This window comes from Sphingomonas azotifigens NBRC 15497, from assembly GCF_002091475.1.
Taxonomy (GTDB): domain Bacteria; phylum Pseudomonadota; class Alphaproteobacteria; order Sphingomonadales; family Sphingomonadaceae; genus Sphingomonas; species Sphingomonas azotifigens.
This window is the reverse complement of sequence record NZ_BCTR01000049.1, coordinates 1-57,671: the sequence shown is the minus strand read 5'-3', so window position 1 is coordinate 57,671 and position 57,671 is coordinate 1. Positions and strand designations below refer to the sequence as shown.

39 protein-coding genes and 1 pseudogene (1 of these 40 running past the window's edge) are annotated in these 57,671 nt (G+C 68.0%); 19 read left to right on the top strand and 21 right to left on the bottom strand.

Features of this window, described 5'->3' with window-relative positions; translation table 11 throughout:
* The 5 genes from SAZ01S_RS15735 to SAZ01S_RS15715 form a co-directional block, all read right to left on the bottom strand.
* Positions 1 to 2,017: the 5' portion of a right-handed parallel beta-helix repeat-containing protein gene (locus tag SAZ01S_RS15735; RefSeq protein ID WP_084583225.1), read on the bottom strand. 68 nt of this gene lie to the left of the window's left edge; only the first 2,017 of its 2,085 coding nucleotides appear in the window; its start codon is at positions 2,015 to 2,017; its stop codon lies beyond the left edge, outside the window.
* The gene (locus SAZ01S_RS15730) at positions 2,014 to 2,865 is read right to left on the bottom strand and encodes an amidohydrolase family protein (protein WP_245824925.1); all 852 of its coding nucleotides are present in this window, start codon (positions 2,863 to 2,865) and stop codon (positions 2,014 to 2,016) included. The genes SAZ01S_RS15735 and SAZ01S_RS15730 overlap by 4 nt, the downstream gene beginning before the upstream one ends.
* On the bottom strand, positions 2,862 to 4,142 hold the full coding sequence (locus tag SAZ01S_RS15725; protein WP_084583223.1) for an MFS transporter: 1,281 nt from the start codon (positions 4,140 to 4,142) through the stop codon (positions 2,862 to 2,864). Before SAZ01S_RS15725 ends, SAZ01S_RS15730 begins: the two co-directional genes overlap by 4 nt.
* A complete protein-coding gene (locus SAZ01S_RS15720; protein WP_084583222.1) occupies positions 4,139 to 5,251 on the bottom strand; it encodes a mandelate racemase/muconate lactonizing enzyme family protein in 1,113 nt (370 codons plus the stop codon). Before SAZ01S_RS15720 ends, SAZ01S_RS15725 begins: the two co-directional genes overlap by 4 nt.
* A 129-nt stretch (positions 5,252 to 5,380) precedes the next feature.
* Complete coding sequence (locus SAZ01S_RS15715; protein WP_084583221.1) at positions 5,381 to 8,251, bottom strand: TonB-dependent receptor; 2,871 nt, start codon at positions 8,249 to 8,251, stop codon at positions 5,381 to 5,383.
* A gap of 204 nt (positions 8,252 to 8,455) precedes the next feature.
* On the opposite strand from SAZ01S_RS15715, the gene SAZ01S_RS15710 reads away from it, so the two are divergent.
* Positions 8,456 to 9,175, top strand: coding sequence for a GntR family transcriptional regulator (locus SAZ01S_RS15710; RefSeq protein ID WP_084583242.1), 720 nt, complete (start codon positions 8,456 to 8,458; stop codon positions 9,173 to 9,175).
* A 9-nt stretch (positions 9,176 to 9,184) separates the two neighbouring features.
* Here SAZ01S_RS15710 and SAZ01S_RS15705 read toward each other — a convergent pair whose 3' ends face one another.
* The 3 genes from SAZ01S_RS15705 to SAZ01S_RS15695 are packed head-to-tail and all read right to left on the bottom strand — an operon-like array spanning position 9,185 to position 11,977.
* Complete coding sequence (locus SAZ01S_RS15705; protein ID WP_084583220.1) at positions 9,185 to 9,988, bottom strand: AAA family ATPase; 804 nt, start codon at positions 9,986 to 9,988, stop codon at positions 9,185 to 9,187.
* On the bottom strand, positions 9,978 to 10,949 hold the full coding sequence (locus SAZ01S_RS15700) for a 2-hydroxyacid dehydrogenase (protein WP_084583219.1): 972 nt from the start codon (positions 10,947 to 10,949) through the stop codon (positions 9,978 to 9,980). Before SAZ01S_RS15700 ends, SAZ01S_RS15705 begins: the two co-directional genes overlap by 11 nt.
* Positions 10,946 to 11,977 (bottom strand): aldo/keto reductase, encoded by a 1,032-nt coding sequence (locus SAZ01S_RS15695; RefSeq protein WP_084583218.1) that lies wholly within the window; start codon positions 11,975 to 11,977, stop codon positions 10,946 to 10,948. The genes SAZ01S_RS15700 and SAZ01S_RS15695 overlap by 4 nt, the downstream gene beginning before the upstream one ends.
* Before the next feature lie 249 nt (positions 11,978 to 12,226).
* Here SAZ01S_RS15695 and SAZ01S_RS15690 point away from each other — a divergent pair, with 249 nt between their 5' ends.
* The 5 genes from SAZ01S_RS15690 (at position 12,227) to SAZ01S_RS15670 (ending at position 19,647) form a co-directional block, all read left to right on the top strand.
* A complete protein-coding gene (locus SAZ01S_RS15690; protein WP_084583217.1) occupies positions 12,227 to 13,459 on the top strand; it encodes an FAD-dependent oxidoreductase in 1,233 nt (410 codons plus the stop codon).
* A gap of 509 nt (positions 13,460 to 13,968) precedes the next feature.
* On the top strand, positions 13,969 to 16,602 hold the full coding sequence (locus tag SAZ01S_RS15685; protein ID WP_218018098.1) for a TonB-dependent receptor: 2,634 nt from the start codon (positions 13,969 to 13,971) through the stop codon (positions 16,600 to 16,602).
* A 2-nt stretch (positions 16,603 to 16,604) separates the two neighbouring features.
* Positions 16,605 to 17,558 (top strand): glycerophosphodiester phosphodiesterase family protein, encoded by a 954-nt coding sequence (locus tag SAZ01S_RS15680; protein ID WP_084583241.1) that lies wholly within the window; start codon positions 16,605 to 16,607, stop codon positions 17,556 to 17,558.
* Positions 17,559 to 17,659: 101 nt separating this feature from the next.
* On the top strand, positions 17,660 to 18,850 hold the full coding sequence (locus SAZ01S_RS15675; protein WP_084583215.1) for an ROK family transcriptional regulator: 1,191 nt from the start codon (positions 17,660 to 17,662) through the stop codon (positions 18,848 to 18,850).
* Between the two features lie 233 nt (positions 18,851 to 19,083).
* A complete protein-coding gene (locus tag SAZ01S_RS15670; RefSeq protein WP_218018097.1) occupies positions 19,084 to 19,647 on the top strand; it encodes an ECF-type sigma factor in 564 nt (187 codons plus the stop codon).
* Here SAZ01S_RS15670 and SAZ01S_RS15665 read toward each other — a convergent pair.
* Entirely contained in the window at positions 19,574 to 22,066 is a 2,493-nt protein-coding gene (locus SAZ01S_RS15665) for a serine/threonine protein kinase (RefSeq protein ID WP_245824927.1), read from the bottom strand. The two genes, SAZ01S_RS15670 and SAZ01S_RS15665, sit on opposite strands and share 74 nt — an antisense overlap.
* 557 nt (positions 22,067 to 22,623) lie before the next feature.
* Between SAZ01S_RS15665 and SAZ01S_RS15660 the strand changes: the two genes are divergently transcribed.
* Genes SAZ01S_RS15660 through SAZ01S_RS15650 form a run of 3 tightly spaced genes read left to right on the top strand, consistent with a single transcriptional unit; the run spans position 22,624 to position 25,623 of the window.
* Positions 22,624 to 24,522 (top strand): YadA-like family protein, encoded by a 1,899-nt coding sequence (locus tag SAZ01S_RS15660; RefSeq protein WP_084583213.1) that lies wholly within the window; start codon positions 22,624 to 22,626, stop codon positions 24,520 to 24,522.
* Positions 24,452 to 25,117, top strand: coding sequence for a hypothetical protein (locus SAZ01S_RS15655; RefSeq protein ID WP_139810104.1), 666 nt, complete (start codon positions 24,452 to 24,454; stop codon positions 25,115 to 25,117). Before SAZ01S_RS15660 ends, SAZ01S_RS15655 begins: the two co-directional genes overlap by 71 nt.
* A complete protein-coding gene (locus tag SAZ01S_RS15650; RefSeq protein WP_084583211.1) occupies positions 25,114 to 25,623 on the top strand; it encodes a hypothetical protein in 510 nt (169 codons plus the stop codon). The genes SAZ01S_RS15655 and SAZ01S_RS15650 overlap by 4 nt, the downstream gene beginning before the upstream one ends.
* 78 nt (positions 25,624 to 25,701) lie before the next feature.
* Here the strand turns inward: SAZ01S_RS15650 and SAZ01S_RS15645 are convergent, their stop codons facing one another.
* Positions 25,702 to 26,739, bottom strand: a complete 1,038-nt coding sequence (locus SAZ01S_RS15645) for a FecR family protein (RefSeq protein ID WP_084583210.1) — start codon at positions 26,737 to 26,739, stop codon at positions 25,702 to 25,704.
* The gene (locus SAZ01S_RS15640) at positions 26,736 to 27,428 is read right to left on the bottom strand and encodes an RNA polymerase sigma factor (RefSeq protein ID WP_245824923.1); all 693 of its coding nucleotides are present in this window, start codon (positions 27,426 to 27,428) and stop codon (positions 26,736 to 26,738) included. The genes SAZ01S_RS15645 and SAZ01S_RS15640 overlap by 4 nt, the downstream gene beginning before the upstream one ends.
* A gap of 484 nt (positions 27,429 to 27,912) precedes the next feature.
* Here SAZ01S_RS15640 and SAZ01S_RS15635 point away from each other — a divergent pair, with 484 nt between their 5' ends.
* The 8 genes from SAZ01S_RS15635 to SAZ01S_RS15600 all read left to right on the top strand — a co-directional run bounded on the left by SAZ01S_RS15635 (position 27,913) and on the right by SAZ01S_RS15600 (position 34,168).
* Entirely contained in the window at positions 27,913 to 28,413 is a 501-nt protein-coding gene (locus tag SAZ01S_RS15635; RefSeq protein WP_167693188.1) for a MarR family winged helix-turn-helix transcriptional regulator, read from the top strand.
* 126 nt (positions 28,414 to 28,539) lie between these two features.
* Positions 28,540 to 28,908, top strand: a complete 369-nt coding sequence (locus SAZ01S_RS15630; protein ID WP_084583238.1) for a DUF6249 domain-containing protein — start codon at positions 28,540 to 28,542, stop codon at positions 28,906 to 28,908.
* Positions 28,878 to 29,483, top strand: a complete 606-nt coding sequence (locus SAZ01S_RS15625; protein WP_139810102.1) for an RNA polymerase sigma factor — start codon at positions 28,878 to 28,880, stop codon at positions 29,481 to 29,483. Before SAZ01S_RS15630 ends, SAZ01S_RS15625 begins: the two co-directional genes overlap by 31 nt.
* Positions 29,473 to 29,814, top strand: coding sequence for a DUF5056 domain-containing protein (locus SAZ01S_RS15620; RefSeq protein WP_084583207.1), 342 nt, complete (start codon positions 29,473 to 29,475; stop codon positions 29,812 to 29,814). Before SAZ01S_RS15625 ends, SAZ01S_RS15620 begins: the two co-directional genes overlap by 11 nt.
* 46 nt (positions 29,815 to 29,860) lie before the next feature.
* Positions 29,861 to 30,292 carry a MarR family winged helix-turn-helix transcriptional regulator gene (locus SAZ01S_RS15615; protein WP_084583206.1) on the top strand — a complete coding sequence of 144 codons (432 nt, stop codon included), beginning with the start codon at positions 29,861 to 29,863 and terminating at the stop codon, positions 30,290 to 30,292.
* 74 nt (positions 30,293 to 30,366) lie between these two features.
* Positions 30,367 to 30,876: a (2Fe-2S)-binding protein gene (locus SAZ01S_RS15610; RefSeq protein ID WP_084583205.1), complete on the top strand. Its 510-nt coding sequence runs from the start codon at positions 30,367 to 30,369 to the stop codon at positions 30,874 to 30,876.
* Positions 30,873 to 31,859 (top strand): FAD binding domain-containing protein, encoded by a 987-nt coding sequence (locus SAZ01S_RS15605; protein ID WP_084583204.1) that lies wholly within the window; start codon positions 30,873 to 30,875, stop codon positions 31,857 to 31,859. Before SAZ01S_RS15610 ends, SAZ01S_RS15605 begins: the two co-directional genes overlap by 4 nt.
* Positions 31,856 to 34,168: a xanthine dehydrogenase family protein molybdopterin-binding subunit gene (locus tag SAZ01S_RS15600; protein WP_084583203.1), complete on the top strand. Its 2,313-nt coding sequence runs from the start codon at positions 31,856 to 31,858 to the stop codon at positions 34,166 to 34,168. The genes SAZ01S_RS15605 and SAZ01S_RS15600 overlap by 4 nt, the downstream gene beginning before the upstream one ends.
* Before the next feature lie 92 nt (positions 34,169 to 34,260).
* Here the strand turns inward: SAZ01S_RS15600 and SAZ01S_RS15595 are convergent, their stop codons facing one another.
* From SAZ01S_RS15595 to SAZ01S_RS15565, 7 genes are all read right to left on the bottom strand, one after another.
* Positions 34,261 to 35,118, bottom strand: coding sequence for an aspartyl protease family protein (locus SAZ01S_RS15595; protein ID WP_084583202.1), 858 nt, complete (start codon positions 35,116 to 35,118; stop codon positions 34,261 to 34,263).
* 76 nt (positions 35,119 to 35,194) lie between these two features.
* Positions 35,195 to 36,625, bottom strand: a complete 1,431-nt coding sequence (locus SAZ01S_RS15590; protein WP_167693187.1) for a sensor histidine kinase — start codon at positions 36,623 to 36,625, stop codon at positions 35,195 to 35,197.
* A 62-nt stretch (positions 36,626 to 36,687) separates the two neighbouring features.
* Complete coding sequence (locus SAZ01S_RS15585; RefSeq protein WP_218018095.1) at positions 36,688 to 42,240, bottom strand: tetratricopeptide repeat protein; 5,553 nt, start codon at positions 42,238 to 42,240, stop codon at positions 36,688 to 36,690.
* Positions 42,241 to 42,251: 11 nt separating this feature from the next.
* On the bottom strand, positions 42,252 to 44,681 hold the full coding sequence (locus SAZ01S_RS15580; RefSeq protein ID WP_084583199.1) for a VWA domain-containing protein: 2,430 nt from the start codon (positions 44,679 to 44,681) through the stop codon (positions 42,252 to 42,254).
* An 8-nt stretch (positions 44,682 to 44,689) separates the two neighbouring features.
* The gene (locus SAZ01S_RS15575; RefSeq protein WP_084583198.1) at positions 44,690 to 46,375 is read right to left on the bottom strand and encodes a hypothetical protein; all 1,686 of its coding nucleotides are present in this window, start codon (positions 46,373 to 46,375) and stop codon (positions 44,690 to 44,692) included.
* Positions 46,372 to 47,283 carry a DUF58 domain-containing protein gene (locus tag SAZ01S_RS15570; RefSeq protein WP_084583197.1) on the bottom strand — a complete coding sequence of 304 codons (912 nt, stop codon included), beginning with the start codon at positions 47,281 to 47,283 and terminating at the stop codon, positions 46,372 to 46,374. Before SAZ01S_RS15570 ends, SAZ01S_RS15575 begins: the two co-directional genes overlap by 4 nt.
* Positions 47,280 to 48,731, bottom strand: a complete 1,452-nt coding sequence (locus tag SAZ01S_RS15565; protein WP_084583196.1) for a hypothetical protein — start codon at positions 48,729 to 48,731, stop codon at positions 47,280 to 47,282. The genes SAZ01S_RS15570 and SAZ01S_RS15565 overlap by 4 nt, the downstream gene beginning before the upstream one ends.
* Before the next feature lie 240 nt (positions 48,732 to 48,971).
* Here SAZ01S_RS15565 and SAZ01S_RS15560 point away from each other — a divergent pair, with 240 nt between their 5' ends.
* A complete protein-coding gene (locus SAZ01S_RS15560; RefSeq protein ID WP_167693185.1) occupies positions 48,972 to 51,728 on the top strand; it encodes a M16 family metallopeptidase in 2,757 nt (918 codons plus the stop codon).
* 67 nt (positions 51,729 to 51,795) lie between these two features.
* On the opposite strand, the gene SAZ01S_RS15555 is transcribed toward SAZ01S_RS15560, so the two are convergent.
* From SAZ01S_RS15555 to SAZ01S_RS15545, 3 genes are all read right to left on the bottom strand, one after another.
* Positions 51,796 to 52,791: an AAA family ATPase gene (locus SAZ01S_RS15555; protein ID WP_084583194.1), complete on the bottom strand. Its 996-nt coding sequence runs from the start codon at positions 52,789 to 52,791 to the stop codon at positions 51,796 to 51,798.
* 90 nt (positions 52,792 to 52,881) lie between these two features.
* Positions 52,882 to 53,553, bottom strand: coding sequence for a response regulator transcription factor (locus SAZ01S_RS15550; protein WP_084583193.1), 672 nt, complete (start codon positions 53,551 to 53,553; stop codon positions 52,882 to 52,884).
* A gap of 132 nt (positions 53,554 to 53,685) precedes the next feature.
* Positions 53,686 to 56,721, bottom strand: a complete 3,036-nt coding sequence (locus SAZ01S_RS15545; protein WP_218018094.1) for a TonB-dependent receptor plug domain-containing protein — start codon at positions 56,719 to 56,721, stop codon at positions 53,686 to 53,688.
* Between the two features lie 841 nt (positions 56,722 to 57,562).
* On the opposite strand from SAZ01S_RS15545, the pseudogene SAZ01S_RS24460 reads away from it, so the two are divergent.
* Positions 57,563 to 57,671: pseudogene (locus SAZ01S_RS24460) on the top strand (flagellin); the annotation flags it as partial.

Sequence of the window (57,671 nt, the reverse complement as noted above, 5' to 3'; positions counted from 1 at the left end):
TGGCGACGCGGCTGTTGTCGGTTTCGCTGTTATGGACATAGTCGGTCCACAGGCCGGTGCGGCGGCCGGAATCGTACCAGTTGCCGGTGGCGAGATTGTCCATCGCGGTGCGGCGTGGGGCGACGTCCTGCAGCGAGTTCATGTTGAGCCACACGCCGACATTGCTGATCACGTTGCTGCGAAGCGTGACATGGCGCGATCCCTCGTCGAGATAGAGGGCGATGCCGCCGGGCACGTCGTAGACATAGTTCTCGGCGATCAGCGCCCCCGGGTCGGCGGAGAGATGGTAGATCGCCCCGCCATCGGGGAACCACTGCTTCACGTCGTGGACGCGATTGCCGACGACCACCGTGTCGTGGAGGATCGTGGGCTGGTTGTAGACCAGATTGCCCGGCTGGTCGTAATATCCGCGCGCGGCCGTGCCATATTCGGCGCTGCCGCCGGGATCGTTCGCCCCCCAGCCCCAGCCGACATCGATGCCGTCATAGGGCGCGCCGGACACGTCGTTGTGCCAGATCACCGCGCCGCTGGCATAGGTCACCAGGATTGCCGCTTGCTCGCGATATTGCTGGGAGACGGTGCGGACGAGATTGTTGCTGACGAAGATGTCGCGCACCGTCATTTCGGGCCGCGACGGGTGATGCGCGTCGGGGCGGACGCCACCCACCATGATCGCGCCGCCGGCAAGATCGGTGAAGCGTGAGCGACGCACCTCGATGCCGCTGGCGCCGAGGCCGATGCCGCTGTCGTTGGCGTCGGCATTGTTGCCGATGCCGAGCGCGATCTGGCCGAGCTGGGTGAATTCGTCGCGATCGAACACGATGCGGGTCGCGGCGGCGACCTGGACGGCGGCGGGTTGCTGGTTCCAGCGGTTGCGCATCGCCTCGAACGCCCAGCAGCCCCAGGAACAGTCGCGGATCGGATCGCCGGGATAGCCGGCCCATTCGCCCATCAGGAACGATCCGCTCTGCTGGCTGGCATAGCCTTCGGGACCCGAGGGCTGGAGCCAGCTGGTGTGGCGGAAGCTGAGCCCGCGAAACTGCAGGTCGCGGACCGGGACGTCATAGCTGCCGGCGATGGAGACGAGGAGCTCCAGCCGCGGCAGCACCACCTCGGCACGCGCCATGTCTTCGCCGGCCAGGGGCTTGTAGTAGAGCCGCCCTGCCGCCGGATCGACATAATATTGGCCGGGCTCGCGCAGGAAGGCGAGTGCGTTGCCGAAGAACAGCCCGGCATTGTCCCCCCACACCGAACGCGCGAAGGTGTCGTAGCCGACCAGGTTGTTGCGCCAGCCAGGCTGCTGCATCACGATGCGATTGCCGTCGATCCGGTCGACCATGGCGTGGCGATCGGTGAACCAGCCGGTCGCCTCCACCTCCAGCCGGTGCTGGCCGGGCAGGTCCGCGAGGGTACGCCAGGCCGGATCGGTGATCTCGATACCCCATTCGTGGAAGACGAAGCTGGTGCGCGGCGCCCGCACGGCGGCGCGGGCAGCCATATGGCCGTTGACCCAGAGTTGGCGGGGATCGACGCCGCGGGGGATCTCCGCGGACCAGATGCCGCGTTTTGCGTCGGCAATGCGCCAGCCATGGACCGGCGTGCCCCCCGAAATCACCGGATGCGCGCCGGGCGCCGCTTCCCAGCGGACGGTGAAGCTGTTCTGCCCGCCATCGGCGGCGGTGAAGCGCAGCGGCGTCGTCAGCCGGTACAGCCCGTCGGCGATCTGCACGGTCACGTCATGATCGGCATTCAGCCGCCGCACCGCCGCCTGCGCGCGTGCCAGCGTGGCATAGGGATGGGCGGCGGACCCATCGCCATCATCCGAACCCTGCGGCGAAACCGCGATGACCAGCGCTTCGGGCTTGGGCCGGCTGGAAATGTGGATGTTGCCCGCCGTCTGCTCGCGGGTGACCTGCGGCGCGCTGTAGCTGGGAATGGCCGGCCCGTCCGCAATCTGTGCCGCGGCCGTGGCGGGCAGCATCGCTGCGCCGAGCAGGAGCCCATGCCGTATCGTCATCCTCGATCCTCCAGCGCGTAGAATTTGGCGGCCGCGCCCGCGAACAGCCGGGGCAGGTCCGCCCCGGCGTCGCCGGCCATGCGGCGTGCGGTGTCGTACCAGTCCCGCCAATCGTCGCCCGCAAGCAACAGCACCGGCCAGTCGCTGCCCCACATCAGCCGCTCGCCGAAGCACTGGACGAGATGTGCGACATAGGGCGCCAGCGCGTCCGCCGGCTGGCCGGGCCGCTGCTCGGTGCGGAGCCCGGAAAGCTTGCAATGGACGCCTCGTGCCGCGAGCGCGGCAATGTCGTCCCGCCAGGGATCGAGCGTGCCCTGCGCGGCAAAGGGCTTGGCGGCATGGTCGATCACCACCGGCAGATCGGGCCAGCGATCGACGAAGCGGGCCAGCATCGGCAGATGGCGCGGCTGGACCAGCGCATCGAGCCGCAGGCCCGCGGCCTGCATTGCCGCCAGTGCCGGTTCGAGCGCCTTTTCCAGCAGCCAGTCGGTATCGTCGATCGCCTGGAGCATCGGGCGGAGGCCGCGCAGCTTCGGATCGGCGGCGAGCGCCGCGATGCGCGCCGGTGCCGCGGGGTCGGCGAGATCGACCCAGCCGACCACCGCCTGCACCATCGGCGTCGCCGCGGCCAGCGCCAGCATCCAGTCGGTGTCTGCGTCCGTCGGCTGCGACTGGACCAGTACCGTCCCGGCCAGCGCGATATCGCCGGTTACGGCGATCAGGTCCGCCGGGCCGAAGTCGCGATGGATTGCCGCTTCCGACGGCGTCGGCCAGGCATGGCCCGGCGCCGCCAGCGACCAGAAATGCTGGTGCGCGTCGATCACGCGCAACGCGCTCTCCCCGCTCATTTGACCGACCGTATCGGCAGCACCAGCCCGGCACCGACGACGACGCAGATCGCCGCGAGGCAGAACAGCAGCGGATAGTTGTTGCCGGTCATGCTCAGCAGCGCCGCGGCCAGCACCGGGCTCAGGATCTGCGGTACGTTGATCGCCGTCGTCAGGATGCCGAGGTCCTTGCCGGTCGAATCCGCGCCCTCGGCGCGGGCCGGCAGCACGTGGGTCATCAGCGCGAGATCGACGGACATGAAGGCACCATATCCCAGCCCGATCAGCGCGGCGTAGCCGAACATGCCGGGCACGCTCGGCCACAGCAGCGGCGAGACCACGGCCAGCGCCATCACGATCCCGGCGACAAAGACCAGCGGCTTCAGCCGCCGGATCCGATCGGACAGCCACCCGGCCAGCAGGCCCGACACGACCAGGGCCACGAAGGTGACCGAGGACATGCGTGCGATCATCGCATTGGCCGCGACCTGCCCCAGCCCGATATGATCTTCGAGGATGTAGAGCAGATAGGTGAGGATCGCCTGATAGCCCATATAGATGGCGAACCGCCCGAAGAACGCCCAGGCGAAATCGGGATGTTCGCGCGGGCTGATCCAGAAACCGCGGAGAAAGGCACCCAGCCGGAAGGGCTCCGGCGGCGTCATGTCGGCGGCCAGCGGCGGCTCGGGGTTGAGCAGCACGAAGAGCAGGCAGGCAAGGATGATGCCGACGCCGATGATCGCATAGGCGACGAACAGATGCGCCGCCATCAGCCCGCCGAAGATCGTGCCGGCCGAAACCCCCGCCGTCATGCTCGCGCCGACCACGCCGGACACGACGCCGCGTTCGCTGGGCCCGAACCGGTCGGCGACGACGGTGGTGATCGCCGGCTGCATCGAATTGAGCGTGACCGTCGCGACCAGCCACAGGGCCGTGATCCCGACGATGGTCCCGCCGAACGGAATGAGGATGGTGGCGATGCCGCCGAGCAGCCCGCCCAGGACGATCCACGGTGTGCGCCGGCCGAAGCGGGTGCGGGTGCGATCGGAAAGTGCGCCCGAGACCGGCGTGGTGATCGTGCTGAACACCGAGGTGATCGCATAGACGATGCCCAGCGTCGCGGTCTTGCCCGCCGGGTCCATGTTCTGAATCTGGTTGGGCAGCAGCACGCCGAGGATCGCGGCATAGAGCGTGAGCAGCACGAAGAACACGATGCCCAGGCTGACCATCAGCAGCCATTGCCGCTGTCGGCCGGGCGCCGCGGACGACGGCGCCGCGAAGTCGGTGGCGGCGGTCATGCGGCGGCGCGCTCGGCCCCGGGGAGTGCGCCGCCATTGGCGCGGGCGGCGTCGCTCAGCGTGAGGCCATGGCCTGGCGCGTCGCGGCCGTGAATCACGCCGTCGGCCATCACGAACGGCGCTTCGACCAGATGATCGAAATTCTGGAAGCTGTATTCGAGCCAGCGAACCCCCGGCAGCGCGAGCGCCATGTTGACGCCCAGTTCGAGGAAGGTGTTGCCGAACGTCACCTCGACATTGGCCTCGTTGGCCAGCCAGCCGGCGCGCATCACGTCCGAAACCTGGCCGTGCACGTTCAACATGTCACAGGCGCGGGCCTCCAGCAGCTTCCGCTTGCCGGTGAGATCGAGATACTCGCCCGCGTTGATGCGGCTGATGCCCAGGCTGCGCAACATCCGCAGCCCGTCGAAATCCTCGCGCGGGATCGGGTCCTCGATCCAGTAGATGTCGTGGCCGGCGCGCTTGAATGCGGCGATTGCCTGTACGGTTTCCTGTGCTGTCCAGGCCTCGTTGGCATCGATCATCACCGGCCTGGTGCCACCGGTCACCTGGCGCAGCAGATCGAGCCGATGGACGTCGCGCTCGAGATCGGGGTGGCCGACCTTGATCTTGTACCCGCGAAACCCCTGTTCATGGGCCTTGCCGAACAATTCGGTGAAGTCGTGGTCGGAAAGGTGGAAGTCCAGCCCGCTGGCATAGACGGGCACGGTGTCGCGCCTGGCGCCGAGCATCTGCCACAGCGGCAGGCCGGATTGCTTGGCGAACAGATCCCAGGTCGCGTGCTGCAGCGCCTCCTCGAAGGGGAGCGTCATGCGCCGGACGTTGCCGCCACGGACGCGATGCACGGCGAGCGCCAGCGCGGCGGGATGGCGTCCTTCCAGCCCCGGCCATGCCTCGATCGCGAATACCCGGTCGATTTCCGAGGGCTCCGGCAGCGGCACGAACAGCGACTGGGCGAAGCCCAGCCCGACATTGCCGGCGCCGTCGATCAGCTCGATCGCGATCACCTGCGCTTCGTCGGCGCGGACCTGCGAATCGCCGATCGTCCGGTCGCGGGGGAACTGAAGCCGCGTCGTCCGGTATCCGGCGATCTGGGCAGAAGATGACATTCCTTGCATCCTTAGCTGATATCTCAGTCGTGGGGCGACCGGCGCGGTTTGGCAAGCCGATTTCCGGCCGGTCGCTTCCACCTGAACAGTTGCGGGCGGGCGGGAAGGGAGGTGCCCGCTCGCCGCTGCTCAGAACCGCACGCGTATGCCGGCGCTGTAGCGGCGCCCGATCATGCGATATTCCTGCGTGTTCTCGATGACGTTGGCATAGTGGAACTCCTTCGAGTTCGTCAGGTTGGTCGCGTCCGCCGTCACGATGATGTTGTGGGTCAGCGAGATCTGAACACCGGCATCGAGCTGGTCGTAATTGTCGGCGAATTCGGGGACGCCGGTCTGCGTCTGCGGCGCGACGAGATAGCGATCGCGCCAGGTATAGGAGAGGCGGGCCTGGAACGGCCCCTTCTCGTAAAAGCCCACTGCGGTGTAGGAATGCTTGGACAGGCCGGCGAGCGAGTAGTGCGCCGAGGCCTTGGCGCCGTTGGTGTAATCGGCATCGCTGTCGGTGAAGGTATAGCTCAGCTGCGTGCCGAAGCCGTCGAGCGGCCGCGGCAGGAACTTGAACAGCGTGCGGTAGCTGAACTCGAGACCCTTCACCGTCGCGCCTTTGCCGTTGATCGGCTGATCAAGGATGAAGGTCACCTGGTCGACCTGCAGCGGGCTGACGCCGCGCGTGATGAACGAGTCGATCTGCTTGTAGAAGAAGGTGGCCGAGAGCAGCGAGTCGGCATTGTAGTACCATTCCAGCCCTGCCTCGGCCTGCGAGGCGCGGAACGGTGCCAGGTTGGGATTGCCGCGCGAGATGCGCTCGTTGCCCGGATTGCTGGTGATGCTTTGTGCCGGCGACAGATCGGTGAGCGTCGGCCGCGAGATCACCCGCGAGGCGGCCGCGCGGAAGATCAGCGTGTCGGTCAGGTTCAGCCGCGCGTTCACCGAGGGCAGGATATCGGTGTAATGGCCGTTGAAGTTGAGCGGCGTCAGCCCGGAGAGCACGATGACGTTCTGCCCCGTGCCGTTCGGCCGGGCGCTGAGCACAGTCTGGCCGGCGCCGTTCGAGGTGAACCGGGTGTCCTCCACCCGCACGCCGGTGTTCACCGCCAGCGGCAGGCTGCCCAGTTCGCCCTTCCACTGGAACATCAGATAGCCGAGCGCCACCTTCTCCTGCACGGACGAACTGCCGGCCAGATCCACCTGGAGCGGCAGCAGGCTGCCATTGTGCAGTGCCGGATCGGCGGTGCCGTTCAGCCCGAGCAACGTGTTGAACAGCTTGTCGGTATCGTAGTTCACCCAATTGGCGGTGTTGCCGCCTTCGGCGCCGTTGAAGAAGTTGTAGTTGGTTGGCGTGAACAGGCTGGACGGGAGGACGACGTCGCTTCCGCAATAGGCGCAGGCATTGGGCTCGACAAAGCCGGTGGTGCGCTTGGTTCGCTCCGAATAGCCCAGCCCGGCGAATGCCGTCACCATGCCGCCGTCCCACTGCCCGTCGAGCCGCGCTTCGTGGATCAGGTCGGAGATATTCTGGCCTTCCGCCTGCATATAGTGCCCGAGGCGGTGGTTCACGTCCGTGGCAGCATTGGGATAGGCCGGGTTGCTGAGATTGAACCGCGCGATCGGCGAGCCGGTGCGGCGATCGTAGCTATAGTCCATATGCTTCAGGCGGACCGTGGTGAACAGCGCACCTGGATCCTTGAGCTTCGCCGAACTCGTATCGACGTCGAACGCCAGCGTGAACGGCCCATGCGACCATTTCGCGTTGAAGCCGAACAGGGTGGTGGTCGATTTTGCCGGACGGTTCTCGATCACCTCGTCGACCGTCCCGTCGTGGAAGCTCTCGGACACCGCGGTGCCGCCGACATGCACCGGCCGCATCTGGCCGGCGACCATCTCCATCGTGTCGCTGCCGCCAGCGATCACCTGGTTCACCAGGGTGCCACCACTGAAATCGGGGCCGATGCCCGATCCGTAATAATGCTCGTCATCGTGCGAGTAGAGGCCGTCGAAGGTCAGGACCAGCGAGGGCGTGGGCTTGTACTGGACGGTACCGTCGATGCCGAGCCGCTTGCGGTTCGAGAACTCCACCTGGTTGATGAAGTTGTGGTACATGTCGACATTGCGGAACAGGCCGACCTTGCTGGTGTCGATCCGCGGGGCGCAGCTGCCATTGGTCACCCCGCCGACGCACAGCGCGCCGTTGGTATTGGTGGCGGTGCCGTAATAGCCATCGTCGAAGCTGCGGGGGTAGGAGCTGGCGCCGGAGAAGAAATTGTCGGTGCGCTCGTTCCGCTCGTCATAGGCGACCACCAGCGCGGCGCCGATATTGCCGGAATCGCTCTTCCAGGTGGCATAGGCGGCGCCCGAGGGCGTCTTCTTGTTGCCCAGATCGTCGATGTTCATGCGCAGCGAGGCGCCCCCGCGCAATCCGGCGCGCTGCTCCAGCGGGCGGAGCGTGCGGATGTCGATCGTCGCGCCGATGCTGGCGCCGTTGAGATCGGCCTGCGGGCTCTTGTAGACATTGGCCCCGGCGATCAGCTCCGACGGCAACAGGTCGAAGTTGAACTCGCGGCCGGCGCTGTCGGTGGCGATCACGCGGCCATTGACGGTGACCGTGTTGAACTGCGGACCCAGGCCGCGCACGGTCACGCCGTTGCCGACACCGCGATTGCGATCGATGGTGATGCCGGGCACGCGCTGCAGCGATTCTGCGACGTTCTGGTCGGGCATCTTGCCCAGGTCTTCGCTGGCGATGGCGTCTACCGAGTTCACCGCCGTGCGCTTGATATCGATCGACTGGCGCTGGCTGGCCCGGATACCGGTGACGATGATGTCCGCCGCGCCGTCGCTGCCGGGCTGCGCCGACTGCCCGGTAGCGGATTGCGGCGGGGCATCGGCAGTGCCTGCACCGGTGCTTTGGGAAGTGCCGTTCACCTGCGCCCGCGCGCCCGATGCCAGCGAAAGTGCGAGCGCCGCCGTGGCGACGCCCACGCAGAAATACGTCCTTTTCACTTCACATCCCCTCGATTCTTCTTATCTGAAATATCAGTATAGGTAATCTGATAGGGTATCAAGCGCGGATCTGTGCTTTTTTCACCATCGTGCGGCGCGGAGGCTGGCCTGCGCACCATCCGCGGTTGTTTTTCGTGCGCGTTGATGCATGTGCTCGAGGCTGGACCACATCCTGAAGGCGAATGGACGGCCGGGGACGGAATGATGCGCGCAGCGACGAAGAAGGTGAGAAGCGGGCGAGGTGGGAGCGCTCCCGCGCGCGCGTCGATCGACGAGGATGCGCCCAGCCTTGCCGAGAAGGCCTATAAGGCGATCCTGCGCGGGTTGTTCAATCGCACGATCCCGGTGGGCGTCGATCTGTCCCAGTCCGAATTGATCCGGCTATTGGGCATTACCTCGCAGCCGCTGCGAGATGCGCTGCGGACGCTGGAGAATGAGGGGCTGGTGACGATCCACGCCCGTTCCGGCATTCGCTTCATCCGGGCGGATCTGGAGCTGTCCCGATCGACATATCAGTTCCGCTCCCTGATCGAGCGCGCCGGTGCACGCATCCTTGCGGAGAGCGCCGATGCCGCCGAGACGCAGGCGCTGGCGGATGACCACCGGGCGCTGCTCGCCAGGCTCGAAGCGGGCATATGGGGCGAAGAAGAAGCGCTGATTCTGGATGATCTGGAGAACCGCCTTCACAACGCGCTGATCTCCGCGCTTCGCAATCCGCTGATCGAACTCACCGCCCGCCGGCTGAAGAATTACGTGACGCTCGTCCGATTGGACTGGCTGACGACGCGGCCGCTGGCGATGCGCACGCTGCGCGAGCATCTCGAGATTCTCGACGCCTGCATTGCGCGGGATGCCGATGCCGCCGAGGCGGCGCTGATCAATCATTTCCAGCTGGCGCTGCAGCGGCTGATCGGCATGGTCTGAGCCGGGCGACTAGGCTTCGCGCGGGCCGGTCCAGGCGGTGCAGCGGCGGTCGGCATCGAGGTGGAACGTCCAATCGGCGCGATCGGGCATTTCGGCCAGGATGTGCCGGGTCAGCCGCTCGTAATGGCTGACGAAGAAACGCAGCTGGTCATCGTCCATGACGCCGGCACCGCGCGCACCGGAACGGCGCAATGCATCCTCCTGCTGCTTGCGCCAGGCATAGACCTGGTCCCAATCGGGCGCGCGCAGCAGCGCGAGCAGGTCGATCCGGTCGAAGAGCAACTGGTAGGCGCCGGCGAGCGCGGCATTGGCGTGGCGCCGCCAGACGCCGTCCGCATCGCGTTCGCGCTCCAGCGCATTGATCGGTTCGGCCAGCGCGGCTTCGGGCTGCGGACGGGCGCCAACGCACCATCCTTCGAAGATCACCAGCGGGCACCCGGCCGGCGCGACCGGCCACAAGGCGGGATCGACGCGGTCGTCGTTTTCCTTCGCGAAGCGGGGCAGGGGGACGGCCTCGCCACGGTCGAGCGCGGCGAGCGTGGCGAGGCCCAGCGCGACGTCGTGCGTACCGGGCACGCCGCGCGTGAGGAGCAGCGGATGCACCGTGGCGGCGAGCTGCTCGCGCTCGGCCCGGGTGCGATACAGGTCGTCGATCGACAGGGTGACGGCGCCCGGAAACCGTGCGGCGAGCGCATCGGCGAGGGTGGACTTGCCGCTCCCCTGCGCCCCGCAGAGCCCCAGGACGAGCGGGCGCGTCCGCGCCATTGCCAGTGCCGGCGCGATCGCGGCGGCGAGGATATCCTCAGGCGACACGATCGGGCAGCGACGCGCCGGCGGCGAAGGCGGCGAGATTGGCGGCGGCCTGCATCCCCATCGCGGTACGCGCTTCCACCGTGGCGCTACCCAGATGCGGCAGCAATACGGCGCGCTCGCTGGCAAGAAGCGCCGGGTGCACCGCCGGCTCGCGCGCGTAGACGTCGAGCCCGGCCGAGGCGATCCGGCCGGTCGCCAGTGCCTCGGCCAGTGCAGCCTCGTCGACCACCGAACCCCGCGCGGTGTTGATCAGGATCGCGTGCGGCTTCATCCGCGCCAGCAAGGCGGCGTCGACCAGGTGGTGCGTCTCCGCACCGCCTGGCACGTGCAGCGACAGGATATCGGCCTCGGCGGCGAGCGACTCCAGCGAGTCGGCCTTGCGCGCATCCAGTGCCGCTTCGATTTCGGGCGCGGCAGGCCTGCGGGCATGATAGCGAATGGTCATGCCCATCCCGCGTGCGAGCTCGGCAGTACGCTGCGCGATCCGGCCGAAGCCGACCAGCCCCAGCGTCCGCCCGGCCAGCGTATGGCCGACCAGATGCGTCGGCCGCCAGCCGGTCCAGCGCCCGGCACGCAATTCGCGCTCGCCCTCGCCCGCGCGCCGCGCCGCCATCAGCATGAGCAGCAGGGCCAGCTCGGCCGTCGCATCGGTCAGCGCCCCGGGGGTGTTGCTGACGACGAGCCCCGCCGCCGCCGCCGCCGCGAGGTCGATGTGATCGACGCCGGCACCGTAATTGGCCAGGATCGCGACACGGCGGCCTTCGGTAGCGATCAGGCCGGCGTCGATCCGATCGGTGATCGTCGGCACCAGCGCATCAAAGTCGCGCATCGCCGCGGCGAGTTCGTCGCGGGTCAACGGCACGTCGGCATCGTTGAGCACGGCGTCGTAGGTGGCGGCGAGATGCTGCTGCACCGCTTCGGGCAGTCGGCGGGTTACCAGGACCCGAAGGGGAATGGTCATACAATGGCTCGTTGATGGGCGACGGGCAGCGGTGCGTCGGGATGCAGAAGGCCGGCATCGCGAAGATCATGCCAGAAGGCTTGGGGAATGACGGTGGCGTGCAGCTTGACGGTCTGCTCCACCTGCTCCGCGCTGGCCAGTCCCGGCACGACGCTCACGACGGCCGGATGGGCCAGCGGAAACTGGAGCGCGGCCGCGGCGAGCGGCACCCCGTGGCTGTCGGCAATTTCCTCGATCCGCGCGACGCGATCGAGGATGGCCGCGGGTGCCGGCGCGTAATTGTAGGGCCGCGCTCCGCCGCTTCTGGTGCCGGTGGCGAGGATGCCGCTGTTGTACGGGCCGCCGATCACCACCGCGACGCCCTGTGCCAGGCAGGCGGGGAGCAGATCGTCGAGCGCGCCCTGTTCGAGCAGCGTGTATCGTCCGGCAAGCAGAAATACGTCCGGCGCCGTCTCCTGCAGCGCATCCAGGCAGACGGCGGTTTCGTTCACGCCCAGGCCGAAGCCGACGATCGTGCCCTCGGTGCGCAGTTGCTCCAGTGCGCGGAAGCCGCCGCCTTTTGTCAGCTGGTGCCAATATTGGGCGTGCGCGTCGCCATGCGTCATCCGGCCTATGTCGTGGACCAGGAGGATGTCGATACGGGCGAGCCCCAGACGCTGCAGGCTCTCGGCGTGGGAGCGCAATATGCCATCATGGCTATAATCGAACACGGGCTTGAACGGCATCGGCGAAACGAAACCGTGGCGCTCCTGCGTCCGTGGCGCGGTATCGGGCACGAGAAGACGGCCGACTTTGGTGGACAGGAGGATGTCTGCTGGACGTTCGCGCAAGGCGTCGCCAACGCGCCGTTCGCTGAGCCCGAAGCCGTAAAATGGGGCGGTGTCGAAATAGCGGATACCGTGATCAATCGCAGTGCGCACAGCCAAGCTGGCAATGTCGTCCGCAACGGGGCGGTACAGGTTGCCGAGGGTCGACGCCCCAAACCCCAAGCCAGGAATGGTACCGGATGCCGAAATGATTCTGTCCATTGGTCGTTCGGCCGTCTAAGATATCAGAGTTCTCCTGTTATATCTGCAAGCGCGTTGTTTGCAAGGTACGGCGAGATCATTCTACCGGAATATCCTGCGCGGCATGCTGCCAGCAGTAGAGGCGATTTGAAAGGCGTCGAACGCCCGGAATCCGCGCGCATGCGGGTGCGGTTGAAGTTCGGCATGTCCCTCGCTGACCGCTTCTGTTTGGCTATTGGATGTCGCTCTATCGCCGGATAAGCAGCAGATATGCGGGGACGGAACATTGCTGTTGCCGGCTGCGGGCCATGCGGATTGGCGGTCGCGCTTTTGCTTGATCGCAGTGGCCATCAGGTCACCTTGTTCGAGCGGTTCGAGACGCCAAAGCCCATTGGTTCCGGGCTGATGTTGCAGCCGACGGGAATGGCCGTTCTTGGCAAACTCGGCTTGCTGGATGCCGCTTTGGCACGTGGCGCGCGGGTGGACCGGTTGTTCGGCAAGGCGGGCAAGCGGGTGGTTCTTGATGTGCACTATGCGGCGCTGGGCCGTCCCGGCACCTTTGGCATCGGCATCCACCGCGCCAGCCTGTTCGCGATCCTGCACGAGGCTGTCTTACAATCGGGAATACCCATCCATTCCGGCCGCGATGTCGCTGGCAGTGTCCTGGTGGGGGCAAGGCGCGCGCTGTGCTTTGCCGACGGTCAGATGAGTCTTCCGTTCGATCTTGTTGTCGACGCGCTGGGTACGCGGACGCCGCTGGCGCCGCCCACGGGCCGAGCACTGCGCTATGGAGCGCTATGGGCCAGCCTCGATTGGCCGTTGGGGGCGACCTTTGATCCGCATAGCCTGGCGCAGCGCTACGAGCGGGCGAGCAAAATGGCAGGCGTTCTTCCGATCGGGGTTCCACCGGGCGCGACGACGCCGAAGGCTGCCTTCTTCTGGTCGCTCAGGGTGGACCGACTGGACGCATGGCGCGCGGCTGGGTTGGCGCGATGGAAGGCCGAGGTAACCGCGCTTTGGCCCGAATGTGCCACGCTGCTCGACCAAATCAACGACCCGCACCAGCTGACGTTCGCCCGCTATGCGCATCGAACGCTGGCGTCGCCAGCCGAACCTGCGCTGGCGCATATCGGCGACGCCTGGCATTCCGCCAGCCCCCAGCTCGGGCAAGGCGCGAACATGGCATTGCTGGACGCGTGGGCCCTCGCCCAAGGGCTCAGCCAAGGGGGCGACATCGATGAAGGTGTGCGGCAGTGTATCCGCCTGCGCCGTCGCCACGTCCTGATGTATCAATGGCTCACCGCGTTGTTCACGCCTGTCTATCAATCCGACAGCCGATTGCTCCCCCTGATCCGGGACCGTGTGGTAGGTCCGCTGGCGAAATTATGGCCCGTCACGGCGATCCAAGCATCCATGGTGAGTGGATTGGTGGGCCATCCGTTGGAACCGCTGGGGCTGGGGGATGACCTTGATGCCGCCATACCCTTTGCGGGATCGCCTTAGTCGCTCGAGCTATCAGTGGTGACTGCCGGTTGCGTCCGACGGCCTTCAACCCAGGCCCGGTCGTTCATTTCAGCTCCGACGAAATGTCCGATGTTGGATGAAGCTGCCGATTGCGCCGGTCGGAGTAGACGATTGAAAATCCTCTAAGTTTCAACGTTCAGCGCATCCGGATGGAAGCGCGGGCCCTGCCATTCTCTATCGTCGCGCAGATGTCATCGCGGGCGTCCGCGGCCTGGCATCACCAACTGGCCGACGCCTGCGCCACTCGGACCGCCCCCCCGACCCAAGGCCAGAACACATCATGCCGCCGCATCCGCGAAACGTGACGCGAAAATGTCATTCTTAGCGAATATTATTCGTTACAAATGATTCGTAAGGGGGATTCAATGTCAAATCTGAAAACGCTTTTGTGCGGGTCTGCGACCATCGCTCTTCTGGCTGTTTGCACCCCTGCCTGGGCACAGGAAACGCCACCTTCTGCGGACGGCGGCACCCAGGACGACATTGTCGTGACCGGCATCCGCCGCGCGAACCTTGGCGCGATCGAAAGCAAGCGCGCGGCGACCAACATCATCGATGTGGTCAGCGCAACCGATGTCCGTGCGCTGCCCGACGCAACGATTGTCGAGGCGCTGCGCCGCGTGCCCGGCCTCTCGGTGCTGCCGGCGATCGATAACGAGCATCCGCGCGACGAAGCCTCGACGCCGGTGATCCGCGGCCTGGGACCGAACTACAACAACGTCACGATCGACGGGCTGCTGGTCGCTTCGCCGGGGACGCCCAACGGCAATCTCGGCTCGGTCACCCGCGGCGTGCGGCTCGACATCCTGCCGTCGTCGATGATCAGCGAGATTCAGGTGGTGAAGACATTCAGCGCCGATCTCGATCCCAATGCGGTGGGCGGCGCGATCAACCTCAAGACCCGCAGCGCATTCGAAAATGGCGGCAAGCCGTTCTTCAACCTCGAAGCTTCGCTCGGCCATGCCGGCGACAACGGGCAGCCCTATGACCAGCCCGATCTCGGCTATCGCATCGTCGGTACCGGCAGCCTCACCTTCGGCGCGCAGGACCAGTTCGGCCTCACCGTCTCGGGCAACTACCAGACGCTGAGCAGCTATACCGAAACCCACATGACCACCGACACGGTGCATTACGGCTTCTACAACGCTGCCGGCCAGCTCCAGTCGGGCAACGCTCTCGGCAATGGCTTCGCGGTACCGCAGCAGGACAAATACTGGTACGTGCAGGACAAGCGCGACCGCTACGGCATCACCGCCAAGTTCGAGGTGCGGGCGAGCGAGGCAGTACAGGCCTTCGTCACCGGCGGCTATTATTTCTTCAAGGACGACATGCAGCGCAACGAGCTGCTGATCGACCCGCGCAATCGCGGCACGGTCACCGGCCAGACCGCGACCTCGGGCAGCTTCCCGGCGGGCGATATCGAAGTCGGCTATGCCCACCAGCAGCTCACCAGCCGGACGCGCGTGGCACAGGCCGGACTCGACTTCACCCCTGCGCCCGAGCACCGGCTGAGCGTGCGCGGCGGTTATTCGCTCGCCACCTATGCCGAGCCGATCTCGATGATCAAATACATCACCAATGTCGGGCGCGCAGCGCCCGGCGGCGGCGGCACCAGCGTCAATGCGGTGCCCGCTTATGGCTTCACCTACGACACGACCAACTTCAACTTCCGCTTCCCGGTCTCGCGTTCGGCGTTCTACGACTATGGCGCATACAGCCTGTTCTACTGGCGGCAGGACTATAACCGCTATGCCGATGACGAGGTGTGGACCAGCCGGATCGACTATGCCTTCCGCCAGGCGCAACCGGGCATCGGCTTCGCAGCGGGGGCGAGCTATACCGACGATCGCCCGCGCTACGACGTCAATCGCACCGAATATGCGCCGAACACCAGTGCGCCGCGGCTCGGCATCGCCGACGTGCTCGGGCCGCAGGGCGCATCGCTGCGCTACAGCGACGGGCTCAACCTCATCACCATCGATCCGCGGCGTGCGGATGCGATCCTGTCGGCGCTGCCCAAATCGGCGTTCAACCTGACCGACCAGAGCGGGTTCAACAACCAGGACGATTTCACGCATCACGAGAAGATCTTCGGCGCCTATGCGCTGCTTCGCTATGCGAGCGACGCGATCCGTGCCGAAGCCGGCGTGCATTATGACAGCACCCGCCAGCAGACCACCGGCCGCATCCGCCGCGCGGGCGTGTTCCAGGATATCCCGACGCGATCGGACTATGACTATCTGCTGCCGAGCGCGCTGGTCACGTGGCACGCCACCCCGGCGATCGACCTGCGTGCGGCAGCGAGCCGCACCATCGGCCGCCCGCCTTATGATGCCTATGCCGCGCGCAGCTCGATCAGCTTCGTCAACGCCACCGATGTCGGCAACCCGAACGCCACCGGGGTGACCGTCACCATCGGCAACCCCGACATCCGCCCGCGCAAGTCGACCAACCTCGATCTCGCTGCGGACTGGCGGTTCGGCGGCAATCGCGGCGGGCTGGTCTCGCTTGCGCTGTTCAACAAGAAGATCGACGACGAGATCTTTACCCTGTCCAGCCCCGGGTTCACCGATCCCGCGTCCGGCGTCACCTATGTCAACGCGCTGGTCAGCCGCCCGGTCAACGCATCGAGCGCGCGGATCCGCGGGGCCGAGTTCAGCGCCGTGGTCAATTCGTTCGGCGCGCCCGGAAGCCTGCTCGCCGGCTTCGGCGCCAGCGTGAACGTCGCCGCGCTCGACGGCCGCATTACCGTGCCGCTCAGCGCCGGCGGCAGCCGCCGGATCGATCGGCTCGTCGGCCAGCCCGACTACACGCTGAACGGCACGCTGTTCTACAATGGCGGCGGCCTCGAACTGCGCGCCGCCTATAACCGGCAGGGCAAGGCGCTGCGGTCGATCGTCAACGACGTGACCTGGCAGGATCTCTATTGGGCGCCACGCGACCAGGTCGACCTTTCCGCCACCTATGCGGTGCGGCCGGGCGTCAGCCTGTTCGGGCAGGTGAGCAACGTTACCCATGCCCGCGTCACCAGCCTGACCGGGCCGGGCAAGAACCTGCTCAAGGACAGCTATTCGGTGCCGACCACCTTCTGGCTGGGCATCCGCCTGACCCCGCGGCTCTGATGATGGGAGACCGTTCGTATCGTACCGCCGCGCTGATCGCCGCGGCGCTCCTCCTTCCCCGCGCGGCGCCCGGTGCGCCGCCGCAGGGCCCCGCGCCGGTCCGCGCGCGCTTCGCCGAGCCCGAAGGCGTGATCGTCGTCGCGCATCGCGGCTGCCACAATCCGGCGCCGAGGCATGGCTTCGGGCCGGCACCGGAGAATTCGCTGCGCGCGCTCGAGCATTGCGCGGCGATGGGCGTCGACGTGATGGAAACCGATGTGCTGCGCACTGCCGACGGACAGCTCGTCATCATGCACGACGAGACTGTGGATCGCACCACCGATGGCACGGGTCGGGTCGCCGCGATGCGCCTCGCCGAGCTTCGCGCGCTGCGGCTGCGCGAGAATTTGGGCGGGGCGGACGCGCCGCTCACCGACCAGCGGATCGTCACCCTGGACGAGATGCTGGCGGCCGCGCGCGGGCGCATCCTGCTCAATCTCGACATCAAGGCCGCGATCTACCCGGAGGTGATCGACGCGGTGGTTCGCGCCGGCGCGCAGGACAGGGTTTTCATAAAGACAGAAGCGGGGATCGAAACGCCCGCGCTCGCCGGGCTGACGCCCTATGATCGCGTGCCGTTCATGCCGATTTTGCTCAACGCCGGCGGGCGCGCCGATCTGGCGGCGATCCTTACCCGCCAGCTTGCCGGCAAGCCGCCGATTGGCGCCGAGTTGCCGAGGATGCAGCTCGATCAGCTCGCGCCGGTGGCGGCAGTCGCACGGCGCCGCGGCCTGCGGCTGATGGTCAACACGCTGGGCGAGGGCTTCGTCGCCGGCGGCTTCGGCGATCTCGACGCGCTGCGAGACCCCGCAAGCGTGTGGGGCCGCCTCGCCGCTGCCGGCGTCACGGTCTTCCAGACCGACGAGCCCGAGGCGCTGCTGCGATGGCGCGTGGACAGGCCGGCGACGCCGCACTGATCCCGATCTTCGGCGGAGGAAGTCCGCGAACCCGAGGCGGGCGATGCGACCGGAGATCCTGGGATCGCACATCGGGGGGGGCGCCTTGAGTACTATACAATTTGCATGCAAATAGCGCAGACAAGCGAAAGGCCGTCCCCCTGTCCACTCCTCCGCGCGCGTCTACCTTCCCGTCGCCCGACTGGGTCCCGGCAATCAGCGCGGGCGGACGCGCCATCCTCGACCTGCTGCTCCGTTCTGGCGGATCGAGCCAGGCGTCGCTGAGCCAGACGCTCGATCTGTCGCAGCCGAGCGTCGCGCGACTGATCGGCGCGTTCCATGCGGCGGGGCTGGTCCAGCTCGGCGAGCGGTCGCCCGGCGTGCGCGGACACCCAAGCGTGCATGTCACGCTCGATCCCGATTTCGCATTCGCGCTGGGCGTCACGCTGGTGGGCGACGCGGTGGGTGTCACGGTCGTCGACTTCGCCGGGGCAGTTCGTGCGGCACGCATGGTGGAGATGCCCGACATGGCACCCGCCCGGGTCGTCGAACAGCTACGCGCGCTGCAGCAGGCATTGATCGACGAGTCCCAAATCGATCCCGGCCGGATCGTCGGCGCAGGCGCGGGCGTGTCGGGCTTCATGTCCGAAGGCGACCCGCCGCGTTTCAATCCGCCGCACCAGCTCGCCGAATGGGCCAAGGTCGATATTGTCGGCACGCTTGGCACCGCGCTCGGTCTGCCTGTGCTCTACGAGAATGACGCGACTGCCGCCACGATCGCCGAGGGCCTTGTCGGCATCGGGCGCCATTGCGGCAATTTCGCCTATTGCCACCTCACCAACGGCTTTGGCGGCGGTCTCGTGATCGATCGGCGGCCCGTGCAAGGTTGGCTGGGCAATGCCGGCGACTTTGGCGGCGTGATGTGGCTTCTCGCCGACACCTATCCAAGCTTGGATACCCTCCACGCCTATGTTCGCAACGCAGGCGGGGCAGCGGAAGGCGTCGAGGCAATGGTCCGCAGCATCGATCTTGCGACGCCGGGGGTCGCGGAATGGATCGAGGATGCGAGCCGCTCGATCGCCAAGCTGGGGTTCCTGCTCGGCCATATCGTGGCGTCGGAAAAGGTCGTCATCGGCGGGCGGCTTCCGCCATCGATCGCCGCCGCACTGGCGCGAAGGATCGCGCTTCCGAGCACGCCGCCTCGCAACGAGATGCCATTTCCCCTCCCGGCAATCGTGCCGACCGAAGTGATGGGGGATGCGGTGGGAATTGGCGCGGCAGGCTTGCCGCTCCGCGCGCTTTTCTTTCTGTGATTGTTGCAGTCGCGATCGTCGGCGGTTGAAGCTGGCCACACGCGGCGCGTGGAGGTCCCCCGCTTCCGCCGGTGTCCGGCGATCGAACCCGCGTGCGCCTGAAATGTGACCGAATGGCCATGCCTGGATCGCACACGAACGGCGCGCATCGGGCGCCGTCCCATCCTTGCCGCCTCGGCCCGATGATCGAACATCGAACTCGTTGTAAAATTCGCGATACTTGGCGCGGACGGTTGACAAAGACGAATGCGGCGGGTGGATACCCGGATGGTGAGGTATCGAGCAACATGGTGTCCGATTCAGCGATAGACGCCCTCTATGCCGACCTGCGGCAAGCGGCGCGTCGCGAACGATTTCGCGCCGGACGACCGAACACGCTGCAGACTACGGCGGTGTTGCACGAAGCTTATATCAAGCTCAGCAATCGCGACGAATGGGAAAGCCGGGAGCATTTCCTGGCGGTGGCGGCAACCGCGATGCGGCACGTCCTAATCGACGCAGCGCGAGAACGGATGAGCGCGAAGCGCGGGAGTGGTATTCGGCCCGTCGCGCTCGACGAGGTCGACGGCGTACCCGATGCGAATGCCGGCGATGATCTGCAATTGATCGCAGTTGGCGGGGCGCTGCAACGCCTCGAACAATTGGATCCGGACCTTGCAAAGTTGGTCGATTGCCGGTTCTTCGTCGGGTTGAGCGAGCGCGAAACGGGCTACGTGATGGGGCTTAGCGAACGAACCGTGCGCCGGCGCTGGTCGCAGGCGCGGGCATGGATCCACCGCGAGATTTCAGCCGATTGAGCTTTGCGCGAAGCCGCGCGATGTCGGCTAATCCCCGCGGGGCGGCGACCTTCTTGAAGACGAGGGTCGCAGCGTCGAGATCTTGGGTTGCCTCTCCCAACCTGCCCTGTGCAATGCGCACTACCGCGCGGGCTCGAAGCAGCAGGCCCTCATTCAGCTGGCGACCGGGAATGTCCGATAGATGGGTGCTGGTCGTCGCCAGCAGTCGCTCGGCTTCGCCAATCCTGCCCAAATTCGCCAATGCTTCTATCTTCGTGGTGTCGATCTTGCTGGAAAGTCGGCTGTTACTCGAATCGAAGATGCTCTTGATCTGTGATGCCTCATCCAACGCGCGTAGCGCCTCGCTCGGCCGATCCATCATGGTGAGCAGCTGGCCTTCGCGCGCAAGATAGTCCGCCAGGAAGAGCGAGCGACCGTTCAGCCGGCGTTCGATTGCCACGCTGCGCCGTATCAGTGCATGCGCCCGTGCGAAATCGGCCTTCTGAATCGCAATTTCCGATTGCGCCATGTCAACCACTGCAACGCCATCGGGGCGATCGCCGCCCTCTTCGATAATTTTCTCGCCGCTGCGCAGCAATGCATCGGCTTCATCGAGGCGTCCAAGCAGCGCCAGATACATAGAATGAAAGGAATATCGCCAGGGCAGATCGTAATCATAGTATTTGTAGGCGCGCTCGGCGGCGTCCCGATTGGCGTTCAATAGAGCTACCGCCTGGTCGAATTTTCCGGACGCTCGCAGCCAATATGCTCTCGTGTCGACCGTATCCTGGGCTTCCTTGACGAAACGGTCAGGGTCGGATTTCCACATCGCTTCCGCCTGATCGAGAAGTCGCGCCGCAGCCGCCAGATCGCCTTCTCGAATATGGACGATGGCCAGCTTCACCTTGAGCCGCGCAGCGCCGACCGGATCCGTTCGCCCGATACCGCGCGCGAAGGCGCCAAGGACGAGCGGCTTCGCGCCCGGCCAATTGCCGCTGCCGATATAGATGTCCGCCAGTGTTTCGATCCTGACCGCTGCGTCCGATGATTGCGCGGGCAGCGAATGCACCAGATTCCGCGTGGTAATGTCCATCATGTCGCTGACCGATGTCGATCGCGATTTCTTTTTGTCATAGGCATCGCGCAGCATGATAAGCATGGTCTGGGCAGCGGCACGTTGGCGGGTAGCTTGCCCTTTGGCGATGTCGCGTTCCCACGCGGTTTCGCGCGCTTTCAGCGATATGCCTGCGACGGCCGCGATCAATGCGACCGCGACCGCGGCCGTCGAGCCCAGCGCCAGGCGATTTCTGCGCAAGAACCGCAGTGCCCGGTACGTACGAGAGCCCGTACGCGCCCGCACGGGCCGGAAGGCCAGATGGCGGCGGATATCGGTAGAAAGTTCGGCAACGCTGGCATATCGGTCGACCGGCGCATGCCGCATCGCCTTCAATGTGATGGCGTCGAGGTCGCCGGCGATCGCGCGCGCGGGCACCGGCCGCGCCTTACCCGGCGGGGGCACTGAACTCGGCGGCGGCGGCGCCCCGCGCAATATTCGCTGTATCGTGGCGGGGAGGGCGGTATCTTCGGCTTGCCATGGCCCGGTTCCGGTGAGCAGCCTGAACAACACGGCGCCCAGGGAATAGACGTCGGTCGCGACTGTCACCGCCTTGTTTTCCAACTGCTCGGGTGCGGCATAGTCCGGGGTGAGCAGGGCTTTGGCACGTGACAGCTCGCTGCCGTCTTCGACCAAGCGCGCAATCCCGAAGTCGAGCAGTCGCACCCGGCCCTCGCGATCGACCAGAATGTTGTCGGGTTTGAGGTCGAGATGGACCACCAGCCGGCCATGCGCGTACGAAACGGCTTCGCAGACATCGAGGAAAAGCTTGAGACGCTGCGACAGCGGCGCCTGCCTTCCTTCGCACCAGTCGTCGATCGCTTCTCCCTCGACATATTCCAGCGCCATGAAGGGCCGGCCGTCGTCCGTCGTGCCGCCGTCGATCAGGCGTGCGATCCCCGGATGCTCGAGATTGGCGAGTATGCCACGTTCGAACTCGAACAATGCGGCGTCGGTGACCGCTTCGGGGCGGAGCATCTTGAGCGCCACGCGCTGTTCGAATCCGCCCTGCGCCCGCTGGGCGAGATAGACTTCCCCCATGCCGCCGCGGCCGATCGGGCGAAGGACGCGGAATTGCCCCACCATCGCCCCAGCCGCCAGGGAGGGGGGATTGCTCACGGGTTCGGCATCGCCAAGTTCGATGGCGTGGTCGAGAAATCCGTTCAAGTCGCTCGATCGCAACAGACTTTCAACTTCGTCGCGCACCCGCGGGTTGCCGTCCGCGGCGCGAAGCTGCTGCGCGCGCTGCGGCGCGGGCAGGCCGGACAAGGCGTCGAACAATTTCCAGATCGCGGCCCATTCGGCCGGGGATGGTTGACGCGGCACGAGCGGCAAGGCCGTGTTGCCCGGTGACGTGGCCGAACCTCCATTCCGGCGCCCCATCTCCAATGCCGCTCTCCCGCCCCCGCAACATGCGAACACCTCGATAGCGCATAGAGTGTGCTTGGGAATTCCCGAAAGAGGGAAATTTGAAGGCGGTCCGTTCCTCCGCGCTCCTCCAACGATCCCGCGCATCGCCGACATGCGGGAAGAAATATTTTTGGCCGGTTTGTCCGGCGCTTTCCGTCTCCCTGGTTGCAGGACGCGAAGGGGGAACGTGAATGGCAACCGCGCAAACGCTTTTTTGGACGATCCGACGCAAGCCGGCCGGCCGCGCGCGCATTCGTAGATCCGGCCGCTCGACCAATCGAGCACCGCCCGTCGGAGCGTCACGTCGCCCCGCAGATCGTGCGCCGCCGCCATGGCATCCGCGCGCTTCAGCACCGTGCGATGTCGCGAAGTCACACCCGAGCAGAAAGCGCCGCGCAGCCTAGTGCCGCGCCTGTGCCGACCAACGACGGATGTGCGGTGGCCGATGCACCGCCGTCTCACACCGATGAGGAATGACGACCATGACCCGGAAATTGAACCTGGCGCTTGCCACCACCTGCGCGCTCGGCGCGCTGTGCCTGATGCCGCGGTCCGCGATGGCTCAGGCCAACGGCGGCAACCTTGCCAACAATACGCCTTGCAACCAGGACGTCGCTGCCGACCTGGCCTGCAGCGTTGGGGCCACTGCATCGGGAGGCTCTGCCGTCGCGATGGGACCGGGGAGCGCTGCATCGGCCAACGACACCGTCGCGATCGGCGTGCGGGCGAAGGCAACGAACGGCGCCGCCATCGCGATGGGCTACCAGACGATCGCAAGCGGCCCCGGCAGTACTGCCCTGGGAGACAGCGCGGAAGCGTCGGGCTATGGAAGCCTAGCAAGCGGATTCAGCACGGAGGCCATCGGCAATCGCTCCTCTGCGATCGGCATGTATAGCGTCGCGGGGGGAGCGGGGGATTTCGCGGCGGGGGGCGCGCAAACGGGAACGGTGAATGATTTCAGCCCAACCTCCAACGGCACCAAGGGAAATATTGCGATCGGCACCGACACGGCGACCGCGGACGGCGCCGCAGATATCACGCGCGCCTTCGCCAATGGCGGTGACAGCATCGCCATCGGCACTGGCACCCAGGCGACGGGCCATCACGGTGTGGCCGTAGGAGCAACGGCTCTCGCGAGCGCCGCCAGCTCGACTGCTTTGGGAGATAGCGCGAATGCCGGCAGCCTCTACGCATTGGCCTTGGGTGCCAACACAAGCGCAACCGGACTGTTCAGCACGTCCATCGGCAGTTCTACCACTGCCTTCGGTCTATATTCGGTCTCGTTGGGCTCGAACGGCGGAGCCACGGGCGACTACAGTATCGCGCTCGGGAGCAGCGCCATTGCCGCGAGCGCCAATTCCACGGCGATTGGCCACAACAGCGAGAGCGGTGGGAACGGCGATGTTGCGCTGGGGACGGGCGTCCACGCCGGATATACCGGCGACGGGATGAACTATTACAATGCGAAAACCAACCGAAACGTGGCGATCGGCAACGCCATTGGTAGCGTCTATTCGGAAGCCAGCGGTGGCGACGCCATCGCAATCGGCTCGGCAACCAAGGCGACCGGCGTGCAAAGCGTCGCGGTCGGCCTCCAGTCGCGCGCGGCAGGCAGCAGCGCCATGGCGTTGGGCGCGAATGCCAGCGCGGCCTATGACACCAGCACCGCGATCGGCGCCGGAGCGACGACAACCCGCGCCAATCAGGTGGTGCTCGGCGGCACGGGCAGCTCGGTGACAGTGGGCGATATCGGCGCCAGCACTGCGGCGCAGACTGGCGCGCTTGGGATCGTCACCGTCGATGCCAGCGGCACGCTGGGCGTCGACAACACGCTCGGCACCACCCTTGCCAATCAGGGCTCCCAGATCTCGACGCTGCAAGCCTCCTATACGCAACAGGCCGCGGAGGTCACTGCGATAAAGACCGTCAACGCTCAGCAGGACTCCCACCTGAGCGCAATCGATGCCCGGGATGACGCGCAGGATGCCCACCTTTCGGCGATCGACGCGGTCAATGCAGGCCAGGATGCGCGGATGACGGCCATTGAATCGGTGAATGCGGTTCAATCCAACCAGATCAGCAAGCTGCAGGATCAGGTCGGCAGCCTCCAAACCTCGGTGAGCGGCCTGCGCCGCAATATCCAGCAGGCGAATGGCGGGATCGCCGCGGCGGTGGCGCTGGGCGGGACCATGGTAGTGCCGGAGAGCAATGTATCGATGTCGTTCAACCTTGCCACCTACCGTGGGGAACAGGGTTTCTCAGGTGCCGTCGTCGGGCGGATCGCCCGTAAGGTGTACGTCAATGCCGGCATCGGCGGATCGACCGTTCGCGGGTCGACCGCCGGGCGCGTCGGCATCAGCTTCGGACTGTGAGATGAAAAAGCTTCGGAACCTAGCGATCGCCACGGGCGTCGGCGCCGCGCTGTTTCTCCTGCTGGCCTATCTTGAGGTCAGCACGCCGGGACTGGATCTCGGGGCGACCAAATATGTCCTGCCGATGGTGCTAAGCAGCGGATTGTTCGCGGGATTGAACGCGAGGGCCGGCAATCGCCGGGTACCGGTGGCCAATGACGCGCGAAAGGCCGAGCTGCTCGGCTTTCCGCCGCGCGATGGATGCGGTTGGGTTGTGATGGTGCGCGACAAGGCCACGGTCGCGTCGTCGCTCGGCTTCGACGTGGCGGTCGACAACAAGGTGATCACGCAACTGATGCCCAAGCGCTTCACGATGATCGCCCTGCCATCGGGTACGCACCAGCTGTTCGCCGACGTCGCGGGAGCGCCCGGCGCGTCTGCGATAGCGCCACTCGACGTCGCGATCAGGCCGGGCGAAATCCTGATCTTCGCGATCCGGGCGTCGATGGGCCTGATGCGGACTTCGCTCCGGCTCGATCCCGCCGCGGACAGCCCCGCGATGCGCAGGGCACTCGCTCGGATGCAGTTGGTGGAACCTGAGGGACAAGGATCGTGAACGAGATGCCGCTTGTCACCGTGCTGCCGCTGCTGGCGTTCGCGGTGATCGGCTCGGTCGTGCTTCTGCGCAGAATGGCGGCGAGGAAACGCCCATCGGTGCCGCTCGAAACGATGCCGGACGGCACGACGGCAGTGCCGATACGCGGCCTCTATTTACGCCGTGCAGGCATCATGGGAGGCATGTCGCACAACAGCATCAACCCGCGCTTCGCGATCGCGCCCGACGGCATCCGGTTTCGGGTTTTCCGCGAAAGCCGCCTCGCCTTTTCGGACATCGACCATGTCGAGATTCGCGAGCGCTACGGGTTCGTCTACGTGCTGTTGGTCAACCATGCGGGACCGCGCTTGCTCAGCGTCAATGTCGGGGACCGCGGTACCGCCAAGCAGGTGCTGGAGGCGTTCCCCCGCAGCGTGGCACTGACACCCCAAGCCGCCACGATCCGCGACGGAACATCGGCGGCTGGAACCTCGGGTCTGCAGCTCTATCGGGGGCGGTTCGCCTGACGATAGGTTCTTCGCCGTGCAGGTTGGTATTAGAGCCCGCTTGGGAATTCGCTCGTTCGCGAATTCCCAAGCGGGCTCTTAGGAGCCCGACCGTGGGGCAGGCTGCTGCCCTTCGTCCTCCGCCGTGCCGCCTTCAGGCGCCACTAGGATCTCGTCCCGCCCCGCACGCACTTCCAGCCCATATGCCGAGCGCAGCAAGTCTAGAAAGGCTGCGCTGTTCCGGATCTGGAACGTGCCCCCGATGCGAATGTTGGCGACCGCGGGGTCGCTGATCCGGATCGGACGGTCCGTATAGCGGTTGAAGTCGGCCACTGCGTCGGCGAGGCGTTGGTTGTCGAACACCAGAACGCCGTCGCGCCATCCGGTCATCGCGGTCACGCGCGTCGGCGCGGCCAGTGCAACCAAGATGCCGCGCGCCTGGGCATAGGCGATGTCGCCTTGCCCGATGACCGCAGCGCGCGTGCCCGATTCCGCGGTCCCATCCTCTACCCGGACTCGACCTGACAGAACGGCGACCGTCACCTTTTCGCCGTCCCGCCGCACCGTGAAGCGGGTGCCCAGCACGGTTACCGTGCGGGAACCGGCATGGACCACGAACGGCCGATCCGGCCGATGCACAATGTCGAAATAGGCCTCGCCCTTGTCGAGCCATATCTCCCGCCCGTTCGGGCCGGTCGCGGCACGCACGGAGGTTGCGGTATTCAACTCGACGCGGCTGCCATCGGCGAGCGCGATGGTCCGCTGGATGCCAACCGGGGTCTGAACGGCTACCTGCGCGGGGGCAGGGGGCTCGGACGTCGACAGCATGACGGTGCCAATGCCGACCACCAGCGCCAGCGAGGCCGCAAGGGCCAGGCCTATACCCGGGGCGGCCTTTCGCCATGCCGGCCAGGGCTGTGCCAGACGCGACCCAAACCGCGTCGGCGAGAAGCCCAGCGCGCCGACCCGATCAGCGGCGGCCCAGCCCTGGCGCAGTCGCCAGAAGGCGGCCTTGTGTCCTAGGGACTGGTTGAGCCATGTCGTCAGCTCCGCCTCGTCCTTCGCGGACCAGTCGGGGCTCTCGCGGCGAACGATCCAGCGCGCGGCGATCTCTTCGATCTGTTCGGCCCGGCTCATCGGCGGCGCACCTTGCTGGTACCGGCCGCCGCCCTGCGCTGGATCTTGCCTGAGCCGCCCAGCATGGCGTCGGTCATCGCGCGGATGCCCAGCACCAGCTGACGCTCGATCGTGTCGATGCCGACGCCCATGCGCGCCGCGGCCTCGCGGGTGGAAAGCCCTTCGATCTTGCGAAGCCGGACGACTTCGCGGCAGCGCGGCGGAAGGCGCTCGATCCCTTCCTGCGCCCGACGCAGTGCGTCGCGGGCGTCGAGATGGCGGTCGGTCGCCGAAAGATCCACTGCCTGCTCGACGCTTTCCATGTCGGCGAACTGCTCGAACTGCACGATTCGTTCGCGCTTCGATCGGTTGATCAGGATGTTGCGCGCGATCGTGAACACGAACCCCGCGGTATTGCCCGGCAGGCCCTGTCGGCCGCCGGTCAGCGCCGCTTCGTATATGTCCTGCCGGATGTCCATGATCTGCTCGGAGGCCCGCCAATTGCGGCGCAGATAGCGGGTCAGCGAGGCCTCCAGTGGAAGCACCTCGTCGCAAAACCATCGCTCCAACTGCGCATCGTCTATCATCGGCCGCCCAAAGCACTCCTTTGTCAGAGGCACCCTGCCTCTGATGACAATCGGCACCGGGAAAGCCGTAACACACAAAGCCGCGCACGCCCGGAAAATCGATTTTTGTCCCAAAGTTTCCAATCTTCAACTTCTTTTGAAATTCCAGATTGCGGTGCCGTGATATTGGAGTGCGGAGATTGCGGAAGGCGCCAGGCACGCGCTGCATTCGGGGGCAGCAGAAGAAGAAGTTCGTTGCGGTCGCAGCCTTCGGCGCGCGCTCAAGCTGCCGGTCCCTGCGCTGGTCGGGCCCGCGAACAGCCCGGCAACTGTCCAGTTCGCCGGAAATGCCAAGCAGAGCGGGTGCGGTTGTTCGGCGCACCGACCGCGGCCAACCGGCGCGGGTCGCTGGCGTGCTGCATCTAAAGCTCCCCTCCCACGCATCTAAGGGATGGAGGGGCAGGATGCCCAGGCCGCAAGCAAGTGCGTCGGCCGCGTGCACGATCCCTTCGGGTGCTGACGTCGGCGCAGCGGCCGGCATGTTGGGGTGGCAGGCTCTGCAAGCAGTAGGCCTCCCGGTTTGAGAGGGTGGTTTGTGTTCTTTCTGAGGGAGATGTCGAGCTCGGAGATGCTGCAACGGTATCGAGCGCGATATCCCGACATGGATGTCGGCGCGGTCGACGATGCGCTTCGGCTACTGCGTCGGGGGAGCCAGCTCGCGCAAAAGCTGAAGGCGTTCTTCGATTTGCATGGCACGACGTCGACGCGCTTCATGGCGATGATCGTGATCGATCTTGCGGCGGAGCAGGAAGGTGTCCTCCCCGGTGATTTGGCTGCTCGGCTCGATGTGTCGCGGACCGTGGCAACGGAAGCAATCAACGCGCTGGTGCGGCGCGGCTTGCTTGCCAGCGCATCCACGGGAGGCGCGCGCGCAAGGAGGGTAAGGCTGACCTGCCATGGGCGAGCGGTACTGGCCGCACAACTGCCCGACTATTTGTCGCTGATGGCGGATTTCATGCACCGAGATCCGCGGAGATTCGGCGAGCGGAACCCTGGTTTCTCCGGCACGAAGGAAAATCGGGGCTGCGTCTGCATCCAATGCGGGCTTCCCATGCATCCAAGTGGCTGAAGCATCGAGGCGACACCGGGGGGCGCGAACACCCGGCGGTCCCATGGTCTTCACGCCGCCGCTGGTGCTGCGCCCAGGTCCGGGTTGCGGCTAAGGCACAATCAAGTTGCGAACGGGATGACGACGATGAATGAGCAAACACTATCCTTCACGGCGATGATGCTCGCGCCGGTGCTGATCGCCCTGATCTTCTTCCGCTATCGGCGCTTGCAGGTAGAGGCGCGCTACCGGGCATTGGTGCAGATCGCAGAAAAGGGCGTGGAGCTTCCCGCCCTGCTGCTTGCCGATCCACAGGCGAACTTCTCGGAGCGTCGCCGGGGTCTGGTGCTGGTCGCTGCGGGACTTGGCATCATGGCGATGGTCGTCGCCCTGCCGTTCCGGCTCGACGATGGAAGGAGCATCGCGTCCTTGTGGGGAATCGGCCTGTTGCCGTTGATGACGGGTCTTGGCTATCTCGCCAGCTGGTGGTTCAGCCGCATCGACACGCGCCGCTGACCGTGCGGGACGCGGGGCACCCTGATCAGGCACTGGTCGTCCGCGCGCAGGCGAGCAACGACCGACGGGCATTCGAGGAACTGGTGCGTCGGCATCAAGGCATGATCCGCGCACAGCTTCGTCGCCTGTTGTACGGCGACGAGGCGGCGGCGGATGACCTGGCGCAGGAAACGTTCGTGCTGGCCTGGCGCAAGCTGGAGCAGTTTCGCGGCGATGCGCGCTTTTCCACCTGGCTGTATCGGATCGCCTATTCGTGCTTCCTTCAGTCCCGACGAAAGCCGGTCGCTGTCGTCGGCATCCACGAGAACGAGGCGGCAGCGCCGGAGCCTGCACCGTCGCATGCGATCGATCTCCGCATCGACGTCGAAAGCGCCATCCGGCGGCTGCCGCTCGCCGAGCAGGCGGTGCTGTTGCATTGCGTCCAATTGGGGCTGAGCCACGAGGAAGCAGCCTATGTGCTGTCCCTGCCGCTCGGGACGGTGAAGTCGCATGCCGCGCGCGGCAAGGCACGGTTGCGCGCGTTGTTGGCCGAGTGGCAGCCCGGAACGAAGGAGGACAAACAGCATGTCGGCTGAAGCGGACGACGCAATCGACGCCCTGCTCCGGCGGAGCTTCGACGGGCCGGTCGAGGATGGTGGCTTCACCGATCGGGTCATGCGAACCTTGCCGCGTCGGCATCGCCACGGCGCGTGGTGCTCGCTGGTCGGGATGATCGCGGGGGCGGTTTCGTGCTGGGTAACGGTGGGATCGTCGCCGATCATGCTGATGGCGTGGCAAATCTGGGTCAGCGGACGGCCGTCTGTCTCACTGCTATCCTTGGTACTCGCGGTGATGGGCTTGTCGGTGCTCGGGTTGATCTGGACGATTTCGGAAGCGGCCGACGATCCTCGACACGTACTGACGTAGCCACCCCCACTGGCCAATCGCGGCCGGCACGCGATATGCGGGGCGGATGAGTGATCCGACCGAAGACCAGCTTGCCGCGCTCGGCACCGCGTTCGAAACCTTCGCGCGCCGATACAAGCTGGCCGACGCGCTCCGTTCCGAGCGCCCGCTGGCCGAGCTGGACAAGGCCGTCTTGCTCTATGTGGCCGAGCATGAAGGTTGCGGCCCGACCGACGTTGCGCGCTTCCTCGGCGTGCCCACGACCACCCTGTCGTCGGCCACAGATCGGCTGGTGAAGCGCGGATTCCTCAAACGCGAGCGCATCGAGGCCGATCGCCGGGCGGTAGCGCTGTCCTTGTCCGCGGCCGGCGCGGCCTGTGCCCGAAGCATGGTCGAGGCCTATCGCCAACTGCATCTGCTAATGCTTTCGCGACTTTCGCCCGACGAGCGCGACCGCTTCATCGCTATGATCACGAAGATCGTTGACGACGATAGTTGAATAATCCGAACTTCGTTATATCTTCATCCGAGACGCTGCCGGGGCGGCGGCGCGCCAGCGGACGGAGCGGAACCATGTCGATACGGGTCAACGATACAGAGGTTCCCCCGCCCGACGACGCCCGGGTGTCGCTGCTCGACCTGTTGCGCGAGCATCTCCACCTTACCGGCACCAAGAAGGGATGCGACCAGGGCGCCTGCGGTGCCTGCACGGTCCTGCTCGACGGGAACCGCGTCCTGTCCTGCCTCACGCTTGCCGTGCAGGCGGAGGGGCGCGAGGTCCGCACGATCGAGGGGCTCGCCGGCGCAAACGGCGAACTGCACGTGCTGCAGCGGGCCTTTGTCGAGCGGGACGGACTCCAGTGCGGCTATTGCACCCCGGGCCAGATCTGCTCGGCGATCGCCATGGCGGAGGAACTGCGGCGGGGAGACCCGAGCTACGTCACCCCGGACATCGCAGCGGGGCCGGCCGCGGTGACGCGGGAGGAAATCCGCGAGCGGATGAGCGGCAATCTCTGCCGGTGCGGCGCGCATAACGGGATCGTCGAGGCGATCGAGCTGATGCTGGCGGAGACCGCCGCATGACACCGCTGCGCTATGTCCGCGCGGCGGACAAAGTGGATGCGCTGGCACGGGTGTCGAGCGGAGCGCGGTGCCTGGGCGGCGGCACCAACCTCGTCGATCTGCTGCGCCAGAATGTCGAACAGGCGAGCGAACTGGTCGACATCAGCCGCCTGCACGGTGCGATCCAGGAACGCGACGACGGCGGGCTGTTCATCGACGCATCGGTCACCAACGCCGCGCTTGCCGCGCACCCGCTCGTGCGCCGTCGCTATCCGGTGCTCGCCCGCGCGCTGCTCGCCGGCGCATCGGCGCAGATCCGCAACATGGCGACCGTCGGGGGCAATATCCTCCAGCGGACGCGCTGCACGTATTTCTACGACGTCGACGGTGCACGCTGCAACAAGCGCCAGCCGGGCGCCGGCTGCGACGCGCGCGAGGGGTTCAACCGCTATCATGCGATCCTCGGCGCCTCGGACCAGTGCGTCGCCACCCATCCTTCCGACATGTGCGTCGCGCTCGCTATGCTCGATGCCGTCGTCCATCTCTCCGGGGCCAGCGGCGATCGATCGGTGCCGCTGGCGGACTTCCACGTCCCGCCAGGTGCCACGCCGCAAGTGGAGACCGTGCTGCTGCCGGGCGAGCTGATCACCGGCGTCGAACTGCCGCCGCCGACCGATGCGATGGTCCGATCGGACTATCGCAAGGTCCGGGATCGCTCCAGCTATGCGTTCGCGCTGGTGTCGGTCGCGGGCGGCCTTGCGCTCGCCGAGGGGCGGGTCCGCGAAGCCCGGATCGCGCTCGGCGGCGTTGCCGCCAAGCCATGGCGGGCGAGGCGGGCCGAGGCGGCGCTGATCGGCGTGGCGCCGCAATCCGACGCGTTCGTCGCCGCGATCCGTGAGGAACTGGCCGACGCCCGGCCGCTGTCCGGCAACGGCTTCAAGATCGGCCTCGTCGAACGCACGGTGGTCGCCGTCCTGACCGCCCTTGCAGGAGCGCGCGCATGACCAAGCTGCAGAATGCCATCATCGGCGGCGTGCGCGCCGTGCTCGGCCAGGTGCCGGCAAGCTGGCTGCCCGGCGGCACGCCCGATCCGCTGATCGACAAGCGCGTGGCGCTGGGCGGCCAGCAGTCGCGTATCGACGGGCCTGACAAGGTCCGCGGCGCGGCGCGCTTCGCCGCCGAAGTGGCGATGGAGGATCTGCTCTACGCCGCCTTCGTCCATTCGACGATCGCGCGCGGTCGCATCGCCGATCTGGACGTGTCGGACGCGGAAGCGGCACCCGGCGTCGCGCTGGTGATGACCTATCGCAACGCGCCCAGGATCGGGGTGCCGCCGCCGATCGGGCTGACCAATCTCAAGGCGGCCGGCAACCACACGCTGCCCATTATGCAGGATCCCGAGATCCACTGGAACGGGCAGGTGGTCGCGGTGGTGCTCGCGGAGACGCGCGAGCAGGCCGATCATGCGGCCAGCCTAGTCCGCGTGCGCTACGACGCCGCGCCGGCACGCACGCGGTTCGAGGAGGGCAAGGCGAGCGCCAGCACGCCGGAGTCGATCCTCGTCGAGCGCAACCGCCTCGACAAGGGCAATGCCGGCCAGAAATTTGCGCAGGCGGCGGCCAAGGTCGACGGCGTGTATACGACGCCCTGGGAAAGCCATGCCCCGATCGAGCCGCATGCCGCGACGGTTGCGTGGCGGGACGGCAAGCTGATCATGCACGACGCGACCCAGATGATCCACGCCACCGCCGGCTCGCTCGCCAAGATCTTCGGGCTGAAGGCGGAGGATGTTCATGTCAGCTCGCCCTATGTCGGCGGCGGGTTCGGCGCGAAGGCGCTATGGGATCACCAGATCCTCGGCGTGGCGGCGGCGAAGCTCGCGGGGCGCCCGGTGCGGGTTGCGCTGTCCCGCGCGAGCATGCACCGGCTGATCGGGGGCCGCACGCGGACCGAGCAGCGCGTGGCGCTGGCGGCCGACGCCGACGGCAAGCTCACCGCGCTGCTGCACCATGGCTATGGCGTGAAGCCGCGGCACAGCGTCTGCGACGAAGGCTTCAGCCTCACCGGCCGCTCGCTCTATGCCTGCGAAAGCTTCGACATCGTCCAGCACAATGTCGAGCTGGACCTGCTCGCCAACAGCTTCATGCGCGGCCCGGGCGAGACGCCGGGCACCTTCGCGATCGAGTGCGCGATGGACGAACTGGCCCATGCGCTCGGCATGGACCCGATCGAGCTGCGCCGCCGCAATGCCGCCACCCGCGATCCGGTGAGCGGGGCGCCCCATTCGCAGAGCGCGATGATGGAGGCCTATGACCTGGGCGCGGCGCGGATCGGCTGGTACCGGCGCTCGGCGGAACCCGGCACGCATCGCGACGGGGAGTGGCGGCTCGGCATGGGCTGCGCCACCGGCACCTTTCCCTTCACCCGCATGCCCGGCACCTCCGCCCGGATCACCCTCGACGCGAACGGCGACGCCCATGTCGCCAGCGCCGCGCAGGAAATGGGCATGGGCACCGCGACGGTCCAGCGCCAGCATGCCGCCGATCGGCTGGGCCTGCCGGTCGATCGGGTCACGGTGACGATCGGCGACTCCCGCCTGCCCTTCGCCAGCTTCGCCGGTGGATCGTCACAGACCGCATCGCTGGCGGCGGCGATCAGCGCGGCAAGCGGGAAGCTGGCCATCCAGCTGATGCGGCTGGCGGGGAACGACACGCCGCTGGCCGGGCTCAAGCCGAGCGAAGTCGAGTTCGCCGACGGCGGCCTGCGCAGCGTCGAGGATCCCGCGCGCCACGAGAGCTTCGCCTCGATCCTGCGTCGGGCAGGGCGGGGCGAGCTGAGCGCGATCGGCGAAAGCGGTGCGCCGCTCGAGGTGCTGAAATATTCGATGCACAGCACCTCGGCGATCTTCTGCGAGCTGCGCGTCAGCGAGGTTACCGGTGAAATCCGCGTCGATCGGTTGGTCGGCGCGTTCGACTGCGGCCGCATCCTCAACGCCAAGACCGCGACCAGCCAGTTCAAGGGCGGCATGATCATGGGCCTGGGCATGGCGCTGACCGAGGAGACGCTGCTCGACGAGCGGACTGGCCGCATCATGAGCACCTCGCTTGCCGACTATCATGTGCCCGTGCATCTCGACGTGCCGGACATCGATGTGCTGTGGACCGACATCCCCGATCCCCGCACCCCGCTGGGCGCGCGCGGGATCGGCGAGATCGGCACGACCGGCGTGGCGGCGGCGGTCGCCAACGCGGTATTCAACGCGACGGGCAAGCGGGTGCGCGACCTGCCGCTTACGCTCGACAAGCTGCTCTAGCCTCTGGTCGGCGCCGATCAGGACCCTTGCCAGCCTTCCCATAGGGAACAAGCCGCCCGCAAGGGCGCGGCTCCCATATGGGGCCCTGCTCGCTACTGCTTGGCGTTCCGCGCCGGCAGCCGAATCTGCAATTCGGCGCGGGGGAAGTCGACGGCGAAGGCTTCGAACAGGCGCAGCAGGTCGGTGCCGAGGATCAGCATCGGCCCTTCGCCGTCTGCCTGTGGCGAGAAATAGAGCGGCACATGGCGCAGCGTGGCCGGGCCGATCGCCAGCGTGTCCATTTCCGCGCGCCGGACCGTGTTGGTCGAAGAGGTCGCGCCGCGAATCTCGCCGCCGGCCTGGAGCCGGGCATCGTCCGGTTCCCAGCCGAGCGCGGCGAGCGCCGCCGGATTGGCGATCGAGACGGCTGCGCCGGTATCGATCAGCGCCTCGATGGTCACGCCGTTGATCTTCACCGGCACCTGCACCAGCCCGTCCTCGCGTCGTTTCCCGGCCAGCGTGGCAAAGCCGCTCTCCGCCGGGCCCGAGGGCAGTACGGTCACACGGTGAGCGATGCGATCGAACAGCAACTTGCGGGTGGCGAAATGCTCCATGCCGAGGATGCCGCGCGCCGGCGTGGACTGCGGGTTGGGGAATTCCAGCAGGCCGACGAAGCGCGCGTCGAACAGATGGTTCGAAAGATGGTCCACCGGATAGACCCGTGCCGCGGCGGAGCCGGTTGCGCCAGCGATACGCATGCTGCTTTGCATGGGCTTGAGGTTGAGCTGTGCCGCCAGCGACGGGCCGAGCAGGCTCGCCTGCGCCGCGGTATCGAGCACCATGTCATAGGGGCCCTTGTCGTTGACCAGCACCGATACGACCGGCCGCCCGCGATCATCGTAGCGAAGTTCCTCGCCGGCGCTCTCCTGCAGCGGAGCGGTAAGAAGCAACGACAGCGCGAGGATCGACATGAGCGGGGCCTTGGCAACGAGGGAGGTACCGTTCTAGCGGGCCCGGCTTGCGCGAAGCTGGCACTCGCCTGCGCCCTCAGCCCTCGGCCTTGAACGCCGGCACGCGTACCGGTGTCGCCGGGCGGGCGGTGGCATTGGCGGTGCCGTCGCTCGGCGGAAAGCGCAGGTCGAACACCGCACCGGCGCCTTCCGCATTGCGCGCGGCGACGCTGCCGCCGTGCAGCGTCGCGATCGCCTTGACGATCGCCAGTCCCAGCCCGAAGCCCCGGCGGTTGGAGGGGTGGCGCACAAAGGGATCGAACAGGCTGCTGATCTTGGCAGGATCGAGCCCCGGGCCGAAATCGCGTACCGAGAGCAGGCCTTCGGCATCGAGCGCCACGAACACCTCGCCGCCATCGGGCGTGAACGAGATGGCGTTGTCGACCAGATTGGCGATCGCCACCTCCACCAGATCGGCGCCGCCCGCCATCCAGTATTGCTCGACCTGCGGCGCGAAGCTCAGCGCGATGTTACGCTGCCCCGCGAGCGGCGCCAGGTTCGCCAGCACCTTGCGCGTGGTCGCCACCAGATCGAAGGTGCCGGCAACTTCCGCCAGCGTGTCGAGCTTCATCAGCGTCAGCAGCTGGTTGACCAGATTGGTCACGCGGCGCACGTCGCCGATCAGCTTGTCCTTGATCGGGGCTTCGTCGAGCAGCTCCAGCCGCGTGCGCAGCACGGTGAGCGGGGTGCGCAGCTCGTGCGCGGCGGCGGAGAGGAAGAATTTCTGCCGCGCCTGAGTCCGGTGCAGCCGGCCGATCAGCTGGTTGATCGCGCGCACCAGCGGCAGCACCTCGGCCGGCACGCCGCGTTCGGGCAGCTGCACGTCGAGATGATTGGCATCGAACGACTGGGCCAGCCGCGCCACCCGCCGGATCGTCCGCATGTTCACCACGATCACCGCCGAGGCGAGCAGGAACAGCGCCGCCACCGTGTAGAAAAAGGCGCTGCCGGTGGTCCAGAACAGCTTGCGCACGGCGCGCTCGGCCCGATCGTTCGGGGTGGGGAAGGCGTGGCGGAGCCCGTGATACTCGATGTAGCGCGGGCGATCGCAATAGAGATATTCCAGCGCGCCCTTGTCCTGGGGGGTGGAGAGGTTGCGAAACATCTGCAGGCAGATTTCGGGCGCGGCGTCGGCGGCGGCTCGGGCGGCTTCGAGGCGGTCCAGCCCCAGCGCATGGAAATAGGCGGGCGAGGGGGTGTTGCCGATCACCCGGTCGCCGACGCGCAGATAATAGCGAAAATCGGGATTGCGGCGCACCGCCTCCGCCATCGTCGCGGTGAAGTTGCGCGATACGGCGCGATCCGGATGCCCGGAAAGCGCGAAGGCCTCGGCGTTGATCGCGTCGCGCACGCGCTGGGCGGAGCGGTCGAGCGGATCGAACGCCGCCGGCGGCAGCACGGCAAGGATCGGCCGGATCGTGACGAGATAGGCACCGACGCCGAGCAGCAGCAGCGTGAGTACTGCCATCTGCCCGAACATCGACCGATGTGGCCATACGCGTCGCATCGTTCCTCCCGTTCCGCCGCGCGCTATTGCTTTGCGTCCAGGGCGGGAAAGCGCGCGAACGGCGGCTCGTCCGCGCTCGGACCCAGTTCCCGCGCGATCCGCGCGCGCAGCGTCGCATGGGCGGCGCGTGCTGCGGCGGCGTCGTGCCAGCCCCGCAGCACGCCCACGATCGCGTCGAGCAGCGGTTCGGCATTGCCGGCGTACACGGACTGGGCCTGCGAAGGATAGAGGATCTGGAGCAGCGCCGCCTCGAGGAGTTTCGCCGCGGTGGCGGTGTCGCCCACCTCGCCGAGCAGGCCGGCATAGCGGATGCGTTCGTCGGCGGTGAGCGCCGGGATGGTCGCGAGCCGTCGGGCGAGCGGCGCCGCGGCTTCGGTCGGCAGCGCGGTTCCGGTCTTCCGGAGGAGCAGCGCGAGCCGGTGGAGCGCGGCAGGACGGATCGTCCCGGCGGCCAGCGCGGCGAGTCCGCTCCCGATCTCGGCCTTGGCTTGTCCCTGCTGGACCAGGCCTGCGACGATCAGCGCGTCGAGCCTGGACTGATAGGGACGCAGCGCCGGATCGATACCGTCCAGCCAGTGCGCCAGCTCGCGCGTGAGCATCGGCGTCGCCAGCATGTCGAGCAGCGCCGCATTCTCGGTGGTACGCCCCTCGGGATCGGGCAGCGCTTCGAGCAGCTGCATCCGGCCGCCCAGTGCCGGTCCGTCCTCGCTTTCGCGCGGTGCGGTGGCGCGCCAGGCTGCGCGCAGCGCGGCGCGCACCGCCGCCGGCCCGCGGGCGATCGCCTGCGCGACCTCGCGAAGCGGCGATGCGCCTTCCGGCGTCACCTGCTGGCGCTCGCCGAGCGCACGGCGGCGTTCGGCTTCGGCGACGGCGGGGTCGCCCGCCGCAGCGGCAGCATAATCCGGATAGAGATGGCTGAAGACGAAGCGGAAATCGGGCTCGAACCGCCCTTCGCGTGGCGCCGTGGCGCGGTTGACCATCTCGACCAGCCAGTCCTCGTCGGCGATGTCGGCGCCGCTCGCCTGGGCGAGCGCCGCCGCCTGGGCCTTCTCCCCGCGGATCCGGTAGGCCATTTGCAGCACCGATGCCGCCTCGCGATCGTCGCGATGCGCGGCGACATAGCGCGCCAGCAGCACCACGAAGCCGTCGCGATCGTGCCGGGTCCACAAGGCGTCGAGCGCGCCGCTGACATAGCTGGGATTGTCGGGATCGAGCGCGGCGAGCTTCAGATAGTAACCGGGGACCTCGGCCCGCTCGGCCGGCACGCTGCTCGATGCCGCCGGGAGCAGGAAATCGCGATAGAAGCCGGCGATTGCCGCGGGATCGGCATGGTCGCGGGCGAGGAAGGCGTCGATCGCCCGGCGCCGCTCCTCGGCGAAGCGCGCGCGGATGATCGGGGCGGCATAGTCCAGGCCCTGATAATGCGCGCTGGTATCGGCATGCAGCGCCTTCAGTTCCTGATAGGCGGTCGCCTTGTCGCCGGCAAAAAGCGCCGCCAGGAACGTCGGCAAATGGCGGGCATCGGCATAGCGCGTGGCGGCCGCGCGGGCGACGCGCAGCAGCAGCGCCCGGTTGCCGGGATCGGGATCGAGCACCAGCAGCTTCTGCACGACGAACGCCGCCGTCTTGTTCTTCAGCCCGCGATCGAAGCCGATATCGGTCTCGATGGCCGTGCCGAGCCGCGCCTGCTGGGCGGCGTCGAGCGGGACGGTGAGCAGCTGCCCGACCAGCGCCTCCTGATAGGCGGTCTCGGCGCCGCGTGCGCGCATCAGCTCGACCAGCCGCTCGTACAGTGCCAGCTTCTCGGCCACCGGGAAGCGCGCGACCAGCCCGCCGGGCGAGGCGGACTTGTCGCGCCGCATCGCGAAGGTGACGCGGGCATAGGGCAGGGGACCATTGCCCTGGTCAATCAGCAGCGTGAGCAGCTGGCTGTCGTCGAACAGCGGATGGCCGGCGGCCTTTTCGATCCGGCCATACCAGTCGCCACCGCTGCGATAGACGTCGAGCAGCACGCGCGATCGATAGGGGCTCTGCTCGATCGGCCTCAGGATCTGGCTGCGGAACTGCTCGGCGGGGAGCGCGTCGACGGCCTTGAGCACCAGCGTGTAGAGCGGCGAAACCATGCCCGCGCGCGGGCGCCCGGCGGCCATCGCTGCGTCGTTCGCCGCCTCGGCCGTCATCGCCTGGGCGAGCTGCCCGCGAATGGCGGCAGGGTCCCCGCTCGCCAGCGCGACCGATTGGGCGAGCTCGACATTGTCGTCGTCCGCCGCCTGCCGGGCCAGCGCCAGCGATACCCAGTCGGCGGAGGCCGTGAAGGGCGGAGCCCAGCCTTCGAGGTCGCGAAATCCCGCAGCCGCGCGGGCGGCGACGGGGTCCTGGGCAAGCAAAGGCGCGAGGCGCTGGTCGATCGCGTCTGCCAGCGCACGATCGTCGAGCTGGTCGGCGAGGCGGCGGCCGAGCTGGGTGAGCAGTGCCAGCCGGGCATAGCCCTGCAGCGTCTGCTCCGGTCCCGGCGCGACGGCGGCCGCCGCAGCGTCGAGCAGCCCGATATAGTCGCGGCGCACGCGCGCGGTTGTGGCCGGGTCGGCGGGCCAGGTCAGCAGCAGCCCTTCGACCAGCGTTCCGAAATATTGCCGGGCATCCAGCACGGCATCCTCGCTGCCGCCGCCGCGCAGCGGCTGGCGCAGCGCGAGCGCGGTCAGGGTGCGCCAATACCAGTCGAAGGCGATCGCGTCGTCGCCGCGCTGCTCGCGCAGGATCGCGGTCTTCACCACCAGATCGGGGTCCTCGCGGTCGCGCAGCAGCGCGCGTTCGTAATTGAGCAGCGCCGGATCGATCAGGCCCTGGGTGGCATAGGACTCGCCCTTGACGCGATCGACATCGACCAGCCCGTCGAGCCCGCGCATCATGCCGAAGGCGCGTTCGGCCCCCGGCACGTCGCCCACCGCCAGCAGCGCGCGGGCGAGATCGGTATAGACGTCGGGCGGATAGTCGCGTTTCAGCGCCAGCAGCCGGCGCCCGAAGCGCAGTTTCGCCGCGACATCGCCCACCGCCGGGCCGCTGCCGCCGGCACCCGGCGCGGCATTGCCCGAAGCGAGCGTGACCAGCATGCGCAGCACCGCCGGTCGCTGGTCGCCCGCCGTCGGCAGGGCGTTGGCATAGGCGCGCAGTTGCAGCGCGAAGTCGGTCTCCGCCTGGGCGAGATCGGCGAGCTGGGCGTAGAGCCGGGCATCCTCGCCCTCCAGCACGATGCGTTCGAGCACGCGCCGTTCGGCCCAGCGCAACCGGCTCGCGGCGAGGCGGGCGAGCCCCGGCGGCGGGGGCGGTCCGTTGGGATCGGGCGACACTGCCGCCATCAGCGCATCGATCGCGGCGGCGAAGCCATTGGCGTCGCGGGCATGCTCGGCCGCATATTGCAGCAGCGTCGCGGCCTGAGGCTGCCGCCCCTGCTTGCGCAGCAGGTCCGAGAGCTGGACGACGGCATCGATATCGCCGGGCGCCATCGCGGCGGTGCGGCGATAGGCGTCGATCGCCGGTTCCACGAACCCTGCCGAGCCATAGACGGCGGCGGCGAAGCGGGTCGCCTGGAGCGGATCGAGCGCGGAGGCCTTGCGGAGTTCGCCCAGCAGCGCCTCGATGCGCGCGCGCTGCGCTTCCGGCGCCTCGCCATCGGGGGCGAAGCGGATCGCGTTGAGGGTCAGCTGGCGCAGATAGAGATCGGCGTTCTTCGGATCTGCGGCGACGAGCCGGCGCAGCGTGGCATCCACCTTGGCGTGATCGTCCAGCCGGGCATAGATGCCCACCTGGCGCTTCAGCCACGCCGCCTCGCTCTCGCCGCTCGCCTTGGCCTGGCGCTCGACATCGGCGAGGGCGGCGACGCGATCCTTGGTGGCGATCCGCAGTTCGATCAGCAGCGCCAGTTCGTCCTCGCCGATGCGGCGGGTGGCGAGGCCCTTTTCGAGCTCGGCGATCAGCGCGTCGGTCTGGCCGAGCTGGCGCGCGGTGCGGACGATCTGCTTGGCGAGATAGGTCTTGCGCGCCGGCAGATTGGCCGCGGCCCAGAGCCGGCGCCAGCGGTCCAGCGCCTCCTGGGCATGGCCGCTTTCGCCGGCCAGCGCGGCGATGCGGACGCGCTGGTCGTAATCGAGGGCCGGATCGCGCGCCTCCACCGCGCGCAGCACGTCGAGCGCCTGGTCCTTGTGGCCCAGCGCCTCATAGGCATCGGCGACGGCGATCCGCTCGGGCGCGGCCGGCGGCAACTGGCTGCGCAAGGCGGCGAGCTGGTCGAGCGCGGCGGCGTCCTTGCCGGCGGCGCGGGCGGTCTCCACCAGGAAGAAGCGATAGGGCACTGCCATGCCCGGTGCCTTGCCGGCCTCCGCCATCAGCGCCATCGCGGCGTCTGCCAGGCCCATCGCGATCATCTGGCGCGCCGCCGGCACAAGCAGCTCGGCGCGGCCCGGATTGGCGGCGAACAAGGCGCGATAGGCGGCGATCGCGCCTTCGCGCTGCCCCTTGCCGAGTTCGAGCACGGCGAGCGCGGTATAGCCTTCCAGCCGGTGCGGATCGGCGTCGATCAGGCGGCGATAGGCGTCTTCGCCCTCGCGAGCGCGGCCGGCGAGATCGAGGATGCCCAGCAGGCGCTGGCGCATCGCGGGGTCGCTCGACGCCCGTACCGCCGCCAGCGCGGCATCGTAGCGGCCGAGTTCGAGCTGCAGGTCGATGCAGGTCTGGGCGATCTCGGCATCCTCGGCGGCGTGCGGCGCCAGAAAGGCGAGCGCTCCGGCCAGATCCTTGGCGTCGCGATAGCTCTCGACGAGGAGGGCCAGCGCGTAGCGGCGATCGGCCAAGGCGGTGGCGAGGCGATAGGCGCGCCAGCCGTCGGCGCGCGCTGCCGCGCCGTCGCCGGTGGCGATCGCCCATTCGGTCCGACGCAGCGCATCGGCCAGCGCCGTCGGGCCGCTTTCAGCCGGGTGGTAGAGGCGCAGCGCGTCGCGCGTATCGCCGAGCAGCGCCGCTGCGAGGGCGATGCGATCGCGATGGGGGGCATCGGCATCGCCCAGCCGGACGAGCGGCGCCGGATCGCTGCGGCTGTCGAGCAGCGCGCCGCGCAGGGCGAGGCGGAAGCGCTCGGCGGGATCGCTGGTCGCGGCCGCGGCGCGTGCATAGGCGGCCGCCGCCCCGGTATCGCCACGCGCATCAAGCAGTTGCGCCTGAAGCAGCCAGCTATCCAGCCCTGGGGCGAGCGTCACCGCCTGGTCGGCCGCCGCCTGCGCGGCATCGCCGTCGCCGCGCTGCCAGGCGATGGTCGCGCGGGTCAGCAGCGCCAGCGCCCGCACCGCCGGGGGCTGCGCGGCGGCGGCGGCCGCATCGAGTTCGCGGTCGAGCGCGGGCACCCGGTCGTGCAACACCGCCTCGGCATAGAGGCGCTCGGCCGCCGCGCGATCGAAGCGGGGGGCGTGCACGATGCGTTCGAGGCGCTCGGCGGGTGCCTGCGCCGCTGCCGGGCGGCCCTCCAGCGCGACCAGCGCCAGCGCGAGCGACAGGGTCCAGCAAAGCGGGCGGCGGGTGATGGGCATCGATCGGTTCTTCATGCGGGGCGCCGGCGACCGGGCCAGCGGCGATGGATCAGCTCCACCAGATAGAGCAGCAGCGCCAGCAGCGCGAGCCAGCCGCCCAGCGCGATGGCGACCAGCCCGCCGGCGGGCGGGCGCGGCGGCGCGAAGGGCGCGTCCGGCCCGTTCGCATAGGTGCCGCCGGTGCGGCGGGCGAGCGCGTCGAGCGGCAGCACATGGCCGCCGCCGATATCGGAGCCCGCCCGATCGGCGGCGCGCAGCAGAAGCGCGCCGCGCCGCAGTTCGGCGCGAGCGGGCTGGGCGGGATCGAGCCGGGTGCGCGCGGTGAACAGGCCGGGCGCGCGTTCGATCATCGCCACCGCTGCGCCGGGCCTGCCCTGCGCATCGAGGAAGCGGAGCACCGGCGCGGTGCCGTCGCCGGCAGGATCGCGGAAAGTGGCGGTCAGCATATCGAACCGGCGGTCGAGCTGCAGCGTCGCCGCCGGATGCTGATCGGCGGTGCGGGCGATCAGGCTCGCCAGCCAGGCGCCATAGCCGGGCCAGCCGCGCCACGGCGCGGTGCCTTCGCCCAGCGGCTCGGTCATCAGCGCGGTGACCCGCCCGGCGCCGCGCTGCCAGCTCGCCAGCAGCGGATCGCCGGCGGGGGTGGTGAGCAGCGTCTCGGCCGCCGCGCGCCGCCCTGCGGGCACATAGCCGGAAAGCGGCGGCGCACCCGCCAGTGTCATGCCGTGCCAGCGCGGACTTCCGGGAAGCGGCTGCACGGCGAAGCTGCCGCTGCGATAGCCGGGCGCCGGCTTGTCCTGCGGCTGCTTGAGGTTGAGCTCGACCAGGCTGAACTCGTCGGGCACCGCATAATAGCGCCCGCGGCCCCAGCGCGCCCATTGCGCCATCCGCTCCTCGCCTTCGGGATCGGCGCCGACCAGCGCGGTCGAAAGGTTGATGCGATCGTCGGCGATATGGGTGAGCAGCGCCTGGTAGCGTTGCTCCTCCACACCCGCATCGGAGATGACGAGGATGTGCTTGTAGCGGGCATTGCTGCCCTTCAGCGCATAATAGGCTTCCTGGATGGCAGGGAAGAGGATGCTAGACCCCTGCGCCTGCATCCGCCCGATCGCGCGCTCGACGCCTGGAATGTCGCGCGCCGGCTGGAGCGGCACCGCCCATTGCTTGGCGCCGTAGAATTCCACCACGCCGACGCTGTCGGTCGGCCCCAGCTTGCGCACCGCGAAGCGGGCGACCTGCTTGGCCAGCTCGATCGGCGTGCCCGTCATCGAGCCCGAGCTGTCGATCACCACCACCAGCGCGACGCTGGGCTGTTCCAGCTTGTCTTCCTGCCGCAGCGTCACCGGCAGCGCGGCCGCGAGCGGCGTGCCGTCATAGCCGCCCATGCCAAAGGCCTGCGCTCCGCCGGCATAGAAGAGACCGGCGCCGCGCTGCGTCACCGCGTCGAGCAGGCGCTGCTGCACCGGGGCGGCGAGCGCGCGGGCGGGCACGTCGTCGACGAAGAGCAGCGGATAGGCGGTCAGGTCGAAGGCCGGGGTCAGCGCGGCGGGCGACCGCGCGTCCACCGCGAAGCCGGCGCCGAGCAGCGCCTGCAGCCGGGGCGCGGCGCCCTGCTGGCGGCCTTGGACATAGAGCAGCCGCAGCGGGTCCTGCACGGCGGCCATCGCCTGCAGCACCTGCGGACCGGGCGTGAGCACCGCACGCACCGGCACGAACCCGGCATGGCCGGCCGGGAAGCGGAGCGTGAGCTTCGTCGCGCCGTCCACCGCGAACCGGTTCGATCGGGCGACGGGCTGGTCGTCGGCGAACAGCGCGACCTCGATCCCATCGGCATGCCCGGTGATCGTCAGCGTTGCCTGCGCCATTTCGCCGACCCGCACCGGGGCGAAGGCGATGTCGGTGATCGCGGGCGGCCCGTCGGGCGCGGCAACCGCGATCGCATGGACCGGGATGCCGCGCCGGACCAGCCCGGCCACCGCCTCGTCCCAATGCGCATCGCGCGCGGCGCCGTGCCCGATCACGGTCACGGCGCCGGTGGCGCCGGGCGGGATCTCGGCAAGCGCGCGCTCGAGGCCGGTCGAAAGCGCGCCGGCGGGCAGCGTCACGCGCGCATCGATGCGGCTGTCCTCGATCGCCGGACGCGCATCGCCCAGCGCGATCAGCGTCACGCGGTCCGCGCGTCCCGCCTGGGCGAGCGCACGCCGCAGCGCCGCGACGCCGGCATCGCCGCTGCGGGTGTCGAGCAGGATCGTCTGGCGCGCGCCCGGGCGCCGCAGCACCAGACTGGGCTGGGCCAGCGCGAGCAGGATGCAGCCGAACAGCGCCGTGCGCAGCAGCCGCTGGGCGATCGTCGGTCGGCGCCCGATCCGCCACCACAGCAGCGGCAGCAGCAGCGCCAGCCAGAGGAAATCGGGACGAAGCAACGAAACGGCGATCGGCAACACGTCTCTCATGGCAGGCGGCCGCGCTGAAACAGCACCCACTCTCCGGCGAGCAGCAGGGCGGCGGCGATCAGCGCAAGCGTGAAGGGCAGGTCGAGCGGCAGCAGGGCGTGCGCATCGCGGGGGGAATCGGCGGGCAGCGTCGCCGCCTGGCCGAGCGTCGTCGCCGGATCCGCGAGCGAGACCGCCACGGGCATGTCGCCGACCCGGGTCTCGCCGGGCGCGCGGAGTGCGATTGCTCCGCCCAGTCGCGCGGCGGCGAGCGCTGGGGATTGGCCGAGCGCGTCGCCGCCGTCGAGATCGACGAGCGGGGTACCCGCCGCCGCATAGGGAATCCAGGCCGGCGGCGCGGCGAGCCAGTGCAGGCTCTGGGCGACGAACAGCGGCAGGCTCGGCGATCGGGCGAAGCTGCCGGTCGGATCGAACAGCTCGCGCCACACCGCAACCGTGCGCACGGGGCCGGACGCCATTTCCACCGAGACCGGGCGATGCAGCGTATCGGCCAGGGCGACCGCATCGAACTGGCCGAGCCCAAGCTGGTCGAGCGCGTCCGCCAGATCGGGTTGCGGCGTGCCCTCCACATAGGTGAAGCGGAACGCGGCTTGCTGTGCCGAGGCCGGTTGCAGGATCAGTGTAGGCTTGGCCGGAATCGCGGGATCGCCGGCGGCACGGACCACCACATCGGCCTGGGCCGGGGCGACCGGCCGGAGTGCCGGATCGGCGGCGACCGCGGCGCGGATCGGCTCGGGTACGCCCGCCAGGATCGCGACCCGGATCGGCCGGCGATCGGGCAGGCGCAGCGCAGCGCGGTCATCGGCGGGGAAGCCGTCGCTGCCGGGCAGGCGGGCGGCGATCAGGCTGCCGTCGGCTGGCAGGTCGCGCAGCAGGAAGCGGTCGGCGCCGGCCTGCTCCACGCTCGGGGAGAAGGGCCGGCCGTCGCGGGTAAATGCCAGCGGGTCGGTCGGCGCGCCCCGGGGCGCGGCGGCGACGCGGACAAGCACATCCGCTCTGTCCCATGCGCCCGACGCCGCCGGCACCGCGCCGATCGCGACGATCCCGCGATTGCCGGCGATCGGGGGCGCGACATAGCCCTGAACGAGGCGCGGATCGCGCAGCACGGCGAGCGTGGCGGCAGTGCCGTAATAGTGCAGCGCCGCGCGCTGGTCGCCCGGCAAGCGGGTGCGGACCCAGTCCGGAAAGCGGGCGGGAATCGCCTCGGGCCGCACCGCCGCGAGCCGCCGCGGCAGCAGCGCGATGTCCTCGCCCGGGGCGAGCAGCCGCGTGCCGACAGCGTCGCCGAGATACACGGTTCGGCGGTCGGCGGGCACCGCGCGGGCGTCGGCGATCAGCGCACGCCGCGCCTCGGCGAAGCGGTCGCCGGCGGTCATTCCCGCGGTGGCGTCGAGATAGAAGATTTCCGCGCGCGTGCCGGGGGCGGGGGGCAGGGCGGGGCGGGCGCCGGCCAGCCACAACAGCCATGCGATCGCGAGCACGAGCAGGAAGGCGAGCCAGTGGCGGAAGCGTCGGTGCAGCACGCGCGACGGCGCCGCCTGCGCCGCCGCCTGCCAGAACAGCGTCGTGGCGACGCGCACCACCTGGCGCTGCACCCGCAGTCGCTGGAGGCCATAGAGGATGGCGGCGAGCACCAGCGCGCCGGCGATGAGCGTCGTGAGGCCGAAGCCGGACAGGATCAAAGCGACAGCCTCCCGCCCTGGAACAGCGTGCCGAGCTGCTCGAGCACGTCGCGCGTCGCATCGATGCGAGCGAGTGCCGCGCCTTGCGCCAGGGCATGGGAGAGCAGCCGGTCGTTGAAGGCGGCATAGGCTTCGCGATAGCGGTCGAGCAGATCCGGGGTGATCGTCAACTCGACCTGCGCGCCGGTCTCGCTGTCTTCCACGGCGACCTCGCCGGCCAAGGCCGGGTTGCGGCTGGGGTCGCCGTCTTCCGGGCGGACGAGCTGCACCAGCAGCGTGCGGTGCGGCAGCAGCGACAGCGCCGGCAGCACCTGATCGAGTCCGTCCGAATCGAAGAAATCGGACACGATCACCACCAGCCCGCGCCGTAGTCGCATCGCCGCCAGCGTCTCGATCGATCCGCTCAGCGACGTGCCCGCGGCGGGTGCATATTCGGCGAGATAGCGCGCCACCCGCACCAGATTGCCCTTGCCGGAGAGATGGCGGGCCTGGATCGTCATCGCGTCGGAAAACGGAAACAGGCCGATCGAATCCTGCTGGCCGAGTACGATCGCCGCAAGGGCGAGGCTCACGCGAAGCCCGGCATGGATGCGCGGGCTTTCGCCGGTGAACATGCTCCTGGAAATGTCGATCAGGAAATAGACCGGCATCGACTGGCGTTCCTCGAACACCCGCACGAACAGCCGACCGAGGCGGCGATAGATGTTCCAGTCGATCGTCCGCAGATCGTCCCCGGCGATGTAGGGGCGGAAATCGGCGAAATCGACGCCCTGGCCGCGGGCGTTGCTGGCCTGCTCGGCCAGCCGGCCGCCCTTGTCGACCCGCGTCACCGAGAGCGCGAACTGCTGCACGCGCGCGAGGAAATCGGGATCGAACAGGGCGTCGAAGCTGAGCTGCGGGGCGATCAAGGCTGGACTCCGGAAGGGCGGAAATAGTCGCGGACCAGCCGCCGCTCCTGCGGGGTCGCGGGGCGATGGGGCAGGCGGCCGGCATCGCCGCTGCCGATGCCGCGATCCCCGGCGACCGCGCCGCCGCTGGCCCCGGCATGCGGCGGTACCTGCTGCGGCTGACTGGAGACGAGGCCCGGATTGGCGGTGCCGCCCAGCCGGTCGGCCATCGGCACCGCGAGCAGCAGCGCCGCGACGCCGTTCGCGCGCTTCAGCGCGTCCGCGCCGTTTCGCTGTCCGTCGCGGCCCTGGCCCTTGCCCTGGCCGGGCTGGGTCTGGTCGGACTTGTTCTGCTGGTTGCGGTTCTGCTGGCCCTGCTGGTTGCCGTTGCTGCCCTTGCCGGTCTGTGGGCGCTGCTGTGGGGCGAGCGGCGAGGCGGAGGGCGGCTGCGCGGCGCCGGCATTGCCGGGCTGCTGCATGTTGCCACCCTGCCGGTTCGATTCGCCGTCGGGCGCGGCGCGATCGGCACCGGCCTTGTCGCCCGCGCCCGAACGTCCGTCCTGTGCCGCAGGAGAGCGATCCCCGCCCTTGCCGGCGTCGCCATGCGCACCCGCCTGCGCCGGATGGGCATCCCCCGGCTGCGCGGCGGCGGCGCCGCCCGCCCGGCTCGCACCGGGGGTGTCGAAGCCCTGCGCCGTACGCGCCGCGCCCTGGCCGGCGCCGGCCAGCCCCGCGCTGTCGCTTCGCCGCTCGGCGCTGCCGGTGCCGCCCGGCGCGGTGGTCGCGCGCGCCCGATCGGCCATTCCGGTCGGCGCCCCGCCCCGACCCGTTGCTGCGGTCCCGGCGTCGCCGCGTTCGCGATCTGCTACGATGGCGGGGCGCGCGATCCCGGTGCGCACCAGCGCGTCGGTGAAGGCGTTCGAGGCAACCCGCGCCGGGCCGAGCCTTTGCTGTGCCGCGGTGCCTGCCAGCAGCACAAGCGCCATCGCGGCGAACGGCCAGCGTCGCCACGCGCCGTGCGGTGAAACGAGCGCGGGCAGCGGCGCAGTCGCGGCGCGCGCGATCCAGGGATCGGCCTCGCCCATTGCGGCGCGCTTGAACGGCGAGGGGGAAGGATCGCGCAGGAACTCGTCCGTCGTGGCGATGCGGTCCTTCAGGCCCAGCGTGCGATCGAACAGGGTGGTGGCGGCGCGGCGTGTGACGTGCTGGTGCCGCAGGTCGCGCAAGAAGATGCTCGCAAAGGTCGTCGCCGGCACCAGCAGCGCCGCGGCGGCCACCGCTTCCCAGCGCAGCGCCACGAACCAGCCGAGCGCGAAGGCCAGCGCCGGCACCGCCACCGCCGCCGGCAGCGCCACCCCCAGCGCCCGGCGCAGCGCCGCCCGCCGGCCGACCGCGCGCAAATGGCCGGTCCCGCGCGCCTCGATCGCCGCGATGTGTTCGGCCAGATGGAGGTCAACCTCGTGCAGCATCCGTGATCCTGGCTGGTGCGGGAAGCGCGACCCCGAGCCGGCGTCTGCGCAATCCCGCGCGGAAGAGCAACAGCGCCGCCCAAGGGAAGCGAGTGCCCGACAACGACTCCTTTGATGGCTACGCGTTCAGGCTTGCACCAACCTTGCGCGGCGGCCCGAGTTTCGGCTGCAAGGCTGCTGCAAGCTTCGCATGCAGGATGCTGCCCGGGCGCCAGGCCCGTTCAGCACAGGATCCCCCCGTTGACCGCTTCCCGCACCGCCCTGCTTCTCGGGCTGCTCGCCAGTGTCTCGTTCGTCGCTGCCCCTGCCGCCTGGGCCGGGCCCCAGGCCGCCGCGCCGAAGGTGGAGCGGGTGAAGATCGCCTATCGCAGCTTCACGCTGCCCAACGGCCTCACCGCGATCGTCTACACCGATCATGCGGTGCCCAGCGTCCATGTCGGCGTGCGCTATCGCACCGGATCGAAGGACGAGCCGGCCGGCCGCAGCGGCTTCGCCCATTTGTTCGAGCATCTGATGTTCCAGTCGACGCGCAACCGGAAGGGCGGCTTCCTCCAGGCGCTGGAGGCGATCGGCGCGGGTGACATCAACGGCCAGACCACCACCGACTGGACCGACTATCACGAGACGGTGCCTACCGGCGCGCTCGATCGGGCGCTGTGGATGGAAGCGGACCGGATGCAGTATCTCGCCGACGGCATCACGCCCGAGGAGCTGGAAGAGCAGCGCGGCGTGGTGAAGAACGAGAAGCGCCAGGGCGAATTGCAGCCCGGCGCCAAGGCGGCCGACCGCTTTCTCGCCGGCTTCTATCCGCCGGGCCACCCCTATGCCCATTCGGTGATCGGATCGATGGAGGATCTCGATCGCGCCTCGCTGGCGGACGTGAAGCAATGGTTCTCCGACTATTACGGCGCCGCCAACGCGGTGCTGGTGGTGGCCGGCGATATCGATTTCGAGACGGCGCGCGCCAAGATCACCCGCTATTTCGGCGCGGTGCGGCCGGGCAAGGCGATCGACCGGACCGACCAGTGGCTGCCGTCCTTCGCCGAGGTGAAGCGCGAGACGCTGTACGATGCGGTGCCGGTCGCCTCGGTCAACCGGACCTGGCCGGTCTCCAACGAGAATGCGCGGGAGAAGACGCTGCTCCAGCTCGCCGCCAAGACCATGGCCGGTTCGCAGGCAACGCCGCTGGTGCGCGCGCTGGTCGACGAGGCGAAGGTCGCGCTGGGCGTCAGCGCGCGGCTGGAGGAAAGCCAGCTCGGCAGCAGCTTTACCCTGTCGGTCGCGCTGCGCCCCGGCGTGACGGCCGAGCAGGCCGCGCCGGCGATCGATGCGGCGCTGGCCCGGTTTCTCGCCGCCGGCCCCGATGCCGAGCGGCTGCAGGCGGTCATCGCCAGTTCGGACGTCGCCCTGCTCCGCATGATGGAGCACGCGCCGGCGGTGGGCGGCTGGCTGCTGGCGAGCATGGTCGATCACGACGACCCCACCTATTTCCTCCGGCAGCGCGACTGGATCGGCGCGGCCACCGCGCCCGAGGTCCGCGCGATCGCCGCGAAATGGCTCGGCCGCCCCTATTACGAGCTGCGCCTGTTGCCCACCCCGCTGCTCCAGGCGGGCAAGGAGGATGCCGCCACCGCCACCACCCCGCCGCCGGTGCAGGCAACGATCGGCGCGGTCCATTTCCCCCCGATCGCCGAGACGCGCCTCGCCAACGGGCTGAAGATCGTCGTCGCCGAGCGGCACGGCCTGCCGATGGTGCAGGCCCGCCTGCAGTTCGAGACGGGCTCGCTGCTCGATCCGCACTATGCCGCCGGCGCCGCGCGCCAGGCCTTTGCGATGCTCGACGAAGGCACCGCCACGCTCGATCGGACGCGCTTCGCCGCGCGCATGGCGGCGCTCGGCGCCGGGCTTTCCGTCGATGTCGGCGGGCGGCAGGCGGCGGTCAGCTGGAGCGCCGCCGGGGCGCAGCTCGACGCGGTGTTCGCGCTTGCCGCCGATGCGGTGCGCAACCCCGCCTATCCGCAGGCGGAAGTGGACAAGCTGCGCGAGGCGATCGACACCCAGTTCGACGGGCTCGCCCGCAATCCGATGGCGGCGGCCGGCCCGCTTTATGCCCGCGCGATCTGGGGTGCCGATCACCCGCTCGGCCGCATCGCCACGCGCGAGGCGGCCCGCGCGCTCGATCGCGCCGCGATCCAGCGCTTCCACGATGCCGAGCTCGGCCCGAACGACGCGACGCTCTATCTGATCGGCGACATCACCCTGGCCCAGGCCAAGGCGCTGGCGGAACGTCATTTCGGCAGCTGGAAACCGGTGCAGCCGAGCGCGATCCCGCCGATCCCGCCCGCGACCGAGGCGGCCCCGCGGATCATCCTGGTCGATGCGCCGGGCGCGCCGCAGACCAGCATCACCGCCGGCCATCTCGTCGGTCCCTATGCCGCCGATTTCGCCGCGACCGAGCGGCTGGTGGATGCGGTGCTGGGCGGCAGCTTCCAGAGCCGGCTCAACACCGATCTGCGCGAGACCCGGGGCTGGGCCTATGGCTTTGGCGCGTCGATCGCCGAAAGCCCCACCGGCCCGCGCCTGTTCACCGCCAGCGGCACCGTGCAGGCCGACAAGACCGCGGCGAGCATGCTGGAGATCCGCAACCAGATCCGCGACTTCACCGGCGATCACCCGCTGGCGGCCGCCGAGCTGGAGCGCGAGCGCGCGGCCGCGATCCAGCAGGGGCCGATGGCCTTTGGCGGCAACAGCGCGTTCCTCGCCGCGATCGTCGCCGCCGACACCTATGGCCAGCCGCGCAGCTATGCCGAGGGGATGATCGGGCGCCTGTCGCAGGTGACGCTGGACGGCGCGCGTTCGCTCGCCGCGCGGACCTACCGCGCCGATGCGCTCACCTGGGTGGTGGTCGGCGACCTCGCCCGGATCGAGACGGAGGTGCGGGGTCTCGGGCTGGCGCCGGTGGAGGTCTGGGATGTGACGGGGAAGCGGGTGCGGTAGGGAAGGCCCATCGGACGCGTTCCCGGAGCCCAGCCATAGCTGCCCGGCTGGATGCCAGGCCCCAGCCTCAGGTCCGCACGCTGGCCAGCAGCTCCGCAATCAGATCATCCGCCGTGATGTTCGCCGCCTGCGCGTGGAAATTGGTGACCACCCGGTGGCGCAGCACCGCCATCGCCACGGCGGCGAGGTCGTCGGTGGCGACGGCGTAGCGGCCGTCGAGCAGCGCCTGCACCTTGGCGGCGAGCATCAGTCCCTGAATGCCGCGCGGCGAAGCACCCAGCGCCACGTTGCGGTTGATCGCCGCGGTCGCATAGTCGCTGCCCGGCTGGGTCGCCATCACGAGGCGGATCGCATAGGCCTTGGCAATCTCGGGCACCGGCACCTCGCGCACCACCGCGCGGAGCCGGTTGAGCGTCGCCGCATCGGTCACCGGACGCAGCTCCACCCGCTCGCCGCTGGTCGTGCGATCGATGATCGCGTGATATTCGGCCTCGCTCGGATAGCCGACGATCAGCTTGAACAGGAACCGGTCGAGCTGCGCCTCGGGCAGCGGATAGGTGCCTTCCTGGTCGACCGGGTTCTGCGTTGCCATCACGCAGAACGGCTCGGGCATGCGGATCGTGCGGCGGCCCACGGTCACCTGGCGCTCCTGCATCACCTCCAGCAGCGCCGACTGGGTCTTGGGCGTCGCGCGGTTGATCTCGTCGGCCAGCACCAGGTTGGAGACGATCGGCCCTTCCTGGAAGCTGAGCACATGGCCGCCGCCTTCCGCCTCGGTCAGCATTGAGGTGCCGATAATGTCCGCCGGCATCATGTCCGGCGTGAACTGGATGCGCGAGAAGGGCAGGTCGACGGCACGGCTGATCGAGCTGACCAGCATCGTCTTGCCGAGCCCCGGTACGCCTTCCAGCAGCACATGGCCGCCGGCCATCAGCGCCGTGAGCACGCCGTCGATCACGCCTTCCTGCCCGACGATCATCTTGCCGACTTCGCTGCGGATCGCCTCGAAGGTCTGCTTGAACGCGGCGGCATCCTGGCGGACGGCCTCAACCATATCGTGCATCGGGTGGAAATTCCGTTATGCTTGGGTGAAATAGAGCCCGGCCTTGGCATGGCTGGCTTGCACGAGGCTTGCCGCTGCGGCCGGCGATGGTCATTCGAGGACGAGCTGATAGCCCATGCCGCGCACGGCATGGATCTTCACCTGCCCGGTATGCTCGCCAAGATTGCGGCGCAGGCGCGAGATCTGCGATTCCAGCGAGTTGGCGTTGACGAACTTGTCATAGCCATACACCCGCGATTCCAGCGTTTCGCGCCGCACGAGCTGGCCGGGCCGCGCCATCAGCGCCTCCAGCACCAGCGCCTCGGTGCGGCGCAGGGCGAGCGGTGTGCCGTCGACGGTGAAGCTGCAAGCCTCGACGTCGAGGGTGAGTGGGCCGAAGCTGCGCAGCTCGCGCTCGGCGTTGAGCGGGCGGCGCAGCGCGTTGCGGATGCGCGCCAGCAATTCGCGCGGCTCGAACGGCTTGCTGAGATAATCGTCGGCGCCGAGCTCGAGCGCGTCGACCCGGTCGTCGATCTCGCTGAGTGCGGTCAGCAGCAGGAAGCGCTGCGGGTTGTTGCGTGCCTTGGCATGGCCGATCAGCGCCACGCCGTCGCCGTCCGGCAACACGCGATCGAGCAGGATCAGGTCGAACCCGCCGCACTCGATCGCGTCCTCGGCCATGGCGAGCGAGTCCGCGACGTCGACGACGAAGCCGTTGCGCTCCAGAAACGCGACCAGCGTTTCGGCGATATCCGCATCGTCCTCGACCAGCAACAACCGCATTATGCTTCCTCGCTCGCGCCTCCGGGGGGAGGGGGCAGGCCCGCGAAGGAAACGGCCTGCCCCCACCGGGTTCCGGTGATCCCGCCGACATAGGGATACAATGATGCCGACAAGGTTCACCAGCCCCCGGGACTAGAAGGAGAATTGCAGCTCGAGCGAGCCGGTCCGCCCGGCGACGTTGTAGCGCGCGGTATCGTAGGGCAGGCTGTCGATCACCACGAAGGGCGGCTTGGCATCGAAGATGTTGCGCGCCGCCAGGTTCAGCCGCACGTCCTTGCGTACCCGCCACGATCCGGTGAGATCGAAGGTGGTGTAGGACCGTACCGGGCGGATCTGGTTGGTGTCGTAGTAGACGCCAGCGGCCTGGTAGACCGTGTAGTTGTTGGTGTAACCGGGCGTGTAATAACCCCAGACCATGGCGTTGAAGTCGCCCTTGCTCCACCCCAGCGAGCCGACGATCTTGTACTTGTCCGGCCCCAGCACCTTGCCGAGCTGCGAGATCGGCGCGGAGGCCTCGGTGAGCTTGCGTTCGGACTTGAGGTTCTGAAGCACGGTCAGGCCGGGCTCGAACCGGCCGAGCCCGGTCTCGATGCTGTAGTTCAGCTCATAGGTGATCGAGGAATAACGCGAGCCGGCGATGTTGTAGATGAGGTTGCGCTGCTGGGTGATTCGGCCGGACGCATCGCGTGGATAGAACTCCGGAAGCTTGTAGGTCTGGAGGAGGGGCGTGACCAGGTAGAGGTCCTGAAGATTGGCGTATTCGTTGCTGATCTTCGTGTAGTTGTAGGTCACCGTCGCGCGCAGCCCGCGCAGGACGCCCTCGGGCGCCCAGGTGCCACCGAGATTATACTGGTTCGACGTCTGCGGCTTGAGGTTCGGGTTGGGCGCCTGGACGATAGGCACCTGATAGCCGACGCGACCCCGCGAAACGATGCAGTTCACCGTGCAGGTGTAGAGCGGATCATCATAGATCGTGGTGTAATAGCTGTTGTTCGTGCCGGTCAGGCTGAACAGCTGGGTATAGGGCGGCGCGCGGAAGCCCTGCGACCATTTGCCGCGCAGCGTGAGCGTCCGCACCGGTTCCCAGCGGAACCCCACCGAGGGGGTGGTGCGCGAGAAGCGGTTGTGGCCGAAGATGATCTGGCCGCCCTGGTCATAGGGCACGTTGTTGACCGTGCCGACGGCGCCGTCGGTCAGATAGGTGTCGTTGCGCGCCGCCAGGCTGAACAGTAGCGAGCGGACCAGCGGCAGTTTCCAGCGGCCGCCGATCACCGGCACCGTCAGTTCGCCGAAGGCAGCGTAACGGGTGCGGCTCACGGCGGCACCAGTCTTGGTGTTCACTTCGCGGCTGTTGACGCCGTCGTCGTTATACTCGCCGCCGATCGCATAGTTCAGCCGGCCGCCGGGCAGATCGACCAGCACGCCGTTCATGTGCAGTTCGTAGTTCTTGTTCTGCGACTGCCGGTTTTCCTGCGCGTCGTTGTACAGGAAGATCGAGGCATCGGCGCCGGGCGCGTTCAGGTCGCTGCGCCACGGATTGAACGCGGTCGCGGGATCCGTGCTGGTCAGCGCGGCGCACTGCTTCTGGAATGCCGCCTTGTAGGCATCCAGGTTCGGCCCGCGATACTGGTTGTTGGCGATCGCGAAGTTATAGCACGAATAGCCGGTCGGCGCCTTGGGGTCCGCCTTGAACGAGACCAGCGAGCCCAGGATGGTCGAATCGGCGTTGGACCGCGACGTCGACGTGGTGAACACGAATTCGAGACGGGTGTTGCTGTTCAGCTGGTAGCGCAGACCGGCATCGATCGTCCATTGCTGCTGCGAGTTCTTGATGTGCGCGTTCGGGAACTTGCCGCTGTCGATTTCCGCCTGCGGATAGTAGGAGACGCGCGTGCCCGGGTCGAACCGGCTGAAATAGGTGGCCGGGAACGGGTTGTAATATTGCCCCGGCCCAAGCACCACGTTCAGGCCCTGTTGGTAATCGGTGAGCTGCGAGTTCTTCGAGCGCGTGTAGAGCCCGTCCGCGAAGAAGCTGAGCTTGCGGGTGATTTCCTGCTCGAGGCTCAGCGTCGCGGTGATCGTGTCGGTCTTCGGGCCGCCGAATTCGGGCACATAGTCGCGCTTGGCCGAATCGGGAAGCTGGATGAAGTCGCTGATCTTGGGCGCACCGGTCAGGCCGGGGCGAACGCTCATCCCGGTTTCCCGGGTGATCGTGTTGAACGTCACCGGATCGACGGTGCTGGTGCTGCTGACGATCACGCCCGGCTGCAGCCCGCGCGAGAAGGTGCGACGGTCGAAGTCCGCATCGCCGCCGTAGAAGCTCGAATAGTCCTGCGTCACATAGCCGGTCTTGTAGTTGTTTACCGGATTGCGATGCGTATAGCTTGCGGTGCCCGAGAGGTTGCCCGAACCCCAGGCGACGCCCGAGGCGATGCTGAAGCGCGAGTTGCTGGCGGCATTGCTCGAAAATTCGTGCTGCGCCGAAAGCGTGGTGCCGGTGTAGTTCTTCTTCAGGATGAAGTTGATCACGCCGCCCATCGCGTCGGCGCCGTAGACCGCCGATGCGCCGCTCATGTTGATCTCGACGCGCTCGATCGCGTTGAGCGGGATGTTGTTGAGATTGGCGAAGCCTTCCTCGATGCCCGCGGCGCCGGCGACGCGGCGGCCGTTGACGAGGATCAGCGTATTGCCCGCGCCGCTGCCGCCCAGATTGGCGGCCGAGACGCCGAGCTGGCCGAGGTTGGAGACGCCGACCTTGCTCGGCCCCGGCGCGGTGAGCGGGCCCTTGGTGCGGTCGTTGGTGATCGCGCCGATCGTCGCGACGTTCTGCGGCAGGGTGCGGACCAGTTCCTCGACGCTGGTCACGCCGCGCGCCTGAATCTCCTTGGCGGTGATCACCTGGGTAAGGCCGGTCGGATCGCCGTTCTGCAGGCGGCTGCCGGTCACTTCGATCGTGTCTTCATATTGCACGATCTTGGCGCGGCGGGCGCGTTCCTCCGCGCTGGTCTCGGGCACCGTGGTCTGCTGGCCATCGGCCGCGACGGTGTCGTCGGGCTTGCCGGCATCGGCGGCCGGGGCGGTGGTCTGCGCCATGGCAGGAAAGTGGGTAACGGTACCGAGCGCGACGCCCAGCGCGAGCAGCGACACACGCAATTCGATTTTCTGCAAGTTCAAGCCCCCGATGATCGGCGCCCGTTCGGCGGGCGCCGCTGTTCTCGATCGCCGGCCCCCTGTATGGGCCGACCTCCTCGCTGCGTGTCCGCGATCGCACTCTCGTGCCCCGCGGTGTTTGTAACATTTGTGTAGTGGGTAGGCCGCCAAGCTTGCACAAACCTTGCGCCGCAGCCGCCCGGCGCGTTGCATTCTGGCACACGGCTTCCCTGAGGAGCGCGGACTGTCGCACCGGCACGGCCCATCCGAACCCTTTGATATTCCGGCCGTTGTCAGGGTGGGCGTCCACGGCCTGCATGGTCGTTGTGACAATTCGCCGGGGCGCGATGATGCTGATGTTGTCAGGTGCTGATCCCGAAACGGGCATGTGCCGACCGGCGTGATTCGTCCGGATAACGGCAGGCGCTCCCGGCATCCGCGCCGTGTTCCGGCTTTGGGTGGGGCGGGCATCGGCCCACTCGCGCGCAGCCGAAGCAGTTGAGGCTATGAAGATAGCGGATGCGCAACAGGGAGATTGGTTATCAAAAAACATGTCTCGAATAGTGGAAAATACGGATGGAACTATGCTCGTAACGTCAAGTCGTCGTAAATTGTCATGAGAATCATATATTCCCGTACGGCTCTTGATGAACCTAATCGCTAGATTTAGTGAAAATAAGCGGACGAAATTGCTCGAGGAAGGGGATTCAATATAAATTAACTGCAAATATGACGGGGGTGAGTTTGGGCATGATGCACTTCTTCACATAATGGAGATACGACCGCTGGTGCGGCTCGTCGCTGGTCCGCGAAAAGGTCCTAGTCGCAGAAGCGGCTATCATTCTAGAAGGAGAGTAAGATGTCTTTTTCAGTTAACACCAATGTCGGCGCAATGGCTGCTCTGCAGAGCTTGAGCTCTACGCAGAAGGACCTTTCGACCACGCAGAACCGTATCAACACCGGCATGG

Bases quoted from the DNA above. Each gene is read 5' to 3' on its own strand.
- SAZ01S_RS15730 (WP_245824925.1), bottom strand. From the start codon at position 2,865: ATGAGCGGGGAGAGCGCGTTGCGCGTGATCGACGCGCACCAGCATTTC.
- SAZ01S_RS15725 (WP_084583223.1), bottom strand. From the start codon at position 4,142: ATGACCGCCGCCACCGACTTCGCGGCGCCGTCGTCCGCGGCGCCCGGC.
- SAZ01S_RS15720 (WP_084583222.1), bottom strand. From the start codon at position 5,251: ATGTCATCTTCTGCCCAGATCGCCGGATACCGGACGACGCGGCTTCAG.
- SAZ01S_RS15710 (WP_084583242.1), top strand. From the start codon at position 8,456: ATGCGCGCAGCGACGAAGAAGGTGAGAAGCGGGCGAGGTGGGAGCGCT.
- SAZ01S_RS15700 (WP_084583219.1), bottom strand. From the start codon at position 10,949: ATGACCATTCCCCTTCGGGTCCTGGTAACCCGCCGACTGCCCGAAGCG.
- SAZ01S_RS15695 (WP_084583218.1), bottom strand. From the start codon at position 11,977: ATGGACAGAATCATTTCGGCATCCGGTACCATTCCTGGCTTGGGGTTT.
- SAZ01S_RS15690 (WP_084583217.1), top strand. From the start codon at position 12,227: ATGCGGGGACGGAACATTGCTGTTGCCGGCTGCGGGCCATGCGGATTG.
- SAZ01S_RS15680 (WP_084583241.1), top strand. From the start codon at position 16,605: ATGGGAGACCGTTCGTATCGTACCGCCGCGCTGATCGCCGCGGCGCTC.
- SAZ01S_RS15660 (WP_084583213.1), top strand. From the start codon at position 22,624: ATGACGACCATGACCCGGAAATTGAACCTGGCGCTTGCCACCACCTGC.
- SAZ01S_RS15655 (WP_139810104.1), top strand. From the start codon at position 24,452: ATGCCGGCATCGGCGGATCGACCGTTCGCGGGTCGACCGCCGGGCGCG.
- SAZ01S_RS15645 (WP_084583210.1), bottom strand. From the start codon at position 26,739: ATGAGCCGGGCCGAACAGATCGAAGAGATCGCCGCGCGCTGGATCGTT.
- SAZ01S_RS15635 (WP_167693188.1), top strand. From the start codon at position 27,913: ATGCTGCAACGGTATCGAGCGCGATATCCCGACATGGATGTCGGCGCG.
- SAZ01S_RS15630 (WP_084583238.1), top strand. From the start codon at position 28,540: ATGAATGAGCAAACACTATCCTTCACGGCGATGATGCTCGCGCCGGTG.
- SAZ01S_RS15620 (WP_084583207.1), top strand. From the start codon at position 29,473: ATGTCGGCTGAAGCGGACGACGCAATCGACGCCCTGCTCCGGCGGAGC.
- SAZ01S_RS15615 (WP_084583206.1), top strand. From the start codon at position 29,861: ATGAGTGATCCGACCGAAGACCAGCTTGCCGCGCTCGGCACCGCGTTC.
- SAZ01S_RS15610 (WP_084583205.1), top strand. From the start codon at position 30,367: ATGTCGATACGGGTCAACGATACAGAGGTTCCCCCGCCCGACGACGCC.
- SAZ01S_RS15605 (WP_084583204.1), top strand. From the start codon at position 30,873: ATGACACCGCTGCGCTATGTCCGCGCGGCGGACAAAGTGGATGCGCTG.
- SAZ01S_RS15600 (WP_084583203.1), top strand. From the start codon at position 31,856: ATGACCAAGCTGCAGAATGCCATCATCGGCGGCGTGCGCGCCGTGCTC.
- SAZ01S_RS15595 (WP_084583202.1), bottom strand. From the start codon at position 35,118: ATGTCGATCCTCGCGCTGTCGTTGCTTCTTACCGCTCCGCTGCAGGAG.
- SAZ01S_RS15590 (WP_167693187.1), bottom strand. From the start codon at position 36,625: ATGGCAGTACTCACGCTGCTGCTGCTCGGCGTCGGTGCCTATCTCGTC.
- SAZ01S_RS15585 (WP_218018095.1), bottom strand. From the start codon at position 42,240: ATGCCCATCACCCGCCGCCCGCTTTGCTGGACCCTGTCGCTCGCGCTG.
- SAZ01S_RS15565 (WP_084583196.1), bottom strand. From the start codon at position 48,731: ATGCTGCACGAGGTTGACCTCCATCTGGCCGAACACATCGCGGCGATC.
- SAZ01S_RS15555 (WP_084583194.1), bottom strand. From the start codon at position 52,791: ATGCACGATATGGTTGAGGCCGTCCGCCAGGATGCCGCCGCGTTCAAG.
- SAZ01S_RS15550 (WP_084583193.1), bottom strand. From the start codon at position 53,553: ATGCGGTTGTTGCTGGTCGAGGACGATGCGGATATCGCCGAAACGCTG.